This window comes from Acinetobacter sp. ANC_7682, assembly GCF_056779795.1.
In genome coordinates this window covers 1-48,223 of record NZ_JBWYIQ010000022.1, presented here as the reverse complement: position 1 = coordinate 48,223, position 48,223 = coordinate 1, and the positions used below count along the sequence as shown (strand labels likewise).

Below are 48,223 nucleotides of genomic sequence, written 5' to 3'. Positions count from 1 at the left end.
GGTAGGACATTTGATTTGTAGCGTTATTTTCATACCTCTATTTTATCAAAAGCCATATTGTTTTTTTCAGCATACTTTTTGAAACACCACCCAAATAGTAAACCACCCTTAGATAGAGAATATATATGTCGGTAATTATTGTTGATTTACATATTGAAATTAGTGACCAAAAATTAAAGCACCCTACTCTACCTTAAATTACACTACACAAAACAAAAACCCTATATAACTGTTATATATAGGGTTTATTAAAATACCAATTATGTTATTTAGTGTATTTTATGTCGGTGACTCTTGCCAAGGTTGGGGTCGGGAGTTCGAGTCTCCTTTCCCGCTCCAGATTCAAAAAAGCCCTGATCAATATCAGGGCTTTTTTATTATTAAATTTTTATAAATTCAATTTTTACAACCAATAAACGTTTACTGCACTTTTTCCAAAAAAATTCATCCACTTATGAGCGCTGCTTGATTTACAACCAACAATAAGCATCATAAAGTAAATTAATTTACTGAATTTAAATGTAATTTTTTATCTCAACCCATGCCGTACTTACATCAAAATCGCTATAATTTTCGTATTCAATTTACTCAATAGATTAGAACCTTAACATGGAAAAATTAACTTGTTTCAAAGCCTATGATATCCGCGGAAAATTGGGCACAGAACTCAATGAAGATATCGCGTACCGTGTTGGACGTGCTTATGGCGAAATTTATCAACCTCAAAAAGTAGTGGTTGGATGTGATGTTCGCTTAACCAGTGAAGCACTGAAACAAGCCACCATCAATGGCCTGAATGATGCAGGCGTTGATGTTTTAGATTTAGGCATGACTGGGACTGAGGAAGTTTATTTCGGTGCATTCCATCTTGATGTGCAAGGCGGGATCGAAATAACAGCCAGCCATAACCCAATGGACTATAACGGCATGAAGCTTGTACGCGAAAATGCTCGTCCGATTGGTGCAGACTCAGGTTTAAAAGATATCCAACTTCTTGCTGAAAAAAATCAGTTTAAAGAAGTCGAAATCAAAGGTACAACTCAGCATTATAATATCTTGCCCGAATTTATTGATCATTTGATGACCTATATTGACCCTACAAAAATCAAACCTTTAAAACTCGTGGTCAATGCGGGGAATGGTGCTGCAGGTCATGTGATCGATGCGATCGAAGAAAAATTTAAAACCCTGAATATTCCAGTTGAATTCATCAAAATTCACCATGAAGCAGATGGCAACTTCCCAAATGGTATTCCCAACCCCATCTTAGTCGAAAACCGTGCAAGTACCTCCAATGCTGTACTGCAATATCATGCTGACATGGGCATCGCTTGGGATGGTGACTTTGATCGTTGTTTCCTTTTTGATGAAAAAGGTCAATTTATTGAAGGGTATTACATCGTCGGTCTCTTGGCACAAGCCTTTTTACTGAAACAAAAAGGTGAAAAAATTGTGCATGATCCGCGCTTGGTGTGGAATACTTTCGATATCGTTGAACAATATCAAGGCGAAGCTGTGCAATCGAAATCAGGCCACTCTTTCATTAAAGATAAAATGCGTGAACACAATGCAGTGTATGGCGGTGAAATGTCAGCACATCACTACTTCCGTGATTTTGCCTATTGTGACAGTGGCATGATTCCGTGGTTATTGGCAATCTCAGTTGTTTGTGAAACGGCAAAACCACTCTCTGCTCTGGTTGAGGAAATGATTGAAAAATTCCCATGTTCAGGTGAAATCAACTTTAAAGTTGCGGATACAAAAGAAACCATTCAGAACATCTTTGATCATTTCGCAAATCAAAATCCAGCCATTGATGAAACGGATGGCGTCAGTTTAGATTTTGGTGCTTGGCGTTTAAATGTCCGTGCTTCAAATACAGAGCCTTTACTCCGTTTAAATATTGAAAGCCGTAAAGATAAAAATCCAAAGCCGATGCAAGCTTATATCGATGAGCTCACTCAACTCATTCAGGCTTAAAACCGCATAAAAAATGGAGCGTTGTAACGCTCCATTTTTTTATTCACGATAACCATTTGGATTTTGTTTTTGCCAATTCCAACTATCTGCCAACATATCTTCCAGATTCAATTTTGGCGTCCAACCCAATTCAGCAACTGCACGCGCATTATCTGCAAATGATGTTGCGACATCCCCTGCACGACGTGGTGAAAATTCGAAAGGAATCTCAATACCATTGACTTTCTCAAAGGTATTTTTAATTTCCAGCACCGAACAGCCATTGCCTGTCCCAATATTCCAAGCACGACAGCCTTGTGCATTTAAACGATTTTCCAGTGCACATAAATGAGCATTAGCCAAATCCACCACATGGATATAGTCACGCACACCCGTGCCATCGACGGTATCGTAATCATGACCAAAAATGGATAGTTTTTCACGACGACCGACAGCCACTTGAGTCACATAAGGCATTAAGTTATTTGGAATGCCTTGTGGATCTTCACCAATTTGACCACTTTTGTGCGCACCGACAGGGTTGAAATAACGCAGTAAAGCAATCGACCAACCTGCATCTGCTTGCGCGAGTTTCTGCAATAACTGCTCAACAATGAGTTTAGTATAACCATAGTTATTACTTGGCATGCCTGTCGGCATCTCTTCATTCAGTGGCGATACATTGGCTTCGTCATACACCGTTGCAGAAGAGCTAAAGACTAAATTAAAAACATTGGCGCGTTCCATCGCTTTGACTAAGCTAATCGAGCCAGAAATATTATTCTCGAAATACTTCAATGGGATTTGCTGACTTTCACCTACCGCTTTCAAGCCTGCGAAATGAATCACGGCGTCAATCTGATGATTTTGGAAAATTTGATCTAAAATGGCTTGATCAAGAATATCACCCTCGATAAATTCTAAAGATTTAGACGTTAAAGCTTGAACGCGATTCAAAGATTCTGATGAGCTATTCGATAAATTATCAAGAACAACAACCTCGTGCCCTGCATTTAACAATTCAACACAGGTATGCGAACCAATATAACCTGCACCACCCGTCACTAATACTTTAGGCATTGCCTTTCCCCATCAATATTTGTATTAAACCTTGTGTCGACGCATCAAGATTCGATACATCTGTTTGTTCTCCACTTAAAATCGGCAATAGTTGATTGGCAATCTCCTTGCCTTTTTCAACGCCCCACTGATCAAATGGGTTGATATTCCAAAGCACGGATTGGACAAAGACTTTATGCTCATACATAGCGATCAGCATACCCAAACTATAGGGGTTCAACTCTTGCATTAAAATGGTGGTGCTCGGTTGATTGCCTGCATATTGTTTATATTCAGGTAAATCTGCAACTTCATGTTGATCCAATGCCTGATTACCAAATGCCAATAAACGCGATTGTGCCAAACAATTTGATAATGCCAAATGATGTTGTTCGATTAACGCATCTGCATTATCAATATAGGTAAATTGTTGTCCGTTATAACGCTTAATTGGTGCAATAAAATCACAACTGACGGACTGTGTCCCTTGATGCAATAACTGATAAAAAGCATGCTGTGCATTGGGTCCTACTTCGCCCCACACAATCGGACAGGTATCTAAATCGACTTTCTTGCCATCGCGTTGAACTGACTTACCATTCGATTCCATTTCCAATTGTTGTAAATAAGAGGCGAAATATTTCAAACGGCCGTCATAAGGCAATACCGCATGGGTTTGAATATCTAAGAAATTCGTATTCCAAGCACCCAGCAACCCCATCAGCACAGGCAAATTTTCGGTAAACGGCGCTGTTTGAAAATGCTGATCTATGGCATACGCCCCTGCCAACAATTGCTTAAAACCATCCACACCCACGGTTAAAGCAATCGGCAAACCAATACAGGACCATAAAGAGTAACGACCACCGACCCAATCCCAAAGGAGCAGTTGATTTTCAGGTGCAATTCCCCAAGCGGTCATTTTTTCAGGTTTGGTCGAAACCCCAATAAAATGGTGTTTTAAAATTTGCGCTTCCTGACCTAAAGCTTTTTCCAACCATAGACGCACGGTTTGTGCATTGGATAAGGTATCAATCGTCCCAAACGATTTTGATGAAATAATAAAAAGTGTCGTTTCCGGACGGAGCTTATGCAATAAATCTGAAAGCTGACTGCCATCCATTGTGGATACAAAATGCACATTGAGTGGCTTTTCAGTGATTTTCTTAAAATCAGACAGTGCATGACTGACCATGAGTGGCCCTAGATCTGATCCTCCGACACCGATATTCACGACATCTTGAATCACTTCACCGGTGGCACCGCGGTATTGACCTGCATGAATTTTATTGACCAAGGCATACATCCGATCAAGCTGTGCATGCACTTGCTTTGCCAATTCAGGATGAGACTGATCATGTTTCGGTAAGCGTAGCGCCCAATGCATGGCCGCGCGGTTTTCTGTGTAGTTGATTTCTTGTGTCGAGAATAGACGTTTGATCCAAGGATTAAGGTCTTGCGCATTTGCCCATGCGACCAAACGATTTAAAGCGTCTTGATTAATACGATGTTTACTAAAATCAAATACAATTGGTGAAACAGTCACAGAAAATTTTTCAAAACGTGTAGCATCTTTGGCAAATAACTCAGTTAGATGTAATTGCGCAAATTCAGCTTTCAATGTGTTTAATTGTTGTATGACTGTCGCACGATCTTCAACCGCATAAGGTTTTGCATGACTGCTCATTAGCGACCTACCCCCATATAAGCAAATCCTTGTGCTTTCACATAACTTGGATCGTAAATATTTCGCCCATCCAAAATCAGTGGATGGCGCATGGTTTTTAATAATTCAGGATAGTCAGGACTCCAATATTGCTTCCAAGCGGTCAGCAAACACAGCGCATGTGCGTCTTTGACTGCATCATATTGGTCTGTACAGTAGATTAAGTCGGGACGATGGCCATAAACTTTTTCAATTTCAGGCAAAGCTTGAGGATCATGTAACTTCACTCTGATCCCTTGTGCCCAAAGTGCTTTCAACATGGTGTGAATCGGAGATTGCTGAATACGTGAGGTATTTTCTTTAAATGCAGCACCCCAAATCGCAACAGTTTTACCGTTTAAATCACCATGATAATAATTCCATAATTTACGGAATAGAATTTCTTTTTGTTGTTCGTTAATATCCCAAACCTGTGCCAGCAGTTGACTCCTTGCACCCGCACCTAACACCGTTTGCGTCAATGTCAAAATATCATGTGAGAAGTTCTCCCCACCAAAACCTGCACCTGGATATAAATAAGATGCGCCAATACGGCTATCCGCTGCCATGCCTTGACGCACTTGTTCAATATCAATCCCCATTTTTTCAGCTACTACCGCCAAGTCATTAATATAACTAATACGTGTCGCCAACATGCCAGAAATACTCAGTTTGGTAAATTCCGCATCCAGTACAGGCATAAATAAATATTGCTGTGTACGTGGGAATAATGGTCTAAGTAACTCTTTAATTTTGGTTTGTGCGCGTTCAGATGAAGTGCCTACAATGAGCTGCTTGGTCTGTATCAAACTTGGTAAAGCATTACCCTCTTGAATGCTATCAGGTAAATATATCCAATCATCTTCCGATAAAATGCGTGCAAATTTATCAGTGCCATGCAATCCTAGAGTTGAAGCATTCATCATCAGTTTAGGATGAATCATGGGTCGAGATTTTAATTCTTTTAAAATCTCAATTGCTTGAATCTCTTCAGTAGGATTAAAACTAAAAAAATAAGCATCGATATCTAAAGGAAGATGGGAAAAGTTGCAATATTTTAAAAAGCCATTAGCTTTCTGTTGCTCAAGCAAACGCTTAACCGCTTCATCTTGGGTATAGGCTTGCTCCGATGTTGGTTTTTTTAAAACATCACACCAAAAGACCTGATGACCACTTTCAGCCATTAACCCTGCAAAAACACCTGCATACAGCGTCTGTCCAAATACTGCAACTTTCATATCTGTCTCTTTTTTATAATTTTAGATCTTTAATCAGCGCTTTAAATTCCTCACCTAATTTTGGATGATCTACTCCATAATGCAGCACTGCTTTTAAATATCCTAACTTGCTACCACAGTCAAACGTTTGACCTTTCATACGATATGCTTCAACTGTATCGGTTTGTTGTAGCATGGCAATGGCATCGGTGAGTTGAATTTCATTGCCCGCACCTTTAGGTGTTTGCTCAAGCAATTGCATGATTTTTGCAGGCAAAATATAACGACCAACGACTGATAAATTTGATGGTGCTGTACCAATCGCTGGCTTTTCTACAATGCCTTGCATTTGAATACTTTGACCTTCAGCAGGTGTCGATGCAACATCGACAATCCCATATTGATCGACCATATGATCAGGCACTGCTTCAACCATAATTTGCGATGCTTGAGTCTCATCAAAACGTTGAATCATCAAACTTAAATCATTACGCTCTGATGAATCTTTGACTAATACATCGGGTAAAAGTACCGCAAAATCATCTTGTCCCACCACAGCCTTAGCACACAATACTGCATGACCTAAACCTAAGGGTTGTGGTTGGCGTACACTAATCACGCTAACATGAGGGGGTAAAATTTCGGTAATTTCTTTGAGTAAATCAAATTTTTTCTTCGATTCTAAAGTGGTTTCTAGCTCAAAATTACGGTCAAAGTAGTTTTCGATTGAGGCTTTAGATGAATGTGTGACTAAGATAATTTCTTCAATACCCGCAGCAACTGCTTCACGCACCACATATTCAATCGCAGGGCGGTCAACAACAGTCACCATTTCTTTTGGAATAGACTTACTTGCAGGTAAAAAACGGGTACCTAGACCTGCGACTGGCAGAATGGCTTTTTTGATCATATAATGCACACCAATAAATTAAATTTTACTTAGAACCAGTTTTGATATTTGAAGAGTCTTGACTTGAAAAACGAGCAGCACCAACCTCTTGATCTGGTGCATTAATACCCTCTTTAGTAAACATGACCTTAACCGTTTTAAACATAATTTTAAAATCAAGCCAAATAGATTGGGTTTCGACATATTGCACATCGAGTTCGAATTTTTCTTCCCAAGAAAGATTGTTACGCCCACTCACCTGTGCCAAACCGGTCATTCCAGGTTTTACTTCATGTCGACGCATTTGTTCAGGCGTATAATGCGCTAAAAACTCTTTCATTTGAGGACGCGGACCTACAATACTCATGTCACCCTTCAACACATTAATAAGTTGCGGCATTTCATCTAAGCTTGTGGAACGCAATTTATGTCCAAAAGGTGTAATACGTAGTGCGTCTGGGAGAGGATTACCATTTTTATCAACAGCATCCAACATTGACCTAAACTTGATCATCTTAAAAATTTTTGCATCTTTCCCTGGTCTCTGCTGATAGAAAAAAATTGGAGAACCTAAATGCTTTTTAACTTTATAGCAAACCACAAGAAATATCGGTGATAGTATTATTAATGCTACGAGGGCAATAAAAATATCGATTAAGCGTTTCATTTCTCACCTTTTAAAGAATATTTTCTGGAAGCTATGTAGAAAATATTCTTTTGATTAACTGGTCACTATTAAAAAATTAAACTTTATAAAATTCTCTGTACCATTTTACGAAGTTACTAACACCTACTTCTACGGTAGTATTAGGTGTATAACCTACTTGCTTAATCAGTTCAGAGCTATCTGCAAAAGTGTCAGGCACATCACCAGGTTGTAATGGTAGTAACTCCATATCCGCCTTTAAATGTAAGGCTTTTTCAATTGCATTAATATACTCAATCAATTTTACAGGTTTATTATTACCTATATTAAAAATACGATAAGGAGCATTACTGGTATGAGGATTAGGAGAATTACTGCTCCAGTTTGGATCAGGCTGTGCAATTTGATCACTTGAACGGATAACACCTTCTACAATATCATCAATATAGGTAAAATCACGTGAATGATTACCATGATTAAAAACAGGTATAGGTTTATCTTCTAAAATATTTTTGGTGAATTTAAACAATGCCATATCTGGTCGACCCCAAGGGCCATATACTGTAAAGAAACGCAAACCTGTCGTTGGTAATTTAAATAAATGACTATAACTATGCGCCATTAATTCATTGGCACGTTTTGTGGCAGCGTAAAATTGTAGCGGATGATCTACACCATGTTTTTCTTGAAAAGGCATCTGTGTATTTGCACCATATACACTACTTGTACTAGCATATGTTAAGTGTGGTGTCCGATTATATCGGCAGGCTTCAATAATGTTAGTAAAGCCTACAATATTACTTTCAACATAACTATGTGGATTTTCTAATGAATAGCGTACACCAGCTTGAGCAGCTAAATGAATTACGCGATCAAATTGATGTTTATTGAATATCTCATCAATAATATTCCGATCCGCAATGTTATGACGAAAGAATACAAAATCTAACTCTTTTTCTAGACTCAGTTGGGTTAAATGTTCAATACGTGCTTCTTTCAAGCTTGTATCATAGTAATCATTTACATTATCTATTCCGACAACCTGATCGCCACGTAATAGTAATTTTTTTGCAACGTGAAAACCGATAAAGCCTGCAATACCTGTAACCAAAATTTTCATTTAAAATCCTTAAACTTTTATAACATGTAGCTAATCATGCTTTCATTAACTTTACGCACATCAAATTTTTGTTCGGCTAAAAATCTTGAATGATGTGCCATATCAACAATAGACTCTGGATCTTTGATCAATGACTCCAGTGCAGCAACCAGCGAGTTTGTATTTTTAGGCTCTACTAAGAAGCCATTTCTACTAACCTCTACTGTCTCACGGCAACCAACATTGTCAGTCGTTACAATCACTTTGCCCATCGACATTGCTTCTAATATTGATCGGGGAATTCCCTCTCTATAATAAGAAGGTAAAACAAATACATTGGCTTCTTTTAATGCTGGACGTACATCACTTAATCTGCCCCAGCACTTAATAAATTTACTTGCAGACCATTCATTTAATTCGCTTTCAGAAATTGATGCTGGATTTTCATCACACCCACCAACTAAATGGAACTCGGCATGAGGATATTTAGTGTGCAGAATTCGTGCCGCCTCAACAAACTCACACACCCCTTTGTAACGCAATAGACGGGCAACCATAATAAAACTAGGCTGTGGTACGCCAGCCTGATTGAGTTTAATTGAATCAATAGGGAATTTCTCCAAATTTATCCCCGAACCATTGACTACAACAGCTTTCTTCTTATTTTTTAAAATTTCAAATTTTTCAAGTAAATCAAGGTCATCTCTATTTTGAAAAAATACCGTTCTACATTTATTTAAAGCAACGGTATATAAACGATTTACAATTTTCCCCACAACACCAAATTTGCTATTCACCCCATCATGAAACATATTACCTAAACCACAAATTAAGGCATTAATATTTTTTATACCCAGCATAGAAGCAGCAATACATCCATAAATTACAGGTTTAATCGTATAACAGAAAACTACATCAGGTTTAATCTTTCTCAATTGATTAAAAATACTTACTATAGTTTGAAAATCAGCTATTGGATTTGTACCAGCACGATCCATAAAAATTGGTATCAATATAAAGCCTTTTTCATTTAGTACACGTGATACTTCAGGCTCTTCAGATATATTTGGTGCAAAAATGTATACAGTAAAACCTCTATCACGAACAACATTGATGAGATCAAATCTAAAATTTAGGACTGAGTAAATGTCATTGGTGATAATAGCAAATTTCATTTATTCTTAAGTCCATAAATTTGTAACCATGAAGATAACATCGTATTAGTACTAAACTTGTATTCAACATACTCTTTATTACTTTTACACAGATTCAGCAGTGATAAAGAATCATAAGTTAGAATTGAATTTAATTTTTCGGCTAATTTAAGTGGTGAAGACCTTTCAACCAAAAAATCATGACTAAATAAAATTTCACTAGCACCTCCACAATTTGTAGATACAACTGGCTTACCACAACTAATAGCTTCTATTAGAACAGTAGGTAAACCCTCTGAAAATGATGATAAAACGTAGTAATCAGCCATATTCATAAGATTTGGTACATCTTGTCTTAAGCCTAATAACTTAATATACTCACCTAGATTATTATCAAAAATATATTTTTCCAACCTTAATCTTTCTTCGCCTTCGCCAACAATATATAAAACTACATTGTTATTTAATTCTAATAAAATCTTAAAGGCTTGTAATAAATTTAAATAGTCTTTTTGACCAGTTAAACGCCCAACAGCTAAAAACACCCTCTTTTGAACAACATCAAATTCAGAACGGTATAATTCCCTAGACTTATTATCAATACTAAAATCAACTAAATTAATTCCATTATACACAGTTATTAATTCATTTTTTTTGAATACACCTTTTTTAACATATGAATCAACAGCCTCTTGACTCACATTGGTATTTACATCAGATAAAAAATTAGTGATTTTATATATGTAATTTCTAAAAACTGAAACTTCATGATTATTGTGTAATGAACATATAAGCTTTGGAACTGAAACTATTAATCTTAACAACCTAGCATATATATTTGCATGAAACATATGTGCATGTAAGACGTCTGGATTAAATTTATTAAAAAAAAGTGCAGCCCTACGGAAAGAAACCATCAAACTGAAAAAACTATTAATTTTTAATATTTCTAATGTAACATCAGGATCTGGATAAATTTCAATTCCATCTTTTAACACTAAAATAGATACATCATGACCTAACTTGGACATTTGATTTGCCAAATTTATAACGACTCTTTCTGCCCCACCTGTAGTAAGCCCTGTCACAACATATAGTATTTTCATTAATAACCTTTTTTAACATTAGAAAATTTAATTGATAACGCAAAAAAAAGCCATAAAAGGTAATTGTTGGCTATCAAACCACTCTCTGCCACCCCCAAAATAAAAACCGACAAGAATATAGCAAATCTGGTTTTAGAAGAGATATCAAAGCTAAAGTTTTTTAAAAAAACTAGTATTAAGTATAGTAAAAATATTATTCCAAACAAACCGTATCTTGCCACACTTAAAAGATACATGTTATCTAGACTCCCATAAAGGGCAACAAGATCATCATATAAATAGCTTGACATTCCAACTAAATAATTATTTTTTATATAACCAAGATAAATAGACATTCTTTCTAATCGACCATTTTCCCCTGCCTCTGAAAACCTGTTTGATATATTTGAGGTTAATGCAACATAAATAAAAGGTATAGATAATAATACCGATAGAAAAAATTTTCTCAATGTAATTCCAGTATGCATGAAATATAAAATCAAGAAAAAAACCATTGAAGCTCTCGATTGAGTTAGGAGCAATATTATCAATGGAAATACCATTAATATATATTTTTTATTTATAAAAAAACCAAATGCACATATAGCACAAATCACGCCCAAAGGATTAGGGTTAACTTCCATACCACTTGGACTAACAAGCCACAATCTTTGATTAAATTGAAAAATATCACTCCAACTACCTTTTAAAGGCTCAAACAAACAAATAACCATTAAAAGCATTAAAAAAAGTGATTTTGAGAAAATTAATAATACATTATTTATATTATCATAAAACTTATTAGAGTAAATTAAAATACTCATCCACATGGTGGTATATACAATAAACTTATTAAAATCCAAAAACAGAATAAATAATGAGGAAAACAAAAAATAAGAAAGATAATTTATATTAGAAAATAAATATCTAAAATTCAATAGGAGTGGAATTAATATAATAAAAATAACTTTTGTAACCCAAGCTACACATAAGCACAAACACGTACACCATACAACAAGATTACTTTTACTTATCAATAATGGATTATTTAACTTAAGGTTAATCATGCTTATTACTCAAATATCTTCTTCATTTGTTTCTCCCAAGTGAAATTATACGCATACTCAAAAATATTATTATTTATATCAATTTTTTCATACCATTCTATTAAATCATTAAGATTAATTATATTATCATCCGCAGTCACTTTATAAGTAAATGGTAAATCATCAAAATCGGAGTCATACTCTGAATAAAAAAAAGGCAACCCTTTTGCACAATATTCTCTATTTTTTAAAGACTTTAAATGATAGATAGCATTTCTATGTCTAGCCAAACTTCCAACCCCTAGGTTTGATTGATCATATATATACTCAAGTTTTTCCCCAGTAAGAAATCCTAGATATTCTACATATTGACTCAATCCCTCAGTTTCAACAAAATGCATTATTGAATCTAGAGTATTATTTTTAGGGCCTACTATATACAATTTCACTATTTTATGAGGCTTCATTGCGTAATACCTAGCTATAGCCTCCACAATCCGATCTAAGCCATGCCATGGATAAATCCCTGATACGGATAACATATTAATATTATGATTTTGTCGCTGAATAGGCTTTAATCGAATTTCATCCTTGTCAATACCATTGGATATATTGATACACGGAATCCCATATATATTTTTATCTTCACTAAAAGTGACTATATTATCTATCTTTCCTCTATAATATCTTCTAAAAATTTTATCAACAAAAAGTGTTATACTATCTCTAATATTAGTAATCTCACCATCATATGGGTACGTTGGTATTTCTAAAATTATTTTAACATCCAGTTTTTTAACACTCCTAAAAAACCGAACTGCAATAGGACATGCATACATATTTCTGACATATAAGACTCCTATTTTATTTTTCTCAATAAAAGTCAATATTGATGAGAAAATTTTTAATCTTTTATCAATGAGATTTTTAAAATTCCCACATATTTCCTTTTCATTTATTAAACTATAATCATACACATAAAGAGAATCATTTTTAATATAAGCTAAATAAACCCTTTTACCCATATTTACAAGAGCTTTTATCTGAGCCTGAATTTTTTTTCCCACACCTGAATTTTTATCATCAAAAACAGCTACTTGAGTAAGATACAAAACAGACATTTAGTTTTCTCCAAACAAATCACGTGTATACACTTTAGCTTTTACATCATGCAAATCTTCGTGTTTACGATTTGCTAAAATCACATCACTTGTTGCTAAGAATATATTTAAATCATTACTCAATTCATAACCTTCAAACATAGTCGTTTCTAAAGTCGGCTCATAAATCACAACATCAACGTTGTATTCTTTTAATTCACGCATAATGTCCTGAATCGCTGAGTCGCGGAAATTATCTGAACCCGCTTTCATGGTTAAACGGTAAATACCCACAACATTTGGACGCCTCTTTAAGATTTCTTTCACAATAAATTGTTTACGCGTTTTATTGGAATGAATAATGGCTTGAATAAGGTTTTGAGGGACTTCTTTATAATTTGCCAAAAGTTGCTTGGTATCTTTAGGTAGGCAGTAGCCACCATAACCAAATGATGGATTATTGTAGTGTTGACCAATACGTGGATCCAAACCCACACCACGTATAATATCTAAACTGCTTAAATTATGCTTGGCACAATAAGTATCGAGTTCATTGAAGTAAGCAACTCGCATAGCTAAATACGTATTTGAAAACAACTTTACAGCTTCAGCTTCAGTGGAGTCCATACACAACGTTTGTGCATTTTTTTCGATCGTTGCATTTAAATAAAGCTGTGCAATAGCTTCGGCACGTTCAGACTTTTCACCCACAATAATTCGTGACGGATATAAATTATCGTATAACGCTTTCCCTTCACGTAAAAACTCTGGGCTAAATACGATTTGTTCTGTGTTAAATTTTGCTTTGACTTGAGCTGTATAGCCTACAGGAATAGTCGATTTAATAACAATAGGAGCAGTAGTATTGATTGGTAAAATATCTGCAATCACACTTTCAATAGATGAAGTATCAAAAGAATTTGTGTCTGTGTCGTAATTGGTGGGTGTGGCAATAACAATATAATCAGCATTTTTATAAGCAGCTTCGCGATCGAGCGTTGCTTGTAAATTTAAATCTGATTGCAATAAAGTTTTTTCAATATATTCATCTGCAATCGGTGAAATGCGTTGATTAATCAAATCTACACGTTTAGCATCAATATCTAATGAGGTTACATTATGATGTGGTGCAAACAAAACAGCATTTGAAAGACCGACATAACCTGTACCAACAACAGTAATACTCTTCATTGAACCTCCCATAACTTACCCATTTGAACCCCAAACTGTCCCGCAAAACTTTGGCTACGCCCTGCACCAGGGGTAAATGTAATTTCACCAAAGTAGATGTTTTTCTGTGTGATATACCAATCCAAACGCACATATGAATAATTTGGACATAAGTGCTCATTCAACTCTAAAATATGACGAATTGACTGTTTCTCTAGTTCACTTAGAGTCAATACATAGCCGAATGGTGAATGTAAAATTGTGTCAAGTTTCTCTACATCAAAGAAAACAGTTTCATAACCTTGTTCCGACCTTTCTGCAACAACCTGAAGGACTTGTTTAAATGTGCCATTTTTTTGCACAAAACGATGGAACTTGTAATCACGTAATGACTCATTTGGTTGGGTGATTTTATGTTCCACTAATAGTTGAGGAGGTATAAGACTATAATGCCATTCATCACACACTTTACTAAAATTAGTACTTAACCATTTTTGTGCAAGGCTTACCAACTGATTTTTTTCATGTTCACTTGGTTCTTGCTCAACAATTTTAACCATACCAGCACCATGGTTTGGTTTAATGACTATATTTTCCCATTCTTTTAAAGTAAGTAAATCTTTGGGTTCTTTATACACTGCAATTAAAGGAACTAAATATTGATCACCTAAAGTTTCAGCAATATAGTTTCTTACAGCATATTTATCAGCATAGAATGCAAAATTCGGATCTTTTTCAAAAAAGATTCGTCTAAGAATTTTCTCATTCAATGTTTGTGGGTTATCTAAATTGGGAAATTCTTTAAAGACACGGAAATATTGAAGAGAAACTCTTAAATGCGGTGGTAATCGGCCTAAAATTTTCTTATATATGTATCTAAACAAAACAAAAAACCCTTTTTAAATATCTTTGAAAGATAAAACTATATTTCATAATTTTTTGAGACATTGTATTCTATATAATATTCCAATAAAAAACCATACATTCATATTCGCATAGCTATAATTATTATCTGTAAAAAATATATCTTAATTAAAAAAAATATAATAAAATCATTTGGAGATTTTGAAGATCCAAATGTGTGACACAGAACACATTTTTATTAAAGCGAAATAGAATGAATTTGTTAAAAAAAAATTTAATCATGTCCAATTCATTATGGATGATGGCAGAAAAATTCATCAATATTTTTGGTCTTATTTTTATCAATTCTCAGATGGCAAAATATCTTGGCGCAGATAACTTTGGTAAAATTGCATTTGCTGCATCTTTGTTTGCTTTTGTACAAGTTTTATCGCAATTCGGTTCTGGGAGTGTTTTCTTAAAAAGAATGAGCTCCAATCCAAGATCTGGCTTGAAATTAGCAAAGGCAAGCCAACACTTTAGAAAGAAGATTCTATTATTATCATCTAGTATTATTTTAATATATTTATATGTTTATAGCAATCATATAACTTTCTTCTTCGGTATGATAAACATGATTTGCTGTTATTTTGTGGTGGCAGATTATTTTAATCTTTATAACAATAGCCAATTACAATCAAAAATTAACACCTATACGAATATAATAGGATTATCCATTGCATTAATTCTACGCTATATATTTGTAGAATATAAGTTTAATATCTATTGGTTTGGATTACCACTTATTATATTTGCAGTTCTCCCTTATTTTTTAAGAAAAACCTATTTCATTAGAAAAAATATAAATATCGTTATAAGTAAGAAAGATAAGTTTTATTACACTCGCTATATAACTAAAACTGGTGGCAGTTTGGTTATTGCTGCATTATCTGTCACGATCTACATCCAGATTTCTAATATTTTCTTAGCAAAACTTGTCTCTTATAGTGAATTAGGTGTTTTTAATGTTGCAATGACGATTGGCGTTGCTTGGAATTTCATCCTTAACTCTATTGGTTCTAGTTATTTTAGTAAAATATATTCTTTAAAAAAGGATCAGGATGTCATCTATCACTTTAAAATATTGACATTAATTTCGCTAACTATAGGTTTCTTAGTACTAATTGGATACATTTTTTTAGGATCATTTATTATTAATTTCCTTTATGGATCTGATTTTTATACTGCCATAGAGATCCTCCCTATCATTGTCATTGGAGCTACTCTTTCTGCTCTAGGCACTAACCATTATAGACTACTTGTAAAACATAGCGGGTACACATATTTGACTAAAAAAATGCTCATTGCTTCAATTATTAGTATCCCACTATCTTACTTTTCTATTTTACATTATCAAATATTAGGAGCGGCATATTGTTTCCTAATTACCGAATTTCTATCACTAACTATTTTAAATTATTTTTTTAAAAAGGGATTGGTTTTTAATATTCACATCTCCTTATTTAGTGTTTTAATTAAAGGGAAACAGCTCAAATGAAAGAACATATTAAACAATTTTATATAGATCTCAAAAAATCATATTGGAATCAAAGCCTTAACAAAGATGCTTTTTTTTATTTAAGAAATATTGAATCAAGAGAAGGTAAGCTTAACAAAAGTCTGGTAAAAATGTGTGATGAGTATGCATTAGATTGTTTTAAAAGTAAGGTTTACGCACCATGGCTTTATGTTTATACCGCTATGCATAAAGAATTTAAAGAAGGTTGGATACCTGATAATTATTTTGGTATTGAAATTTTACCCAAAATTAATGGTTCATACGGGAAAATTGCTAGTTTAAGGCCTTTAAATAAAAGAATTTTTCAAGATAGCTCTTTTTTCCCAGATCTTATATATGTAGTAAATGGTAAATTTTTAGATTCCAAAACACTTGAACAATTAGATTTTAATACAACTAAGAAAATATTATTTAATGAACATGAAGAAATAGTTTATAAAAAAAATGAAAGTGCCAAAGGTAAAGGAATTATCTTTCTAAAAAAAGATGATTTTTCTTTAGATAATATAAATTCTATTGGTGATGGTGTTTTTCAATATAAAGTTGATCAACATGATTTTTTCAAAAATTTTAATGAAGCAGTAGCAACATTAAGGGTAAATTCTTTTATTAATATAGATGGACAATGTGAAATAGTATTTTGTGATTTAAGACTACCAACAGGTAATGTTACACACGTTTTCGATGGTTCCTATATCAGAATCCCAGTTGATCCAAATAGTGGAAAACTTTTAAAGGAAGGATATTTCACAAATTGGGAATCAACATCAACTCATCCAGATAACAATCAAACCTATAACCAGCTAGAAATTCCACAATATTCGAATATTATTAAATGTATTAAAAAATTGCATCTATCTTATCCTTTAGCTCGAATTATTGGCTGGGATATTATTGTTGATAGTAATAACAATATTCAAATATTGGAATGGAATGCAAATCATCCAGGTATTAAATTTGCCGAAGCGACAGTAGGACCAGTATTCAAAAAATCTGATTTTAAACCCATATCATTTTAAAATATTAAGTGTTTGGATAATCCAAACACTTAAATTTAAAATATTTTTTAATTAATTTTTCTTGACTTAAAACCATCAACATATTTTTCCAAAGTATATATTGCATTTTTTATATCATTTTTTTCAAAATATGTGATTATATTTTTAAAAATAGCAGCTATTTCTTGGAAGTCTTTATAATCTTCAAACGACTTTAAAATCCGTTCATGCGAAGTTTTCTTAACACCTTCTTGATCAATCAACAATTCTTCATACAGTTTTTCACCAGGACGCAAACCCGTAAACTGAATATCAATATCCCCTACTCCATTTTCATCAATAGGACGGAAACCACTTAAACGAATCATTTGTTTAGCCAAATCCAAGATTTTGACCGATTCCCCCATATCCAACAGGAATACATCACCACCTGTACCCATTGCACCCGCTTGAATTACTAATTGTGCAGCTTCAGGAATGGTCATAAAGTAACGCGTTACTTCAGGGTGGGTCACTGTCACAGGACCACCTTGTGCAATTTGCTTCTTAAATAAAGGTATAACCGAACCAGATGAACCGAGCACATTACCAAAACGCACGATACTGATTTCCGTTTTCGGATGAGTCGATGCTAAACCTTGGCAATACAATTCCGCCATACGTTTAGATGCCCCCATCACATTGGTTGGACGTACCGCTTTATCGGTTGAAATCAGCACAAAGGTTTCCACTCCCTGCGCTACAGCAGCATCCACACTGCGTGCTGTACCAATCGATGTATTATAAATCCCTTCAAAAGGATTGGCTTCAACCAGTGGTACATGTTTATAAGCAGCTGCGTGATAGACCGTTTGCACGCTATATTCTTGCAAAATACGTTCCAATTTTACTTGATTTGTCACAGAACCTAAAACAGGAATCACCTGTACATCAGAAGTTTGCAATTCACGATCAATCGAATAAAGCGCAAATTCAGACATCTCAAATAACACCAGCATTTTAGGTCGATGCTTGACAATCTGACGACACAGTTCTGAGCCGATCGACCCCCCTGCCCCTGTCACCATGACCACTTTATCTTTAATATTTTTTTCTAACAGTTCAGCTTTAGGCGGTACAGGATCACGTCCCAATAGGTCGATAATATCCACTTCACGAATATCTGAAACTTGGACTTGACCATCCACCAGTTGGGTTACCCCTGGCAGTTCCATAATTTTGACATTTGCCGTATCAAAAGACTCAATAATCTCTTTTTTCCGTGCACGACCAACGGAAGGCATTGCCAGCAAAACTTCTTCAATGCCAAATTTTCCAAGTTTTGCTTGCGCTTTTTTCGGTGAATAAATTTTTAAACCACTCAGTGACTGACCTTGTAAGGAGCGCTTATCGTCAATAAAACACACCGGTAAATAATCATCTGAACGGTTTAAAGCAGCCGCAATTTGTTGTCCTGCCAATCCTGCCCCATAAATTGCCACACGTTTACGGCTTTGCTTTTTGGCAAAAGTTTTAAGAGTAGCGTAGCGAATGACTGCACGGCTCCACCACATATATGAAAACAGCATAAAGCCATACATCAGTGGAATACTCATGGGAATAAATGCAACATTGAGTTTTTTAATCGTGTATAAGGCCACAATTTGAATAAATGTCCCAATCGAAATGCGCAGTAAATAATCTTCGTTAAATGAACGTACAATGGCACGGTAAATCCCAAGCACAAGAAAAACCGCGACGCCTGCGATGGCAACATAGATATACCAAGCCTCAAGCCCTTGCATCACGGTCACATTTGGACGTGCCAAACGAATGGCATAGGCCAGCCACATCATCAATGGCAACATGCACATGTCCATGGTCACCAAAACCACTTGTTTTTGGCGACGCGGTAAGGATGCAATGGAACGAATAAAATCTTTCATTAAGGCTCAGTTATCTTGGCTGAAAAAGCACGCTGTGATTATACGCTGTTTTAGGCGTGAATCTTGGCAATCACACTTTGAATCGCATCTACAGTTTTTTGAATACTTTGTTCAGACAGTGTTGGATGCACCAAGAACATCAGACTGCTTTCACCAAGCACTTGAGCATTGGCTAAACGTTGACTTGGACGCCACGGCGTTCTATCAAAAGCTTTTTCTAAATACACTTCTGAACATGAACCACTAAAACATGGCACAGCTTGCGCGCTGATTTCTGCCATGATGCGATCACGTGACCAAGCTTCAGGTAGGGCATCAACATTGACTTGTAAATAGCATTTATAAGCAGCATGTACATAATCGGGTGATGGTTTAGGTACACTGAAATAAGGACTATTTTCAAATACAGCTTGGATGCGTGCCATGTTGGCATTACGTTTTGCTGTCCATTCCGGCATTTGTTGCAGTTGCAAACGACCAATCACCGCTTGCATTTCCATCATGCGCCAGTTGGTGCCAAATGAGTCGTGTAACCAACGGAAACCCAGTGGATGTTGTTTGTTATAGACGCTATCAAAGTTTTTGCCGTGATCTTTGTACGACCACATTGCTTTCCAAAGACTTTCATCATTGGTGGTGACCATACCGCCTTCACCACCAGTGGTCATAATCTTGTCTTGGCAGAAAGACCATGCGCCAATATGACCGATTGAACCTGCGGATTTACCCTTATACATCGCACCATGCGCTTGGGCGCAGTCTTCGATTACAAAGATGCCTTTTTCCTCAGCCAATTGCATGATTGGATCCATATCACACATCCAACCCGCCAAATGTACACAAATAATGGCCTTGGTATTCGGTGTAAGCACCGCTTCAATGGTACGGCGTGAAATGTTTTGTGAATCGAGTTCCACATCAGCAAAAATTGGATTAGCACCTGCGGTCACAATCGAGCTTGCAGACGCTAAAAAGGTACGTGAAGTGACAATCACATCATCCCCTGCACCAATGCCGAGGGCTTTCAGGGCTAAATCCAGTGCCACTGTACCATTGGCTACCGCAACGGCATGTTGGGTTCCAACAAACTGTGCAAATTCCTTTTCAAATTCACGGCATTCCTGCCCTGTCCAATAATTAACTTTATTGGAGAGAAGGACGTTTGACACCGCATCGGCTTCTGCTTGGGTAAAGCTTGGCCAAGGCTCAAATGCACTGTTTAACATGGAATTTTCCTAAAACGTATTACTGTGAAGTCGTGACAATCCGCGCAGGATTGCCCACCACGGTTGCGCCCGCAGGGACACTTTTGGTGACCACGGCGCCCATGCCGACAATCGCACCTTTACCAATCACTAAAGGCTGATCGGGGGTGCCCTGCTTAATCATGGCACCTGCGCCAATATAGGCATGGTCATGAATATGAATATTACCGTTGCATTTTACGCCTGGCGCAAAGGTAACGAAATCCCCAATCACACAATCATGCTCGACATAGCTATATAAATTGGCGTGGAAGCATTTTCCGATTTTAATATTGGAGGTGATGGTGACAAATGGACTGAGTGCTGAACCTTCTGCAATTTGTACTTCATCCATGAAAATGACGTTGTCAGCACAGATTGACCAAAGCTGAATACCATCAACTTCTAAACGCTGGGCGATTTTTTCACGTACCCGACTATTGGCAATCGCGATTTGTACGTATTTTGTCGATGCTGATTCATTTAAGAATGCTGAGTAATTCATAGCCCGATGAGCATTCACCTCACCCATCTCTGTTAAGGCATCATCGATAAACACAATTTCAGCATCTTTGTTTTCATGTGCCAATTGTTGACGTGCGACAGGCATCAAACTACGCCCACAACCTGATGCCCCATAAATCGCATAGAGTGTTGTCATTTTTTTTGTTCCGGTGTGCCGGTAAATTTGCTCATGGTCGCCTCGCCTTCGGCACTGATATCATCCTTGGCAATGACTTTTTTGATGGTTTTGAGCATGATTTTAAAATCGAGCCACAATGATTGGTTTTCAACATACCATGTATCGAGTTCGAATTTCTTTTCCCATGAAATGGCATTGCGACCATTCACTTGCGCATAACCCGTGATGCCCGGACGCACGTTGTGACGTTTGGCTTGTTCCTGATTATATAAAGGCTGATATTCCATCAGCAGTGGACGTGGACCAACGATGCTCATATCGCCTTTAATCACGTTCCACAGTTCAGGCATTTCATCGAGACTGGTGGCACGGAGCATTTTACCAAATGGGGTGAGGCGTTCACTGTCGGGTAATGGGTTGCCCTCAGCATCCAGCGCATCTTTCATGGTGCGAAACTTGATCATTTCAAATGGCTTGCCATGTAAACCCGGACGCACCTGACGAAACAGCACCGGTGAACCGAGATTCTTTTTCACTTTATGTGCCACGATCAAATACACGGGTGACAGCAGAATTAAAGCCGTGGAAGCAATGGTGATATCAATAATACGTTTTAACATTGAATTCCTCTGCCCTTTAGTCAAGATCTGTCCAACGTCTATTTACAGATTGACCTGCATTATTCATGTGAATCACTTTGGCATAATTTCCCACAGCCGTGGCATTTTCAGGAATATCTTTCGTCACCACACTACCCGCGCCAATCGTTGAATTATCACCAATCGTAATTGATTCCACGATACAGACATGAGGTCCAATATAAACATTATTACCAATTTTGGCTGCACGACGACCACCATTGGCGCCAATCGTTGTGAATTGAGATAAATTGACGTTATGCCCAAGCTCTGCTGTGGGATTAATGACTAAAGGTCCACCATGTCCAATATATAAGCCATAGCCAATTTTAGTCGTGGTATGAATATCGATCCCATATTGCTTTCTTTTATAATAATAAATGGGATAAGCAAGTTTTGCTAAAAACGTTTTTGAACTGGCAATACGTAACCAAAATGAAAAATTAAAGCCGCGATTAAATAGGTAGTTTTTAATAAACAATTTAAAACTGACTTTTCCCGTATAACGATATAAATCGCTTTTGATGTATTTAATCAACATGCGCCAGACTCTAAATTGATATCGATGATTCCCATTTCAGCAAGCATATGTTTATTCACCTGATGCACATCATATTTATTCAGGGCAATTTCACGGGAGCGTTGCCCCATCAGCTCGATGAGTTTTGGATCTTCAATAAAATATTGCATGCTTTTCACCAAATCATCGACTGATTTTACTTCGACCAAATAGCCGTTTACACCATGCGATACGGTTTCACGACAACCCGGCGCATCAGTGGTAATCACCGCACGTCCCATTGCCATGGCTTCTAGTACGGTACGTGGCGTACCTTCACGATAAGATGGCAATACATACACAGAGCTTTGTGCAATCGCAGGACGGACATCACTGAGTTTACCCCAATATTTGAGACGACCATCAGCCATCCATTGATCAAGTTCAGCTTGGGTAATCGCAGATGGATTATCGTCAATCCAACCGACCAAATGAAATTCTGCTTCAGGATATTGCGCTTTGATGATGCGTGCCGATTCCGCATATTCACGTACACCTTTATCACCGAGCAGGCGTGCAATCAGCAAGAAAGATGCTTTGACCTGTCCTTGTTCATTTTTTGGTAATGGCATGACATCAAAGTCTTGTACGTTTACGCCTGAGCCATTGACCACCACAGTCGGTTTATTCGCTTCAAGCAAGTGCATGTCTCGGAACAGTTTTAAATCATCTGGATTTTGGAAAAAGACTTTATCGCTATGTTTTAAGGCTTGAGCATATAAGCCATGTACCATTTTTTGGAATAGACTGCGTTTGCCTGATTCAACATTTTGAAAGGCATAACCAAGACCTGTAATTAAAGCAAAACGATATGGTACTTTGGCAAGCCATGATGCGAGCGTGCCGTAGATGACCGGTTTAATCGTATAAGACAATACATAATCTGGCTGAATGTGCCGAATCTGACGATACAGGTTTTTGAGGAGTTTTAAATCTGCCAATGGATTGGTGCCGGTGCGTTGCATCGGAATTTCATGCAAATGATAGCCGAGTGCTTTTAGTTTTTGCTGTTCTTCAGGAAAGCTTGCGAACTCAGGTGCCATGATGTGAATTTCATAGCCGTGGGAAGCAATGGCTTCTAATAATTTGCCACGAAAATTCAGTACTGACGGCAAAAAACTACTGATCATTAAAAATTTCATGCCTGTTGGCTCCACACCTGCATATATTGACGGCTGACGGTTGCAATACTGAAATTCTGCTCGACCCGTTCACGCGCTGCTTGTTTTAAGGCTTGTTTTTCTGCTTCAGTTTTTTGTACATAGGCCAAAATCGCATCTGCCAACGCTTGTGCATTGCGTGGCGGAACAATACTGCCTAAATCCTGCACAATGTATTTGGCATCACCGACATCGGTACTGATACACGGCAAACCTGATGCCATCGCCTCCACCAACACATTCGGAAAACCTTCGGTAATTGAGGTCATCAAGAATGCATCAATCGATTGATAAAAAGCAGGCATATCTGAGATTTGATCTAAGAGATGAACCTTTTCAGCATCTAACTGATATTGCTCAAATAAGGCTTTGACTTCGGGATTGTCTAAGCTTGCCCCACCACCCGCAATTTTAAAGATGATGTTTTCATCTTTGAGCAAACCCATCGTTTCGAACAAATATAGGTAGCCTTTGGCAGTGTGATAACGCCCTGCAAAACCAATCACGGTTGGTTGGTGCAACTGCACATTCGGCTGAAATTTATCGAGAAAGACACCGTTAGCAATCACATGTTGATGATTATTTTGAAAACCAAAATCGCCATGTTGCTGTTTGGATGAATGTGCACAATAAATAATAGCGTTTGATTGTTTGGATAAAATTTTACTTAAACCGAGTGCAATTTTGGTACTGATCGATTCATCTTTCGGTGATGCCAGTGAGTGATGAATTCCCCATATAACATTCGGTTTTTGAGCTAAACCCATCACACTGAGACTGGTCAATGCATTGGCGTGGTACATCCAACATTGCACCGTTTTTGGTTGCAGTTGTTTCAGTAATCCACGCAGTTTTTTAATCGTACCGAGCGTATTTAATCCATTCCAACTGAGTGCATAATGTGACTGGCAACGATCAAGCGTGCTTTGATAAACCTCGGAAGTTTTCATCAAACTAATGATCACATGCTGATACTGATCTTCCGTATATTGAATCAGACGTGCCAACATCATTTCGGCACCACCCACCCCTGCAAAGTTGGTAATCACATGCACCATTAAAGGTTTACTCATGATGCAGACTCCATCATGTGCATATACTGTTTCAGCACGGTTTGTTTATGGAACTGCTGAATATGCGTGCCAAAATCGGCATCTGAGTAATGTACATAGTCGGCAAAAATCGCCTGATGCATCGCTTGGGTTAAACCTGTTTGATCATTGCATTTAACCAATAAACCAAACTTGGCATGGTCTAAAATTTCCATCGGGCCACTTGGGCAATCGGTACTGACCACTTTCACTTTGGATGCTAAGGCTTGAATCAGTACACCTGGCAAACCTTCCCAATTCGAACTGAGTACAAACAGTGAAGCATATTTAAAATAGGCATAGGGATTAGCATCAAAACCGGGTAAATCGACCACATCATTTAAACCCAATTCATTCACCAAGGCTTCAAACTCAGCACGTAATTCACCCTCGCCTAAAATAATCAAACGTGTATCTACATACTGATCATATAAGGCTTTAAATGAACGAATCAAAAAGCCAAAGTTCTTGGCTTCAGTTAAACGACCAACCGCCAAAATGACCTTGTTGGTCTCATTGAAAAATTTGTGCGTGACTGGGGCATTGAGTTTTTCAAAATAGGCATCATCGAGTACAGGATTATAAATAGTGCTCAGATTATTCTGTTTATAACTGTAATATTCTCGAAAATCCGTTTCGACGCCTTTAGACACACACACCACTTGCTGTGCCATCGGGTACGTCCAATTCACCAAAGTTTTTAGCACAAACTTGGCAATCCCCTGCAACTTCATATTTTTCGATGGTGTCGATACTTCACGCAAAATGAGCTTGCTTTGACTTTTCGCCAAACGTTTTGCAATCACACAGACAATATTACTGTGGCTTTGCGTGGCAATCACCGCATCATAAGGTATGGCTTTTAAAAGTTGTTTTAAAGGTTGAATGGCACGAAATACACGCCCGCAATTGAGATCAATCAGCTGAATTTTAGAGTCGACTTCAGGCAATAATTTGGCTTTTTCTCCGGTTAAATCACAGACCACCACATCGATATCACGGCCTTGCTGTACCAAGTTATTTGCCAGTTGGATCACGGTACGTTCGGCACCGCCACCGCCTAAAGTTGGCAAGAAAAACATGACTTTATTCAGCATAGAACAACCTAAAATGTGGGGAGAATGAATTAAGAGGATTTTTGCTGTTGCACTTGCATGGCACGTTCAACACGCTGTTGATAATCGGCGATCCCCACCAAGTCGCTATCACTGACACACGTGTTTTGAATTTTGGCGTGATAATCAGCAAAGCTCGACACTACTTTAGCCGGCACACCAATCGCCACAGCGTTATCAGGAATATCTTTAGTGACCACCGAACCTGCACCGATGACTACATTCGAGCCAATGCTCACGCCCGGCATAATAATGCTATTGACCCCAATAAATACATGCGAGCCCACTTGAATTGGCGCAAAGCGTTGATAGCGTTTACCTTGTTCATCTTTGACCAAACAAGTACTGCCATCATGAGTAATAAATTTCACGCCTGAAGTGACCGTGACATGATCCCCTATAGAGACTAAAAACGGTTCTGAGCCCCAACTTTTAATATAAATTCGGCAGTTTTCACCGATTTTCACACCCTTTTTACGTGCATATGCCACACTGCCTTTAGCCATAAAATAAGCCAAATCAAACAATTGTCGAAAAGCAGAAACAATAAATGCCATATACATGACCTATGTCAGGTTCTAAAAGGAGGAAAATCATTAGATATTTTACGCTGAAAATGCGCTTGAAGATATGCGTGTGAAAGTCACGTGAACCTTGTTTTAAAGCGCTTTGATTTTTTTGACAGGACTACCGACATAAACTCCAACATCATCAAGCGGTTTAGACACCAAACTACAGGCACCAATCACGCTATTACTTGGAATGTTCACGCCATCCAACACGGTCACGCGTGCACCCAGCCAAATGTTTTCACCAAGGCTGACACCAAGTTTGGTAATCGCATCTTTGACCAAAATATCAGGCTCACCGAACTTATGATTACTCGCAATAATAATGCTTTGCGTACCAATACGGGTGTTATCACCAATGGTGATACCGCCACAGCCATTGATATAAGACTTGGAATTGATGCTGACATCATTGCCAATCACAACCTTGCCACCAAAGCATTTGATATAACAGTTTTCACCAATAAAACTATTGTCGGCAATCTCAAGTACCGCACCATTTTCAACAATTAAGCTGACATGATCGCCAATATAAACATTGTTGCCGATCTTCACTTTTCCACTGATATCCACGGTACAGCCTTTGCCGAAATAGCGAAACTTGGTGCCAAAAGCCACATTATAAAATTGCTGACGACATTGTGCAGTGAACCAATTCATCAGTTTTAACAGTTTAAAAAACATCAGTTTTTGTTTCTCCACACCACATATAAAATGGCAAAGTTATAGATGATCAGTGCCACAGGCACCGCCAACAGCATATAAATTTTATTCTCAAATACAACATATAGCCCTGCAAATAATGCAAACTTGATGATCAGTTCAACGATTTGCAGTTTAAATAACACTTGGCTGTTGCGCTTGGCAATTAGAAAAGCTGAGCTAGGGGGATTACAGAAAATCGCCCAATAGCCCAAGGCTAAAATTTGAAAATATGCTGAGATGCCGACCCATTCACTGCCAAAAATCCATAGATACAGGGATTCAGGCAAGATAAAGAACATTGCAAATAAAGGCAGTGAAACCAGACTGAGTAGCACACTTGCCTTCAAAGCATTTTGATTGGAATCTGTGTTTTTAAATTGACGAATAAAGAACTGACGCAAGGTTTGCGAAATCAGATTGATCGGCACACGCAAAGTACGCTCAACAATGGCATAGAAACCCATCGCCTGCACACCGACAAAATGCGATACCACGTAGTAGGGCAAATTATGCGAAAAACTATTCAGCAAGGCATGTGGGGTATTGCTATAAATGAAATCTTTGTAATGTTTAAATGCCTGCCAACTGACTTGATACAGTTGATACTTCAGCAAATAAACCAACACCGCCACAATCATGAGAATCGAGCTGATGTTATAACTGTTCACCAAACTGATTTGCATGACAAGCGGTAAAGACAGTTGCACCACCACCACAATCGCGCTGCGGAAAATATTTAAACCTGCACAAAAATATTCTTTATGCGCGGAAAATTGATAGTTATATAGGCTTTGAATCAAGGTATTGGCAAGCACACCTGTCGCCACCGCACACCCCATTTCAATATTTAAAATAAAGCTTATGACAATACCACTGACAAGCGCAGTGATAGTTGAGAATACAGCCCCTTCAAAAATCAGGCTTTTTTTATCCTGCTCCTCAGCAACCAATAAAGCTTGATCTAGACGTAAATTCGCCACCGTCGATAAAACACTGACAATGGCTAAAGCAATCCCGTATGCACCAAAATCCGCAACAGAATATAGGCGCGTTAAAACAGGAAGTGCGATAAATGTCATTATCGCACCTGTCAGTAAACTGAATGTAATCAGCCCAATCGACTGATATTTTGCAAACAGTTTCGCAATCATTTGCTCAAGATCATTTTAAGTTGTTCACATACCAACGCATCGCCAGTTGAATACCTTCGGCGATTTTAAACTCAGGTACATAACCCAAATGTTGCTGAATTTTGGCAATACTCGCTTGTGAATGACGTACATCGCCTGCTCGGAAATCACGGTACATCGGATCACGTTCAAAATGCACATCATTTTCCGCAAGTGCTACTTGAATGGCATTGTATAATTCATTCAATGTCGTACGGTCACCGACTGCTACATTGTAAACCTGATTCTTGGCTTCATCCGATGCCGTCGCCGCCAAAATATTGGCTTGCACGGTGTTGTCGATAAAACAAAAATCACGACTGGTTTCACCATCGCCATTAATAAAGACATCTTCACCATTGATCATTGAAGCTGTCCATTTTGGAATCACCGCCGCATAGGCCCCATTTGGATCTTGGCGTTGGCCAAACACATTAAAGTAACGCAGGCCAATGGCTTTAAAACCATAGCTACGGGCAAACACATCGGCATATAGTTCATTGACATATTTGGTCACAGCATATGGCGACAATGGATTACCTATGTTCTCTTCCACTTTTGGCAATGCAGGATGATCACCATAGGTTGAGCTACTCGCTGCATAAGTAAAGCTTGCTACACCAGCATCACGTGCCGCAGTCAGCATATTGAGGAAACCACTGATATTGGTTTCATTGGTGGTGATCGGGTCTGCAATGGAGCGTGGCACTGAACCGAGTGCCGCTTCATGCAAGACATAATCCACACCTGCACAGGCTTTTTGGCAATCTTCAAACTGACGAATATCACCTTCAATAAAGCTAAATTTCGCCCACTGCTCAGCAGTTACTAAACTTTGAACTTCATCTAAATTGTGCTGATGACCTGTGGCAAAGTTATCTAAGCCCACCACTGTTTGATTGAGCTTAAGTAAAGTTTCTAAAAGGTTTGAGCCGATAAAACCTGCAACGCCAGTGACGAGCCATGTTTTAGGTACAGCTTTGAGGTTTTCACATACCTGTTGATATTGATTCATTATGGGTATGTCCTATTATAAACGAAGGTCAGATTCAGCTTGAGATAACACGTATTTCAAATCATACAGTACATGCTCAGATTTACCCAAAGCACGGATAGCTTTCGCACCCATGGCTTTAAACTGTTCATGTGCCACGGCTAAAATCACGGCATCATATTTGCCATTTTCTAAAGTCGAAATTGGCTGAATGCCATATTCATGCTTAGCTTCTTGAGCATCAATCCATGGGTCATAGACATCGGCATCAATATGATATTCTTTGAGTTCATTCACGATATCAATGATGCGGGTATTGCGAATATCGGGGCAGTTTTCTTTAAAGCTGAGACCCAAAATCAGGACTTTGGCATCTTCCACCTGAATGCGTTTTTTTAGCATAGCTTTCACAAGCTGAGTCACCACATACGCACCCATGCCATCATTGAGACGACGACCTGCCAAAATAATTTCAGGATGATAGCCAATCGCTTGGGCTTTATGGGTTAAATAGTACGGATCCACACCGATACAGTGACCACCCACTAGACCCGGACGGAAAGGTAAGAAATTCCATTTCGTGCCAGCCGCTTGCAGCACCGCTTCGGTATCAATGCCCATTTTATTAAAGATCACTGCAAGCTCATTGATCAGCGCGATGTTCACGTCACGTTGGGTGTTTTCAATCACTTTAGCTGCTTCAGCGACTTTGATACTCGCTGCTTTATGGGTACCAGCTTCAATAATCAAGTTATAAACTTCATCGACAAAGTCAGCGACTTCTGGCGTTGAACCTGAAGTGATTTTTAAAATATTGGTGACACGGTGCAATTTATCACCTGGGTTAATACGCTCAGGACTATAACCTGCAAAGAAGTCTTGGTTAAATTTAAGACCTGATGCTTTTTCTAGTTCAGGAATACAGATTTCTTCTGTCGCACCTGGGTATACCGTAGATTCATAGACCACCACATCGCCTTTTTTCAGAACTTGCCCAATACTTTGCGATGCTTTAACAAGTGGGATAAGATCTGGCTGTTTATATTCATCAATTGGTGTTGGCACTGTGACAATATATAAATTACAGTCTTTTAGATCTTCTAAATTCGCACTATAAATCAACTGCGTAGACTGCGCTAACTCTTCTGATGAAACCTCTAATGTATGGTCATGCCCCTTACGCAACTCATCAATGCGTTTTTGATGGATATCAAAGCCCACGACAGGAACTTTTTTACCAAACTCAACAGCGAGCGGTAAACCGACGTAACCCAATCCGATAATGGCAATTTTTAGATTATAGAGATCATACATCTCTGAAGCCTTATATATGCTCTAAAATGGATATTCTACATCATTAATAGTTTGATAAAAATTACTCTTATTATACCTCTTTAAGTCAGACAAGTTATACTTTCTGCATTTAAAACATAAAGATAACTAGAGTAAGATATATTTATTGTTATATTTAGTATAAAATATCGCTTAACTTTATATAGTTAAGTTAAGATTAATTTTTGAATAATCATAAATGTATACAATATAGGAATACGAGTGAGTCACTATCGTTATAGTTTGCTGTTGGCATTAAGTTTAAGCTTTACAGGATGTGCTGTTACCTCAGGTCTTCAAACCTATGACTTACCTGAAGAAGGTGTTTTTCAGACGGATTTGGGCACTCAAGTCAATGTCATCAAACTCACTCAAGAGTCCCTTGTTGCTGTTCAACCTGCACAAGTCAATGTTCACCAAGATTTGGGACATTTGTTTCTACAAAATCAAAAACAATATCTACTCAGTGCTGGTGACGTATTATCCATTTATCTATGGGCATATCCAGAAATTACACCGCCCACCAATACCATTAATAATGAAGAAGCCATTAAATCTAACGGCTATCAAATCGACTCTCGTGGGTATATTCAATTTCCGATTATTGGACGTTATAAAGCGGCTGGCAAAAGTTTAGATCAAGTGAATCAAGAACTTCGTCAGTTACTTGCCCGTTATTTAAAAACACCTGATGTCATCGCTCGAGTTTTGTCTTACCAAGGTCAACGTTATTCAGTACAGGGCAATGTCATGAAAGGTGGTCAATATACACTAAATGATCAACCCACCAGTATCTATACGGCGCTTGGCTTAGCTGGTGGCGTCAACACACAATTTGGTGCGAATACATCGATTAGCCTCGTTCGAAATGGTCAAACTTATAATTTAAATTCGATTGAACTTGAGAAAGCAGGGTTTTCGCTACACAATCTTTTGGTGCAAGCTAACGATACGATTTATGTCAACTCTCGCGAAAACCAAAAAATCTATGTCATGGGTGAGTCAGGTAAAAACCAGTCCCTGCCGATGCGTGATCAAGGCATGACTTTGAGTGATGTGATTGGGGAAAGCTTAGGCCTGAATCCATTGTCAGCAAGCAGCAGTAAAATTTACGTCGTTAGAAGTCAAAGTGACTCACCGATGACTGAAATCTTCCATATGGATCTGTCTAGCATTGCTAATTTTGGTCTCGCCAATCAGTTTAAAATGCAAAGTAATGATATTGTTTATGTCGATGCAACGGGTCTAACGCGCTGGCAACGTATAGTTAACCAGGTGATTCCTTTCTCCAATGCTTTATATAATTTAGATCGTTTGGGGAATTAATGAATTTTAAAAATATCTTAGTGGTCTGTATTGGAAATATCTGTCGAAGCCCCATGGCAGAGTATTTCCTAAAAGATGCATACCCTGATCGAAAAATTCACTCTGCTGGTATTTCTGGTCTAGTTGGCCATCCAGCAGATGATAAAGCATTACAATGTATGCAAAACTTCGGTATAAATATGCAAGATCATGTGGCGCGTAAACTGAATGCTGAATTGGTCAAAAATGCGGATTTGATTCTTGTCATGAGCAAGAACCAACAGAAGCATATCGAACAAACATGGCCATACGCAAAAGGAAAAACCTTTCGCTTGGGGCACTGGCGTGAAAAAAATATTGCGGATCCCTATCAACACGATCAAGCATTCTTTAATGACACCTGTCAGTTGATTCAGAATTGTATCGCTGATTGGAAAAAACACCTTTAATATTTTGAATAAAGATTATGAGTCAAACCGCGAATACCGAAGATACAATTGATTTAAAAGAATTATTTTTTTCATTAATCGCACAATGGAAATTGATTGCCTTATGTGTGATTTTGAGTCTGGTCTGTGCCCTACTCTACTTACGTACAACACCAGATACTTATTCTGTAGATGCTTTGGTTCAAGTTGAAGAAAGCAAAGGTGCCTCTGCAGCACTTTTGGGTGATCTATCAAGTATGATTGAGCAGAAACAACCTGCTCAAGCAGAAATTGAAATCCTGAAATCTCGATTAGTCCTCGGCTCAGTGATCAATCAATTGAATCTTGATTTGAAAATTAAAGGAACTCAAAACTCATTTTTCGATCGGTTGTTTGCACCACATGACTATTCGACCAACTATTCACGTCAATCTGTAATTTTTAACGATGACGAACAATCTTTTGCGATTCCCCATTTCCATGTTCCTCAGAAATTTCGTGACCGTGCATTGGCACTTAATTTTACTGAGAAACAATTTACCCTGACGGATATAAAAACCGAAGAAGTGGTGCTAAAAGGTTCAGTAAACCAACTCAATCAAAGCTCTACCCGTGATGGCGTATGGAAAGTTGAGATTCGCACACAAGATCAATTGAATGACGGCTATCTCATCACCAAACAATCTTTACCAGCTGCGATGAAATCACTTTTGGCCAACTATTCAGTGGCTGAAAAAGGGAAAATGACTGGAGTTCTAGGGCTAAACTATCAAGGTCAAGATAAAGAGCACATTACAAAAGTCCTGAATACGATTTTAAATGCGTATAGTCAGCAAAATGTAGAACGACGTTCTGCTGAAACAGCTCAAACATTGAAATTCTTGGATGAACAACTCCCAGAACTAAAACAACAACTGGATGTCGCCGAACGTGAATTTAACAAATTCCGTCAAGGCTTTAATACGGTTGATGTCACCAAAGAATCTGAATTGTATTTAACACAAAGCGTTGCTTTAGAAACACAAAAAGCTGAACTTGAGCAAAAAGTGGCTGAAGCGGGTGCGAAATACACCAATGAACATCCAATCATGCAACAAATGAACGCTCAACTTGGTGCGATCAATAAAAAAATCAATGAATTGGATGGCACCTTAAAACAACTCCCAGACTTGCAACGTCGCTATCTACAGTTATTCCGTGAAGTTGAAGTCAAACAACAGTTGTATACAGCTTTGCTGAATTCGTACCAACAACTTCGTATTGCGAAAGCGGGGGAGATTGGCAATGTTCGTATTGTTGATACGGCCGTAGAACCAATTGAACCAATTAAACCCAAGAAACTGATTGTTTTAGTGTTATCGATATTTGTTGGCGGTTTCCTCGGGACACTTCTGGCGCTGTTACGTAATATGATGCGTTCAGGCATCAAAGATTCTAGTCAAATTGAAAATGAATTAGATCTACCGGTTTATGCAACAGTACCGCGTTCGCCAGTACAAGAAAGCCGAATTAAGATGCTGAAAAAGCATAAGAAAATCCCAATTCTGGCGATTAAGAATAGCGATGATATTGCGATTGAAAGTTTACGCAGTATGCGCACGGCGATTCATTTTGCGCTGAGTTCAGCTCGAAATAATGTGATTATGATTTCTGGTCCTGCACCTGAAGTGGGTAAATCATTTATTTCAACCAATTTAGCCACGATATTAGCGCAAGCCGACAAACGTGTGTTGATTATTGATGCTGACTTACGTCGTGGTTATCTACACAAATATTTCAATATTGAAACACAGCCAGGTTTGACTGATTACATGACTGATCAGCACTCTCTACAAAATATTATTCGAGACACTGAAGTCTCTGGTTTAAGTGTGATCACTCGTGGTAAGAGTCCGAGCAATCCATCTGAGATGTTGAGTTCTGAAAAATTCAAACAGTTGCTTGAACAGCTTTCAACACAGTTTGATCATGTGATCATTGACACGCCACCTATACTTGCCGTGACTGACGGTATTATCATTTCGCAATATGCAGGTGTAAATCTGGTCATTGCTCGCTATGCAAAGACACAAATGAAAGAACTCGAAATCACAGTCAATCGTTTCGAACAAGCCGGTGTGAAAGTAAATGGCTTTATTTTAAATGACATTCAACGTAGTGCTGGCGGTTATGGTTATGGTTACGGATATGGCTATAACTATGCGTATGCATATAAAGCATCAAAGGACAATGATTAATTATTGTTGAATCAAAGCCTGATCTATTCAGGCTTTTTTTATGCCGATCAAATACTTTATATTTGTGAAATTTTGTTGATTTCATTGAAATTCTATATCGCTGAAAGTGAATTGACGCTATGCTGTTTTGGTTCCGCGATTTTAGATTGTCGCACATATAATTGAAAAAAATTGGAAATCTCATGAGTAAAGCTTTACCCATCGCTGTTGCTGTCGTTTTAGGCGGTGCTGCGCTCGTCCCTGTTTATTATGCAAGTCAACATCCAACATCTGCGACAGTTTCTAGCATGACTGCTGATGCAAAACCGATTGATAAAATCAGTTATGCACTGGGTTATGAAGTTGCCAGCCAAACTCCTCCTGAAGTTGCCATTGATCCGTTTATTGTCGGTGTCCGTGAAGCGCATGCTAAAAAAGAACGTGCCTATACCGATGAAGAACTACAAACTGCTTATGTGGCTTTACAAAAAGAATTAGAAGAAAAGAAAGTCGAAGACTCTAAAGCTGCCAATGCACAAAGCAATAGCTTCCTGGCTGAAAATGCAAAAAAACCGAATGTTAAAACAACTGCTTCTGGTTTGCAGTATCTCGTCAGCAAAGAAGGTACAGGCAAACAACCTGCTGCAAACTCCGTGGTTAAAGTGCATTACACCGGTAAATTACTTGATGGCAAAGTCTTTGATAGCTCGGTTGAACGTGGTGAACCGATTGAATTTCCGTTGAATCAGGTCATCCCTGGTTGGACCGAAGGCCTACAATTGATGAAGGAAGGCGGTAAAGCAACCTTATATATTCCATCAAATCTGGCTTATGGTGAACAGGGTGTTCCTGGTACGATTCCACCAAACAGCACACTCATTTTTGATGTTGAATTAATCGAAGTCAAATAAGTTAATCAAAAGGAGAGCCTTCAGCTCTCCTTTTTTGGATTTGAATGATGAAAAAAATCTCTATATTAAGCAGTCTGCTGATCCTCAGCTCTGCCTCATTTGCGGCAAACATTAGCAATAAAAGTACTGAAAAAGATCAGCTCGGATATAGCTATGGCTATGTGATGGGACGCACTAATGCGGATACATTAAAAGATATTAATTTGGATGCTTTTATTGAAGGATTGAAACAAGGCTCAACCGGTCAAAAATCGAGTTTAACCGATCAAGAAATGGCGCAGGCTTTAACCAAATACAAAAAGCAAAGCGAATCGAAACAGCTGATTGAATTTCAAAAATTAGCTGCAGAAAATTTAAAATCTGGGCAGCAATTTTTACAAGAAAATGCCAAAAAAGCAGGCATTGTCACACGACCAACAGGGCTGCAATATCAAGTGATTCAGCAAGGTCAAGGCAAAACACCTAAAGCGACGTCAAAAGTGAAAGTTCATTATGAAGGGCGTTTGATCGATGGCACAGTATTCGATAGTTCGATCGCGCGTAATCAAACGGTTGAATTCCAAGTGAGTCAAGTCATTCCGGGTTGGACTGAAGGCTTACAACTCATGAAGGAAGGTGCTAAATACCGCTTCTTTATTCCTGCTGATTTGGCCTATGGTGAGATCGGTTCGGGCGATGCGATTGAGCCGAACAGCACCTTAATCTTTGATGTCGAACTTTTAAAAGTTTTGCCTTAAGGTTCACATGACTTATAAAAAAAACATCGCGGAAGCGATGTTTTTTTATGTTTTTATTGAGAGTCTGTTTGAAGCATTAGCCGTGTTTTAACTGTCTTGGTCTAAAGCCAGTCGCAAATAAACCCATTACATAGGCAACCGCACCCAATACACAAAGAGCAAGCACTTCAAATACACGAATCCACGGTGCTACATCTGGGTTATACCAGCTTAGGCCATACCATAGGGCTGCGATCATCACGGCGTTGCCCACCATAAATTGGAAAAATAACTTTTTCCAGTGCGGACCAAATCGGAATATTTCACGCTTGTGTAAATAGAAATATAGCATCCCTGCATTGACTAAAGCAGAACCTGTAGATGACAACGCCAATGCCATATGGAGTTCCTCCCAGCCCATCCATTTGAAGATACCAATAAAAACCACATTGAGGATGGCGTTGGCTGCAACAGCCATTAGGCCAACACGTACTGGGGTTTTGGTATCTTGAATCGCATAAAATCCAGGAGCAAAGACTTTAATCAACATAAATGCCAAAACACCACCACTCATACATTGTAATGCCAAAGCGGTCATTTCTGTCGCTCGTGCATCAAAAGCACCGTGTTGGAACAGCGCTTGAATAATCGGTGTAGACAACATAAATAAAGCGATACTGGCTGGGATACCAGCAAATACGATGACACGTGCAGCCCAATCTAACATAGCCTTAAATTTAGTTTGATCCTGTTCAGCTTTACGCGCAGAGAGTGCAGGCAGAATCACCGTTCCGATGGCTACACCAATTAAGCCTAAAGGCAATTCGGTCATCCGTTCTGCTGTATAAAGCCATGACACAGAACCATTTTGCATAAAAGACGCCCAAATGGTATTGAGCAGCAAATTAATTTGTGTGACTGAAACCCCAAACAGTGCAGGCAACATTAATTTTAAAATACGCTCGACACCTTCGTGCTTAAAATCAACTTTGGGTGGAATCAGGAGTTTTTTGCGCCAAAGCTCCGGAATTTGTAGGGCTAATTGCAAAATGCCAGCAAACACCACTGCCCAACCCAATGCCATAATGGGTGTTTCCATATATGGTGACAGCCACAAAGCCCCTGCAATCATTGCAATATTCAACAATACTGGCGCAAATGCAGGTGTGGTGAACGAGCCATAGCTGTTTAAGATACTGCTGGCAAATGCCGTCAGCGACATAAACATCAGGTAGGGAATGGTGAGACGGAATAAGTCGACTGATAAATCAAATTTGGCTGCATCGGCATGAAATCCTGGCGCATAAACATACAATATCGCAGGTGCAACAATCATACACAGCAAAGTTAATGCCGTCATTACGGTAAGCAAACATCCAAATACCCGACTAATTAAGATCTGAACTTCAGCATGGAGTTTGGTGGTTTTATATTCTGTGAGAACAGGAATAAATGCTTGGGAAAATGCACCTTCGGCAAAAAGACGCCTAAAAAAGTTGGGAATACGGAACGCTACGACAAAAGTATCGAAGTCTTTCCCTGCCCCAAACACATTTAACAGCACCATGTCTCGAATAAGCCCCATGACACGAGACAACATGGTCATTGCACTCACAATAAAGGTGGATCGCCAAAGCGCCATCATATTCACCACTTTAAAAGATTGACGATATTGTAATAAAACTTCGCTTTTAAATTGTTATTTCATTCGACAAAGCATCATATTTTTCGTTGTTTTAATTGATCTCTAAAATAACACCATTGAAAATGCGGTCCTGGATCGGTCTTTCGTCCAGGTGCAATATCTGAATGCCCTGCGATATGACTTTTAATTTTAGGATAAGCGTGTTGAAGTGTTGCCACGACCTCAACTAAAGCTTGATATTGTTGTTCCGTAAAATCTTGATCATCACTACCCTCGAGTTCAATGCCAATCGAATAATCATTGCATTCTGGATTTGCCATGTACGTAGAGCGTCCTGCATGCCAAGCACGGTCTTTAAAATTAACAAACTGTAAAATTTCGCCTGACCTTAAAATCAATAAGTGTGCTGAGACCTGCATCCCTTCAATGGTTTTAAAATAAGGGTGTGCATCCCAATCTAATTTATTTTGGAAAAACTGCTCAATATAGCCTCCTCCAAACTGTGAGGGCGGTAAGCTAATATTGTGGATGACCACCAGTTGAATGTCAGTATGGTCTGGTCTTTGATTAAAATTTGGTGAAGCAATAAATCTTGCACCTTGTAATACACCATCTACCACTTGAAGCTTGGGTACATTCGACATGTGTGATCTCAATCCGTGTTTGCAACTTATGACAATTCATCCACGCTCATCTTTGAAAAGACTTGGACGAAAAAAACAGCACCATTACTTGAGGTGCAATGGTAATATATTGCTCATTTTTCTGGTGCCTACAATAGGGATTTTATGAGCATACCGCAATCTTTGCTTGAACAATCAATTCAAATCAATATCCAACAAGCATTGCAAGAAGATATTGGTGAACGTGATATCACCGCATTGCTGACACCTGAAGATGAACAAGCAATAGCAACCATTATCAGTCGCGAAACGATGATTCTTGCAGGGCAACCGTGGGTGAATGCTTTAATTAAAGCCTATGATCCAAGCGTTGATGTGATTTGGTTAAAGCAAGATGGCGATGAAGTTCAAGCCAATGAGGCATTTTTAAAACTTGCAGGCTCAGCACGCAGTCTGTTAACCGTTGAACGCCCAGCACTTAATTTTGTACAAACCCTTTCTGCTGTTGCTACAAAAACGGCTGAGTATGTGAAACATTTAGAAGGTTTAAATACCAAACTACTGGATACACGTAAAACATTACCTGGCTTACGTATTGCGCAAAAATATGCAGTGGGTGTAGGTGGTGGTCAAAACCATCGTTTAGGTTTATTCGATGCTTTTTTAATTAAAGAAAACCATATTATGGCTGCAGGTGGCATTCAGCAAGCAATCGACAAAGCGCATGCCATTGCACCTGGTAAACCTGTGGAAGTCGAAGTTGAAACTTGGGATGAGTTAAACCAAGCTTTAGATGCTGGTGCCGATATCGTCATGTTGGACAATTTCAGCCAACAACAAATGATTGATGCAGTCAAGCATGTGGCTGGTCGTTGTAAATTAGAAGCTTCAGGTAATATTACCATCGAGAACTTACGTGAAGTTGCTACTTCAGGCGTCGACTTTATTTCAATGGGTGTACTTACTAAAGATGTAAAAGCCATCGATTTATCTATGCGCTTTAACGCTTAATTGATTAAATCCTATCTCTCAATAAAAAAGGGGCTTTGCTCCTTTTTTATTTGCTTAAAACTGTGATGCTACATCAAATTTATCGCAAGAACACAAAAAAATTTGAATTTATATTGTCCTAGTTGATACCTTTCACACTTTCAGATTATTTTTTTAATAAAAATCATAATATGACTATAGAATGCAAAGTAAATCATTAAATTTCAATTATTTATTTGCCTTAATTTTACAATTATTTAATTTTATGTCATGGACATGCTGCCTAATTTTCATTCATAGTGAAGCCAATAAATACAATTAAACCCATGAGTTCGCATTGTCTAAATAATAGGAGGGTGTCAACGCATAGACATGCTGAATGTCAGTGAATAAATAAAAAGAAATGCAGTCATCGGATCGATTGCATCCACCATGTTGTACATTAGGGAAATCACATGAAAACGCAAATGATCTATACGCTTTTAAGCGTCGCGATTAGTAGCAGCTTACTCGTCGGTTGTAAAAGCTCCAGCGAATCTGGGGGAAATTCAGGCGGTGGTAATGGATCACAGCCAACTCCGACCAATCCAACTGATCCTGACAATCCAACGAATAAACTTGAAAAAGAATTCGTAACTGTTTTATCAACTCGCTCCGATCTTGTGACAGATAATGATGTATTGATCGAATTAGACCCATCGATTAATTTTAATGACGCAAATATAAGCATTCATTTAAATGGGCAGGACATCAAATCTCGCTTTTCCAATGCTCAAAATAGAGTGCTATTAGATGGATTACAGTTAGGGGAAAATCTACTAAAAATTGAAACACCAAACGCAATTCAAAATTTATATTTAAAAAATTTCAGTACCACAGGTCCTCTTTTATCTGGACCTCAAATTAATCCATGGACCTGTACCAACGGCTCGACTGATTTATTTTGTCGTAAACCCGTTCAATATAATTACTACTATCGGAATTTAGTCGGAACTTTACAAACCTATAATCCTGAGAAACCACCTTCGGCGGGCCTGATTTCCAAAATTAAGACCGATACAGGCGTAGAAGTACCATTTATCATTCGAGAGGAGGTCGGCTATCAAAATCGTGATGAATATCGGTTTGCTGTATTGTTTAATCCTAATCAGCCTTGGACTGCGCTGAATCCACAACCCCAATTTAATAATAAGCTGTTAGTAACCCATGGGCAAAGTTGCGGAAATGATTATCAGTCTGCAACCGCGCCTACCGTGGTTGCGACATCAAGTTCTATTTTGCCAGATATTACCATCAAGGCTTTGGGCAAAGGTTATGGCGTCATGTCTACGGCGCTATCCAACAGTGGACATAACTGTAATTTGGCGGTTCAAGCTGAATCAATCATTATGGCCAAAGAACGTTTTATCGAACAATACGGCACTTTAGACTACACGATTGGACAAGGCTGCTCAGGTGGCGCGCTCGCATCTCAATGGGTAGCTAACGCTTATCCAGGTGTATACCAAGGTTTGTTAGTAACGTGCTCCTTCCCTGATGCATGGAGTACAGCGTCTCAGTTTGCTGATTATCATATTATGATCAATTATTTTAAAACAGCAGAAGGCCGCTCTTTCCTCCCTCATCAAATTAACCATATTCAAGGTCATATTTCTGAGATTAATGGTTATGTCAGTGAACTTGCGCAATTCGATGTTGCTCGACCAAATACAATTTGTAGTGGAATATCAGAAACACAACTGTACAATGCCACCTCAAATCCGAATGGGACACGCTGTTCAATTCAAGAGGCTGCTGTAAATTTGTTGGGTCTCAGAAATCCAACTGAAGTTGATCCAAATACACAACAGCTTAGACAAATTTGGAGTCCCGTCGAAAATCAACGCAATGTTGGGTTTGCAAACCTGCCAATTGATAATGTCGGTGTGCAATACGGGCTTCAAACCTTATTTGATGGTGTGATTAATGCTGAAAAATTTGTTTTATTAAATGAACGCCTCGGTGGAGTTGATATTGATATTAATCCAATTCCCGAACGGTTATATGCCACGGAGCAAGGTTTAAAAAATGCTTATCGAACTGGTTTAATCAATGTTGCCAATAATTTAGATCAAGTGGCGATTATTGATTGTCGTGGTCCAGATCCAGCGATCTTCCATGATGCTTACCGAGCATTCGCGATTAGAGCACGTTTAGACAAAGCACACGGACATCATAACAATCAGCTTCTGTATGGAGGTGATACCATTATGATTGGCGATCTTAAATGTTTAGAAATCAGTTTCGATGATATGAACCAATGGTTGGATCGCGTAAAAAATGATACAAGCAATTTACCTCTGCCACAGAAACTCACACGCAATAAAGTAAATCTTAACGACTCATGTATCACATTAGGAACGATTCGAAGATCTGGGTTCTGCAATAACCTTCGTGTACCCGTCTATAAAACACCGCGAATGGTAGCAGGTGATCAAATTAGTACCTACGCCAATAAATGTAAACTCCAACCACTCACACGTCGTCTTTACCCCAATATTAACTTTACAGATGAGCAATGGACTCGATTACAAAAAGTTTTTCCAGATGGTGTTTGTGATTACACCCAAGATCCTGTTGGGTTTGGTAAAACCTATCCTTGGTTAACATATCAAAATCAAAATGGACAGATCAATGATGTCATTTATGGTGGTAAGCAACTGGATGAAGATCCAAATCGCCCTGAGGAGCTTATAATGCCCCATCTTCCGAAAGGTTGGATCTCTAATTCATTTCGACTGTCTTAATACCTGAATTTTTCAATTCTGAAAAAAGCCGTGAACATTCACGGCTTTTTTACTTCGTGTTTAAGATTTAGGTTGCAATAATCCCATCATAGGATCAGTACATGTATGCTGCCCTGTTTCAATACGTCCAGCAAAACGACGTTCATAAGCCTGCTCTCCCTGCTGTTGGGCGATCACAACATTAAAATCATACCATCCCCAAGACTCCGTTAAATCGAGATGAAGTTCAGCCTCATTCGATTGAGTTTTGACAGTCCACATTTTTTGATTGTAGTACGCATTGTCCTTGACCATCATCTCCACGGCTTCAGCACCATCATGCCGTATTTTTAAAATTATTTTAGGTTGACAGGCTTCATAGCAAATTCGAATTTCTGGCAAATGATCTCTTTCAATTTGATGGTGAAGATTTCCCTTGAATGCTCGATGATAACCATTTGGTCCAAGTACCCAAAGATCATATTGATCATCTACTAGCTCCCAAACATCCTCAAGCTGTTTGCCTGCCTCCACCATAAAACGTCGAGGAATGGCATTTAAATCTAGTTTGTCATAGACATGGAAAACCGCACCTTGTTCTCCACCATTTGCAAAAATCAATTGTATGTTTCGGGTTGCAACCTGTACGCGCGTGCTGGTATGTAATAAATAAGGTAATGCTCGAGAATGACGTATTCCAGATTCTTGCACAGGAAATTGTTGATTTGATGGGACTGGAACCTTGCTGAGTTGCTCTTGCGAACGACGCGTATTGTCAGCTTCTTGTTTGGTTCTTTGCCCATGGAGTGTTGGCAGTACATTGAGGTTAGGTGTCTTAAAGTCAAATGCCGACGTAAGATCACCACAGACTGCTCTACGATAAGGGCTAATATTGGGCTCTTTTACACCAAAACGTTGCTCAAGAAATTGAATAATTGAAGTATGATCAAATACCTGAGAGTTGACCCATCCCCCACGACTCCATGGTGAAATGATATACATAGGAACACGCACTCCTGGACCATACACACCATGCCAGAAGTTTTCATTCTTACCATTTTTAAATTTTAATTCAGGCTGTGCTGTCGAACCTGATACACGTGGGTGATTGAAATATTCATATGATATCTCTTGTTCTGATAACGTGGTTTTACCATGAACTTTAACGATATCACCTGCTTCATTGATTTCTCTTGATGGTGCAGACGGCGATGGTACATGATCAAAGAAACCATCATTTTCATCAAAATTGACCAGTAAAACCGTCTGACTCCATAACTCTGGATCTGCCGTTAAAGTGTTTAACAGTTCTTGGATGTACCACGCACCTTGAACAGGACTTGATGGTCCCGGATGTTCACTATACGCTGCTGGTGCCACCACCCAGCTCACCTGTGGCAATTTACCGTCTAAGATATCTTGTTTAAATTGTCCTAATAAACCGCCGTCCTTAGGCATCGTATTGGCAATCCCCTTATAGAGAGGTTGTCGTTGATCAATACGCTCATCATATTCAGGCGACAAAATATTGGCATGGCTAACCGGCTTACCAGATAATTCATTGGCTTTGCGATATTGCTTAAATCCCGCCAAAGGATTATCCGTAAAATTATCGGGCATATTTTGATAAACCTTCCAACTGATCCCAGCTTGCTGTAAGCGTTCAGGATATGTGGTCCAGTCGTAACCAATCATTGATGAACCAATACTATCAAACTCATTGACTACACTCGCGACACCTGCAGCAGTTGGCCCATTGGTCCCCGTCCAAATAAATTTACGATTAGGATTAGTTCCCGCGTGCATAGCGCAATGATAGGCATCACATAAAGTAAATGCTTCCGCTAGTGCAAACTGGAACTCGAGCTCTTGTTTCTTAAAATAACCCATGGATTGAGGTTGTTTATGTTCCACCCAATTGCCCATACGCCCACAATCCCAAGCAGCTTGACCATCCTTCCATGAATGAGGTGTGCCCGAAACACGTTGAGCATTGCCCAATGAACTGTCTAGGTGATAAGGCAAAATTTTATTTTTGTTGGCGTCATACTGTGCCCACACCGCTCTTTTACCACTCAATGGAATGGTGAATCTATCACCAAAACCACGTACTCCTTTGAATGTTCCAAAATAGTTATCAAAAGAACGATTTTCTTGAGTCAAAATCACCACATGTTTCACATCTTGAATAGTGCCAGTTTCCACTTTTGCATCAATTGCTAAAGCTTTTTGAATACTCAACGGAAAACTCGCTAATGCAGATGCACCCAATAATGTCTTGGTCGAATTTAAAATAAAGTCACGACGGTTCATATATTTATCCTGTTTTTATTCTTATTATGGTTATGGAGCACATTGGATTTCACAGCTTGGATCTGAAGGTTGCGGTTTGGATGTTTGGTGATCATCATCTCCCCCACAAGCTGTTAACAAAATACTCGGTGTAAGAATGAATATAAAAAAATAAGCTCGCATGTAGCTATCCTTCTCGTTTTATGCGAACTCAGTGATACGCTTTTTTCGTGACGCTGTAATGAAACTTCAATTGCAAATCTATGAAATAAAAAAAGCACCTCTATCAAGGTGCTTTTTTGCAATTAACGCATGCTATCAGATGCGAATTACCAACCTAGTGCTTGTTGTTGCTTTTGAATTAACTCTTGAATGCCTTTCTCAGCCATTTCAAGCATTGCGTTACATTGCGAACGCGTGAACGGTTTATCTTCTGCAGTACCTTGAATTTCAATAAACTCACCTGCCTGAGTCATCACCACATTCAAGTCTGTTTGGCAGTTTGAATCTTCTTCATAACATAAGTCGAGTAGTACTTCGTCTTGATAAATACCAACAGAAATTGCAGCCACCAAACCTTTGAGTGGATCTTGTTTGATTTTCTTTTTCTCAAGTAATGAATTCATAGCATCAATCAAGGCTACAGCAGCACCTGTAATAGACGCTGTACGTGTACCACCATCGGCTTGAATAACATCACAGTCGATTGTAATCGTGTTTTCACCCAATTTCTTCAAATCCACCATAGCACGTAAGCTACGACCGATTAAGCGTTGAATTTCTTGAGTACGTCCACTTTGTTTACCACGAGCTGCCTCACGGTCACTGCGTGTATGGGTTGAACGTGGCAACATGCCATATTCAGCAGTCACCCAACCTTGGCCTTTTCCTTTCAAGAAGCGCGGTACTGAATTATCAACACTGGCAGTACAAAGAACTTTGGTATGACCAAATTCAACTAAAACTGAACCTTCTGCATAACGTGTATAGTTTCGAGTAATTTTAACGTCACGTAACTGGTCTAATGCACGCTGGTCAATACGCATAATACGTCCTAATTTTTACTTAAAAAAGATTGGGCACATTATAGCAGATTGATGGCATCTAACTTTGTTATAAGTCCGTGTTTTAAAATTGCAGTTTCATTTAAAAACATACATTGGTTTGAACTGAGTTGACATAAAAAATGATCAGACTTCGTTTAACGCCCATATGTATAATGATCACTATTCTTGATAATGTGCGATTACATTTTTAAATTTTTCTTCATTCTGTATTTTGTTATTCTTTATTAAATTAGAATAATTGGATCTAGCATGACTAGCCCTATTTTTTTGCATGAACTGCCAGAAGAGCAGCTAAAAAAGCTTTCCCAAGATGATATTCAAAAGATTCACCAAGCAGAGCAACTCTATTGGAGTAATAAGGCGTATACCAAATTTTATGCTGCATTTAATGGTTCTAAAACGAAAAAAGGTGGTTTAGTAAGAGCATCTACTGATACCTATAAGGTCAAAGGTATTTCTTTAGCTTTAGTAGGCGATGAAGCGATATATACTGATGGTTCAACAGCAAAAATTATCTCTGGTGCTGGTAGTGCCATCACTGTTCATAATCGATCCGCAGCACTTATTGGCTCACCATTAGAAAATGGTGATGAAATTATCGATAGTCCAATAACCGCTCATGTCTTACGTTTGTATCATGATGCCGCTTTACCCAAAGATTTCATGATTTCTATAATTGGGGGATCAAAGAATGTCTAAAGGTTTTGGCATTCATGGCTCTACCACAAGCCACGGTGGAACAGTGTTATCCACTCAATCTCGAAGTTCTCAAATGGGAAACCTATTTCTTCGTGCGGGAGATGGTTTTGCTTGCCCTAAATGCAAAACCTGGTCCACTTTGATTAAAAGCAATGACCATGTGATTTTTGATGGTAAAGCAGTCGCTTATGTCGGTGATAAGTTCACGTGTGGTGCTACTTTAATGCCTAAACAAGTTCATGTTGTTGGCACAAGCGGTGGAGCTAGTTCTACTTCTAGTATCTCAACAAAAACCACACCTCTCATGAGTAATTTAGTTGAAGATACTGCGAAAGAAATCCATAAAATTCAGTTCAAAATTATAGATGAAGATTCTCAGGAATTACTTTCAGATATGTTGTATGAACTTTATAGCAAAGAATCAGGGGAATTATTAGTTCAAGGCTATACAGATGAACACGGCATGACAGCGATTTACGAAAGCGAGTATCAACCAGAAGCTATTGAACTTATAACGTTGGACTTGTCGAAGACATTAGATCCCTTATAAATAATACTAGGAGAAAAAATGAGTGATACTGGTCGCTTAATCTATCATAGCAATTACGATAAAACTCCTATTCAGGCTCAAGCAGCGGAACGAATTGATTTAAAAGGAACAGTCAATATGTGCCGAGCTGATGATGGGTTTCTTACAGCATGTGAAGGTTGGCAAAACTTAATTAAAGTGAAACAAATAGTACCTTATACTTTTTGTATTCCACAGCATCTTTGGGATCATATTAAGAGACGACAACCTTTTGAGTATGATATGGCTTTAAGATTCGGCTTGGAGTTTGATTTAAGGCAAATTGAGAAAGATACACCTGGATTTATTTATACTGAATATTTTCACACAATGATGTATCTCAAATTTGCTACATATATTACTAAGGTTAGTAAAGACAAAGCACTGATAGCAGCCACTGAATTATTAAAAGATACATTCAAAATTCGAATTGCTGCTCATTATAAAAATAAGGAAGATATCATTCAGCTTACGCCAGCTGGCTATGGTATGTTTTCAAAAGCAGAATATGTCGGTAAAGCCGGGCAAATTCTAAAAAATGGTGGTCCTTTTATGATTAGTGAAAGATTGTATACGATGATTTTTGGAAAAAGATGGAATAAACAAGCTCATAGTTTTGCTGTTTCAGAAGGCTACAGAACTCCTAGAAAAGAAGAATTTGAAAAATTTGATGGAACGTATTAATGAAAAAGATCTTCTCTCTATTAATTTGCTCTCTGCTTCTTTCTTCTTGCTCTAATGCTAAAAAAAATACAATTGATGAAGACGAGTTAGATAAACAAATAGTACAAACAAAAATTATGGCTATTTCAAGTAGTTTAGAAAGTGCAAGCTTTGTTTATAGAGCTGCATATAAAAATTCAGAAAACCCTTCGGAAGTTAACGATCACTTATATTTATATGCTTTGAGTGAAATTGAATCACTTTTTAATACTTATGATATGGGGGGGTTAGACTATAAGAAAGACATTACAAGTTACAGGTTAATATCGGGGGATGCTATTGATTCAATGTGTATTATTAATAAATTTTTGAAAAAATATCAGAATCATTTGGAAAGAAAAGAATTAGCAAAACGATATGATGCAACTTTGAATAAAACTTTTGTGTTGCAAAGTGAATATTTAAATCTTTTAAAAAATGATCCAGATTTAATTAATGGATCTCAATGTTTAAAGTTAAATTAATATATTTTACCTTATGCGTAATTAAAAGAGCCTGTAAATAATTTTGTGTAATTGCTTTTCATAAATTTAAAGGTGATTGCTTAAGCGGTCACCGAATTCAATAATAAAGCGGCTCATG

The 48,223-nt window shown here is 38.1% G+C and carries 43 protein-coding genes; 14 read left to right on the top strand and 29 right to left on the bottom strand.

Annotated elements, in window-relative coordinates; genetic code table 11:
* Positions 1 to 609: 609 nt before the first annotated feature.
* Complete coding sequence (locus AC1M9D_RS09805) at positions 610 to 1,980, top strand: phosphohexomutase domain-containing protein (RefSeq protein ID WP_481612073.1); 1,371 nt, start codon at positions 610 to 612, stop codon at positions 1,978 to 1,980.
* A 39-nt stretch (positions 1,981 to 2,019) separates the two neighbouring features.
* Here the strand turns inward: AC1M9D_RS09805 and galE are convergent, their stop codons facing one another.
* The 12 genes from galE to AC1M9D_RS09745 form a co-directional block, all read right to left on the bottom strand.
* On the bottom strand, positions 2,020 to 3,039 hold the full coding sequence (gene galE / locus AC1M9D_RS09800; protein ID WP_481612072.1) for a UDP-glucose 4-epimerase GalE: 1,020 nt from the start codon (positions 3,037 to 3,039) through the stop codon (positions 2,020 to 2,022).
* Positions 3,032 to 4,705: a glucose-6-phosphate isomerase gene (gene pgi / locus AC1M9D_RS09795; protein WP_481612071.1), complete on the bottom strand. Its 1,674-nt coding sequence runs from the start codon at positions 4,703 to 4,705 to the stop codon at positions 3,032 to 3,034. Before pgi ends, galE begins: the two co-directional genes overlap by 8 nt.
* Positions 4,705 to 5,961, bottom strand: coding sequence for a nucleotide sugar dehydrogenase (locus AC1M9D_RS09790; RefSeq protein ID WP_481612070.1), 1,257 nt, complete (start codon positions 5,959 to 5,961; stop codon positions 4,705 to 4,707). Before AC1M9D_RS09790 ends, pgi begins: the two co-directional genes overlap by 1 nt.
* Before the next feature lie 13 nt (positions 5,962 to 5,974).
* Entirely contained in the window at positions 5,975 to 6,850 is an 876-nt protein-coding gene (gene galU, locus AC1M9D_RS09785; protein WP_481612069.1) for a UTP--glucose-1-phosphate uridylyltransferase GalU, read from the bottom strand.
* A gap of 25 nt (positions 6,851 to 6,875) precedes the next feature.
* Positions 6,876 to 7,496, bottom strand: coding sequence for a sugar transferase (locus AC1M9D_RS09780; RefSeq protein WP_481612068.1), 621 nt, complete (start codon positions 7,494 to 7,496; stop codon positions 6,876 to 6,878).
* A gap of 76 nt (positions 7,497 to 7,572) precedes the next feature.
* Entirely contained in the window at positions 7,573 to 8,595 is a 1,023-nt protein-coding gene (locus AC1M9D_RS09775; protein WP_481612067.1) for an NAD-dependent epimerase, read from the bottom strand.
* A 17-nt stretch (positions 8,596 to 8,612) separates the two neighbouring features.
* Positions 8,613 to 9,749 (bottom strand): glycosyltransferase family 4 protein, encoded by a 1,137-nt coding sequence (locus AC1M9D_RS09770; RefSeq protein ID WP_481612066.1) that lies wholly within the window; start codon positions 9,747 to 9,749, stop codon positions 8,613 to 8,615.
* Positions 9,746 to 10,834: a glycosyltransferase gene (locus AC1M9D_RS09765; RefSeq protein ID WP_481612065.1), complete on the bottom strand. Its 1,089-nt coding sequence runs from the start codon at positions 10,832 to 10,834 to the stop codon at positions 9,746 to 9,748. Before AC1M9D_RS09765 ends, AC1M9D_RS09770 begins: the two co-directional genes overlap by 4 nt.
* Positions 10,834 to 11,535, bottom strand: a complete 702-nt coding sequence (locus tag AC1M9D_RS09760; RefSeq protein ID WP_481612064.1) for a hypothetical protein — start codon at positions 11,533 to 11,535, stop codon at positions 10,834 to 10,836. The genes AC1M9D_RS09765 and AC1M9D_RS09760 overlap by 1 nt, the downstream gene beginning before the upstream one ends.
* A gap of 350 nt (positions 11,536 to 11,885) precedes the next feature.
* A complete protein-coding gene (locus AC1M9D_RS09755) occupies positions 11,886 to 12,980 on the bottom strand; it encodes a glycosyltransferase family protein (protein ID WP_481612063.1) in 1,095 nt (364 codons plus the stop codon).
* The gene (locus AC1M9D_RS09750) at positions 12,981 to 14,150 is read right to left on the bottom strand and encodes a nucleotide sugar dehydrogenase (protein WP_481612062.1); all 1,170 of its coding nucleotides are present in this window, start codon (positions 14,148 to 14,150) and stop codon (positions 12,981 to 12,983) included.
* Positions 14,147 to 15,013, bottom strand: a complete 867-nt coding sequence (locus tag AC1M9D_RS09745; protein ID WP_481612061.1) for an ATP-grasp fold amidoligase family protein — start codon at positions 15,011 to 15,013, stop codon at positions 14,147 to 14,149. The genes AC1M9D_RS09750 and AC1M9D_RS09745 overlap by 4 nt, the downstream gene beginning before the upstream one ends.
* Positions 15,014 to 15,246: 233 nt before the next feature.
* Between AC1M9D_RS09745 and AC1M9D_RS09740 the strand changes: the two genes are divergently transcribed.
* Together AC1M9D_RS09740 and AC1M9D_RS09735 are read left to right on the top strand one after the other, a co-directional pair.
* Positions 15,247 to 16,530 carry an oligosaccharide flippase family protein gene (locus AC1M9D_RS09740; RefSeq protein WP_481612060.1) on the top strand — a complete coding sequence of 428 codons (1,284 nt, stop codon included), beginning with the start codon at positions 15,247 to 15,249 and terminating at the stop codon, positions 16,528 to 16,530.
* A complete protein-coding gene (locus tag AC1M9D_RS09735; RefSeq protein WP_481612059.1) occupies positions 16,527 to 17,570 on the top strand; it encodes a sugar-transfer associated ATP-grasp domain-containing protein in 1,044 nt (347 codons plus the stop codon). The genes AC1M9D_RS09740 and AC1M9D_RS09735 overlap by 4 nt, the downstream gene beginning before the upstream one ends.
* 47 nt (positions 17,571 to 17,617) lie before the next feature.
* On the opposite strand, the gene AC1M9D_RS09730 is transcribed toward AC1M9D_RS09735, so the two are convergent.
* The 13 genes from AC1M9D_RS09730 to tviB form a co-directional block, all read right to left on the bottom strand.
* Positions 17,618 to 19,474 (bottom strand): polysaccharide biosynthesis protein, encoded by a 1,857-nt coding sequence (locus AC1M9D_RS09730; protein ID WP_481612058.1) that lies wholly within the window; start codon positions 19,472 to 19,474, stop codon positions 17,618 to 17,620.
* A gap of 50 nt (positions 19,475 to 19,524) precedes the next feature.
* On the bottom strand, positions 19,525 to 20,700 hold the full coding sequence (locus AC1M9D_RS09725) for a DegT/DnrJ/EryC1/StrS family aminotransferase (RefSeq protein ID WP_481612057.1): 1,176 nt from the start codon (positions 20,698 to 20,700) through the stop codon (positions 19,525 to 19,527).
* A 19-nt stretch (positions 20,701 to 20,719) separates the two neighbouring features.
* Positions 20,720 to 21,379 carry an acetyltransferase gene (locus tag AC1M9D_RS09720; protein WP_481612056.1) on the bottom strand — a complete coding sequence of 220 codons (660 nt, stop codon included), beginning with the start codon at positions 21,377 to 21,379 and terminating at the stop codon, positions 20,720 to 20,722.
* Complete coding sequence (locus AC1M9D_RS09715; protein WP_481612055.1) at positions 21,376 to 21,981, bottom strand: sugar transferase; 606 nt, start codon at positions 21,979 to 21,981, stop codon at positions 21,376 to 21,378. The genes AC1M9D_RS09720 and AC1M9D_RS09715 overlap by 4 nt, the downstream gene beginning before the upstream one ends.
* Before the next feature lie 16 nt (positions 21,982 to 21,997).
* Positions 21,998 to 22,540: a serine O-acetyltransferase gene (locus AC1M9D_RS09710; protein ID WP_104498391.1), complete on the bottom strand. Its 543-nt coding sequence runs from the start codon at positions 22,538 to 22,540 to the stop codon at positions 21,998 to 22,000.
* Entirely contained in the window at positions 22,534 to 23,700 is a 1,167-nt protein-coding gene (locus tag AC1M9D_RS09705) for a glycosyltransferase family 4 protein (protein WP_481612054.1), read from the bottom strand. Before AC1M9D_RS09705 ends, AC1M9D_RS09710 begins: the two co-directional genes overlap by 7 nt.
* A complete protein-coding gene (locus AC1M9D_RS09700) occupies positions 23,697 to 24,791 on the bottom strand; it encodes a glycosyltransferase (RefSeq protein ID WP_481612053.1) in 1,095 nt (364 codons plus the stop codon). The genes AC1M9D_RS09705 and AC1M9D_RS09700 overlap by 4 nt, the downstream gene beginning before the upstream one ends.
* A complete protein-coding gene (locus tag AC1M9D_RS09695) occupies positions 24,788 to 25,906 on the bottom strand; it encodes a glycosyltransferase (protein WP_481612052.1) in 1,119 nt (372 codons plus the stop codon). Before AC1M9D_RS09695 ends, AC1M9D_RS09700 begins: the two co-directional genes overlap by 4 nt.
* Before the next feature lie 29 nt (positions 25,907 to 25,935).
* Positions 25,936 to 26,481, bottom strand: coding sequence for an acyltransferase (locus AC1M9D_RS09690; protein WP_481612051.1), 546 nt, complete (start codon positions 26,479 to 26,481; stop codon positions 25,936 to 25,938).
* Between the two features lie 102 nt (positions 26,482 to 26,583).
* Positions 26,584 to 27,177 (bottom strand): acyltransferase, encoded by a 594-nt coding sequence (locus tag AC1M9D_RS09685; RefSeq protein WP_168390051.1) that lies wholly within the window; start codon positions 27,175 to 27,177, stop codon positions 26,584 to 26,586.
* Positions 27,177 to 28,349 carry a lipopolysaccharide biosynthesis protein gene (locus AC1M9D_RS09680; protein ID WP_481612050.1) on the bottom strand — a complete coding sequence of 391 codons (1,173 nt, stop codon included), beginning with the start codon at positions 28,347 to 28,349 and terminating at the stop codon, positions 27,177 to 27,179. Before AC1M9D_RS09680 ends, AC1M9D_RS09685 begins: the two co-directional genes overlap by 1 nt.
* A gap of 10 nt (positions 28,350 to 28,359) precedes the next feature.
* Positions 28,360 to 29,382, bottom strand: a complete 1,023-nt coding sequence (locus tag AC1M9D_RS09675) for an NAD-dependent epimerase/dehydratase family protein (RefSeq protein ID WP_481612049.1) — start codon at positions 29,380 to 29,382, stop codon at positions 28,360 to 28,362.
* 15 nt (positions 29,383 to 29,397) lie between these two features.
* Entirely contained in the window at positions 29,398 to 30,675 is a 1,278-nt protein-coding gene (tviB, locus tag AC1M9D_RS09670) for a Vi polysaccharide biosynthesis UDP-N-acetylglucosamine C-6 dehydrogenase TviB (RefSeq protein ID WP_481612048.1), read from the bottom strand.
* Between the two features lie 240 nt (positions 30,676 to 30,915).
* On the opposite strand from tviB, the gene AC1M9D_RS09665 reads away from it, so the two are divergent.
* From AC1M9D_RS09665 to bamJ (AC1M9D_RS09645), 5 genes are all read left to right on the top strand, one after another.
* Positions 30,916 to 32,019: a polysaccharide biosynthesis/export family protein gene (locus AC1M9D_RS09665; RefSeq protein ID WP_481612047.1), complete on the top strand. Its 1,104-nt coding sequence runs from the start codon at positions 30,916 to 30,918 to the stop codon at positions 32,017 to 32,019.
* Positions 32,019 to 32,447, top strand: a complete 429-nt coding sequence (locus tag AC1M9D_RS09660) for a low molecular weight protein-tyrosine-phosphatase (RefSeq protein ID WP_481612046.1) — start codon at positions 32,019 to 32,021, stop codon at positions 32,445 to 32,447. Before AC1M9D_RS09665 ends, AC1M9D_RS09660 begins: the two co-directional genes overlap by 1 nt.
* A gap of 17 nt (positions 32,448 to 32,464) precedes the next feature.
* Entirely contained in the window at positions 32,465 to 34,663 is a 2,199-nt protein-coding gene (locus AC1M9D_RS09655) for a polysaccharide biosynthesis tyrosine autokinase (RefSeq protein WP_481612045.1), read from the top strand.
* Positions 34,664 to 34,845: 182 nt separating this feature from the next.
* On the top strand, positions 34,846 to 35,553 hold the full coding sequence (bamJ, locus tag AC1M9D_RS09650; protein ID WP_035267750.1) for a BamJ family beta-barrel-assembly machinery protein: 708 nt from the start codon (positions 34,846 to 34,848) through the stop codon (positions 35,551 to 35,553).
* A gap of 47 nt (positions 35,554 to 35,600) precedes the next feature.
* Positions 35,601 to 36,290 (top strand): BamJ family beta-barrel-assembly machinery protein, encoded by a 690-nt coding sequence (gene bamJ / locus AC1M9D_RS09645; RefSeq protein WP_481608127.1) that lies wholly within the window; start codon positions 35,601 to 35,603, stop codon positions 36,288 to 36,290.
* 76 nt (positions 36,291 to 36,366) lie between these two features.
* On the opposite strand, the gene murJ is transcribed toward bamJ (AC1M9D_RS09645), so the two are convergent.
* Together murJ and ampD are read right to left on the bottom strand one after the other, a co-directional pair.
* The gene (gene murJ / locus AC1M9D_RS09640) at positions 36,367 to 37,920 is read right to left on the bottom strand and encodes a murein biosynthesis integral membrane protein MurJ (protein WP_481612074.1); all 1,554 of its coding nucleotides are present in this window, start codon (positions 37,918 to 37,920) and stop codon (positions 36,367 to 36,369) included.
* A 68-nt stretch (positions 37,921 to 37,988) separates the two neighbouring features.
* Positions 37,989 to 38,558 carry a 1,6-anhydro-N-acetylmuramyl-L-alanine amidase AmpD gene (ampD, locus tag AC1M9D_RS09635; protein WP_481592143.1) on the bottom strand — a complete coding sequence of 190 codons (570 nt, stop codon included), beginning with the start codon at positions 38,556 to 38,558 and terminating at the stop codon, positions 37,989 to 37,991.
* Between the two features lie 144 nt (positions 38,559 to 38,702).
* Here ampD and nadC point away from each other — a divergent pair, with 144 nt between their 5' ends.
* Positions 38,703 to 39,548 (top strand): carboxylating nicotinate-nucleotide diphosphorylase, encoded by an 846-nt coding sequence (nadC, locus tag AC1M9D_RS09630; RefSeq protein ID WP_481612044.1) that lies wholly within the window; start codon positions 38,703 to 38,705, stop codon positions 39,546 to 39,548.
* A gap of 434 nt (positions 39,549 to 39,982) precedes the next feature.
* Positions 39,983 to 42,313 (top strand): DUF6351 family protein, encoded by a 2,331-nt coding sequence (locus AC1M9D_RS09625; RefSeq protein WP_481612043.1) that lies wholly within the window; start codon positions 39,983 to 39,985, stop codon positions 42,311 to 42,313.
* Positions 42,314 to 42,373: 60 nt separating this feature from the next.
* On the opposite strand, the gene AC1M9D_RS09620 is transcribed toward AC1M9D_RS09625, so the two are convergent.
* Positions 42,374 to 44,605, bottom strand: a complete 2,232-nt coding sequence (locus tag AC1M9D_RS09620) for a phosphocholine-specific phospholipase C (protein WP_481612042.1) — start codon at positions 44,603 to 44,605, stop codon at positions 42,374 to 42,376.
* Between the two features lie 308 nt (positions 44,606 to 44,913).
* Positions 44,914 to 45,630: a ribonuclease PH gene (gene rph, locus AC1M9D_RS09615; RefSeq protein ID WP_481611068.1), complete on the bottom strand. Its 717-nt coding sequence runs from the start codon at positions 45,628 to 45,630 to the stop codon at positions 44,914 to 44,916.
* 270 nt (positions 45,631 to 45,900) lie between these two features.
* Between rph and AC1M9D_RS09610 the strand changes: the two genes are divergently transcribed.
* Genes AC1M9D_RS09610 through AC1M9D_RS09595 form a run of 4 tightly spaced genes read left to right on the top strand, consistent with a single transcriptional unit; the run spans position 45,901 to position 48,105 of the window.
* Positions 45,901 to 46,350: a PAAR domain-containing protein gene (locus AC1M9D_RS09610; RefSeq protein ID WP_179999988.1), complete on the top strand. Its 450-nt coding sequence runs from the start codon at positions 45,901 to 45,903 to the stop codon at positions 46,348 to 46,350.
* The gene (locus tag AC1M9D_RS09605) at positions 46,343 to 46,900 is read left to right on the top strand and encodes a PAAR domain-containing protein (protein WP_481612041.1); all 558 of its coding nucleotides are present in this window, start codon (positions 46,343 to 46,345) and stop codon (positions 46,898 to 46,900) included. The genes AC1M9D_RS09610 and AC1M9D_RS09605 overlap by 8 nt, the downstream gene beginning before the upstream one ends.
* Positions 46,901 to 46,918: 18 nt before the next feature.
* The gene (locus tag AC1M9D_RS09600; RefSeq protein ID WP_155756988.1) at positions 46,919 to 47,602 is read left to right on the top strand and encodes a hypothetical protein; all 684 of its coding nucleotides are present in this window, start codon (positions 46,919 to 46,921) and stop codon (positions 47,600 to 47,602) included.
* The gene (locus tag AC1M9D_RS09595; RefSeq protein WP_035268821.1) at positions 47,602 to 48,105 is read left to right on the top strand and encodes a hypothetical protein; all 504 of its coding nucleotides are present in this window, start codon (positions 47,602 to 47,604) and stop codon (positions 48,103 to 48,105) included. Before AC1M9D_RS09600 ends, AC1M9D_RS09595 begins: the two co-directional genes overlap by 1 nt.
* Positions 48,106 to 48,223 lie beyond the last annotated feature (118 nt).

What these genes read in the sequence shown, in the direction of transcription:
- AC1M9D_RS09805 (WP_481612073.1), top strand. Translation starts at nt 610, where the DNA reads ATGGAAAAATTAACTTGTTTCAAAGCCTATGATATCCGCGGAAAATTG.
- galE (WP_481612072.1), bottom strand. Translation starts at nt 3,039, where the DNA reads ATGCCTAAAGTATTAGTGACGGGTGGTGCAGGTTATATTGGTTCGCAT.
- pgi (WP_481612071.1), bottom strand. Translation starts at nt 4,705, where the DNA reads ATGAGCAGTCATGCAAAACCTTATGCGGTTGAAGATCGTGCGACAGTC.
- AC1M9D_RS09790 (WP_481612070.1), bottom strand. Translation starts at nt 5,961, where the DNA reads ATGAAAGTTGCAGTATTTGGACAGACGCTGTATGCAGGTGTTTTTGCA.
- galU (WP_481612069.1), bottom strand. Translation starts at nt 6,850, where the DNA reads ATGATCAAAAAAGCCATTCTGCCAGTCGCAGGTCTAGGTACCCGTTTT.
- AC1M9D_RS09780 (WP_481612068.1), bottom strand. Translation starts at nt 7,496, where the DNA reads ATGAAACGCTTAATCGATATTTTTATTGCCCTCGTAGCATTAATAATA.
- AC1M9D_RS09775 (WP_481612067.1), bottom strand. Translation starts at nt 8,595, where the DNA reads ATGAAAATTTTGGTTACAGGTATTGCAGGCTTTATCGGTTTTCACGTT.
- AC1M9D_RS09770 (WP_481612066.1), bottom strand. Translation starts at nt 9,749, where the DNA reads ATGAAATTTGCTATTATCACCAATGACATTTACTCAGTCCTAAATTTT.
- AC1M9D_RS09765 (WP_481612065.1), bottom strand. Translation starts at nt 10,834, where the DNA reads ATGAAAATACTATATGTTGTGACAGGGCTTACTACAGGTGGGGCAGAA.
- AC1M9D_RS09755 (WP_481612063.1), bottom strand. Translation starts at nt 12,980, where the DNA reads ATGTCTGTTTTGTATCTTACTCAAGTAGCTGTTTTTGATGATAAAAAT.
- AC1M9D_RS09750 (WP_481612062.1), bottom strand. Translation starts at nt 14,150, where the DNA reads ATGAAGAGTATTACTGTTGTTGGTACAGGTTATGTCGGTCTTTCAAAT.
- AC1M9D_RS09740 (WP_481612060.1), top strand. Translation starts at nt 15,247, where the DNA reads ATGAATTTGTTAAAAAAAAATTTAATCATGTCCAATTCATTATGGATG.
- AC1M9D_RS09735 (WP_481612059.1), top strand. Translation starts at nt 16,527, where the DNA reads ATGAAAGAACATATTAAACAATTTTATATAGATCTCAAAAAATCATAT.
- AC1M9D_RS09730 (WP_481612058.1), bottom strand. Translation starts at nt 19,474, where the DNA reads ATGAAAGATTTTATTCGTTCCATTGCATCCTTACCGCGTCGCCAAAAA.
- AC1M9D_RS09725 (WP_481612057.1), bottom strand. Translation starts at nt 20,700, where the DNA reads ATGTTAAACAGTGCATTTGAGCCTTGGCCAAGCTTTACCCAAGCAGAA.
- AC1M9D_RS09720 (WP_481612056.1), bottom strand. Translation starts at nt 21,379, where the DNA reads ATGACAACACTCTATGCGATTTATGGGGCATCAGGTTGTGGGCGTAGT.
- AC1M9D_RS09715 (WP_481612055.1), bottom strand. Translation starts at nt 21,981, where the DNA reads ATGTTAAAACGTATTATTGATATCACCATTGCTTCCACGGCTTTAATT.
- AC1M9D_RS09710 (WP_104498391.1), bottom strand. Translation starts at nt 22,540, where the DNA reads ATGTTGATTAAATACATCAAAAGCGATTTATATCGTTATACGGGAAAA.
- AC1M9D_RS09705 (WP_481612054.1), bottom strand. Translation starts at nt 23,700, where the DNA reads ATGAAATTTTTAATGATCAGTAGTTTTTTGCCGTCAGTACTGAATTTT.
- AC1M9D_RS09700 (WP_481612053.1), bottom strand. Translation starts at nt 24,791, where the DNA reads ATGAGTAAACCTTTAATGGTGCATGTGATTACCAACTTTGCAGGGGTG.
- AC1M9D_RS09695 (WP_481612052.1), bottom strand. Translation starts at nt 25,906, where the DNA reads ATGCTGAATAAAGTCATGTTTTTCTTGCCAACTTTAGGCGGTGGCGGT.
- AC1M9D_RS09690 (WP_481612051.1), bottom strand. Translation starts at nt 26,481, where the DNA reads ATGGCATTTATTGTTTCTGCTTTTCGACAATTGTTTGATTTGGCTTAT.
- AC1M9D_RS09685 (WP_168390051.1), bottom strand. Translation starts at nt 27,177, where the DNA reads ATGTTTTTTAAACTGTTAAAACTGATGAATTGGTTCACTGCACAATGT.
- AC1M9D_RS09680 (WP_481612050.1), bottom strand. Translation starts at nt 28,349, where the DNA reads ATGATTGCGAAACTGTTTGCAAAATATCAGTCGATTGGGCTGATTACA.
- AC1M9D_RS09675 (WP_481612049.1), bottom strand. Translation starts at nt 29,382, where the DNA reads ATGAATCAATATCAACAGGTATGTGAAAACCTCAAAGCTGTACCTAAA.
- tviB (WP_481612048.1), bottom strand. Translation starts at nt 30,675, where the DNA reads ATGTATGATCTCTATAATCTAAAAATTGCCATTATCGGATTGGGTTAC.
- AC1M9D_RS09660 (WP_481612046.1), top strand. Translation starts at nt 32,019, where the DNA reads ATGAATTTTAAAAATATCTTAGTGGTCTGTATTGGAAATATCTGTCGA.
- AC1M9D_RS09655 (WP_481612045.1), top strand. Translation starts at nt 32,465, where the DNA reads ATGAGTCAAACCGCGAATACCGAAGATACAATTGATTTAAAAGAATTA.
- bamJ (WP_035267750.1), top strand. Translation starts at nt 34,846, where the DNA reads ATGAGTAAAGCTTTACCCATCGCTGTTGCTGTCGTTTTAGGCGGTGCT.
- bamJ (WP_481608127.1), top strand. Translation starts at nt 35,601, where the DNA reads ATGAAAAAAATCTCTATATTAAGCAGTCTGCTGATCCTCAGCTCTGCC.
- ampD (WP_481592143.1), bottom strand. Translation starts at nt 38,558, where the DNA reads ATGTCGAATGTACCCAAGCTTCAAGTGGTAGATGGTGTATTACAAGGT.
- nadC (WP_481612044.1), top strand. Translation starts at nt 38,703, where the DNA reads ATGAGCATACCGCAATCTTTGCTTGAACAATCAATTCAAATCAATATC.
- AC1M9D_RS09625 (WP_481612043.1), top strand. Translation starts at nt 39,983, where the DNA reads ATGAAAACGCAAATGATCTATACGCTTTTAAGCGTCGCGATTAGTAGC.
- AC1M9D_RS09620 (WP_481612042.1), bottom strand. Translation starts at nt 44,605, where the DNA reads ATGAACCGTCGTGACTTTATTTTAAATTCGACCAAGACATTATTGGGT.
- rph (WP_481611068.1), bottom strand. Translation starts at nt 45,630, where the DNA reads ATGCGTATTGACCAGCGTGCATTAGACCAGTTACGTGACGTTAAAATT.
- AC1M9D_RS09610 (WP_179999988.1), top strand. Translation starts at nt 45,901, where the DNA reads ATGACTAGCCCTATTTTTTTGCATGAACTGCCAGAAGAGCAGCTAAAA.
- AC1M9D_RS09605 (WP_481612041.1), top strand. Translation starts at nt 46,343, where the DNA reads ATGTCTAAAGGTTTTGGCATTCATGGCTCTACCACAAGCCACGGTGGA.
- AC1M9D_RS09600 (WP_155756988.1), top strand. Translation starts at nt 46,919, where the DNA reads ATGAGTGATACTGGTCGCTTAATCTATCATAGCAATTACGATAAAACT.
- AC1M9D_RS09595 (WP_035268821.1), top strand. Translation starts at nt 47,602, where the DNA reads ATGAAAAAGATCTTCTCTCTATTAATTTGCTCTCTGCTTCTTTCTTCT.